Consider the following 56,731-nt stretch of genomic DNA (forward strand, 5'->3'; position numbering starts at 1 on the left):
TGGACGTTGACACGCCTGAGGAGCACACTGGTTCCCATGCGTGACGTTCTCGACGACCTGTTGCGCTGGTGGCAGGAAGGCCAACCGGTGGGGATGGCGACGGTCGTCGCCACGTGGAAGAGCGCGCCCCGCCCGCCCGGCGCGACAATGCTGGTCGGCGCCGACGGCACCGCGGTCGGCAGCGTCTCCGGCGGGTGCGTCGAGGGCGCGGTCTACGAGCTGGCCACGGAGGCCATCGCCGACGGGGTGCCGCGCCTCCAGCGGTACGGGGTGAGCGACGACGACGCCTTCTCCGTCGGCCTCACCTGCGGTGGCACGATCGAGCTCTTCGTGGAGCGGGTCGACCGGGAGACGTTCCCGTGGCTGGCGGGCGTGGCCGAGTCGATCGACAAGGGTGAGCCGGTCGCGGTGCTCACCTGCATCGAAGGGCCGCCCGAGCGGCTGGGTCGGCACCTCGTGATCAGGCCCGGCGAGCGCGAGGGCACGCTCGGCTCCGCGCGGCTGGACGACGCGGCCACCGACGACGGCCGCGGGCTGCTCGCCGCCGGTCGCGCCGGGGTGCTCCACTATGGACCCGACGGGCAGCGGCGGGGCAGCGGGCTGAGCGTGCTGGTACGCGCGTACGCGCCACGCCCCGCATGGTCGTCTTCGGCGCCATCGACTTCGCGGCGGCGGTGGCCCGGATCGGCACGTTCCTCGGCTACCGCGTGACGGTGTGCGACGCGCGGCCGGTGTTCGCGACGGCGAAGCGCTTCCCCGACGCGGACGAGGTGGTCGTCGACTGGCCGCACCGCTACCTGGCCGGCGAGGCCGAGGCCGGGCGGCTCGACGAGCGCACGGTGGTGTGCGTGCTGACCCACGACCCGAAGTTCGACGTGCCGGTGCTGCAGGCCGCGCTCGACATGCCGCTCGCCTACGTGGGCGCGATGGGCTCCCGACGCACCCACGACGACCGCTTGGCGAGGCTGCGCGAGGCCGGGGTCGGCGAGGACGCACTGGCCCGGCTGGCCTCGCCGATCGGGCTCGACCTGGGCGCCCGCACGCCCGAGGAGACCGCGGTGAGCATCGCCGCCGAGATCATCGCCGCCCGCTGGGGCGGCCGCGGTGCCCGACTCTCCGAGACCACCGGCCGCATCCACAGCTAGCGGCCGCGGGTCCCGAAACACTACCGCAACACTTGCGGAATCCGGCCGCATTCAGTGCCGTCGCTGTTATGCATTTGCGCTGCTAGCCCGGCCTGTTGGCGCCGCCTGGCAGGCGTTGCCGGCTACCGATAGGTTTCCGGAAAACATTGACGCGCTTTGGGCACGGTGTGATACTCGCTATCCACTGGCGTCGATAGGCGCCAGTCGCACAGGCCCTCCTCGATGGGAGAGTGGCGTGGCGACTTCGGCGGTCGCCACGCCACGCCTGACCCGCGTCTCACTCCGGCCGCGGCAACGCTCCAGGCCGGTCGGTGGCCGTCCGCTGGGCGTGATGCTTCCGGCGTCGAGGTGGCATCAGATCTGGGCTGCCGCGATGCCCGCCGTGGTCGGACCATGCCAGCCGCGCCCACATGCAGGCGACAGCGATGTGCTCGGCTCGTGCTCGCTGCGGGTGGTCGGCGCTGAACCGCAGCGACGCGGCCGAGCGGACGGCGCGCGTAACGGGCGTCGGTCACGGATCACACACCCGTCGAACGCCCCACTGGCGCGATGCTGGTCCAACTCGCCTAACCCGAAGGCGCCAGGATCGCCCCATCCCGCTGGACACGTGCCGCCCCGGCGTGATCATGGTGTTACTCGCATCGACCATGGCCTGTTTGCAATCTCGGGCGAGCTAGATGTGAGCTGCCGCTACGCCTGCGGTGCCGTCTCACCCTCCGTGGTCGCCCGGCTCAACCCAGGAGCCCGCTCCGACAGATCTTGGCAAGTTGGCGTCGAAATAACGCGCCAACTCACCAAGGTCTCGAAGCTCACACCGCCTGCACCCTGATCGGCAGTCACGGACCGCGACGAGGGCGGACTCGCGCACTCCCGCCTCGAAATGATCTGCGGAGCACAGGTCGACGCGGCGGTGGTGCCACTAGCCGGCCCGGGGCCTGAGTTGCGAAGCCGGCCGCCGTAAGCGAACGGGCTCACGCCCAGCGAGTTGAACGGAAGGCTGGCGGGGGAACGCGGGAACTGCGCCGCGCGGACCCGGCAGCGGAGGCCGGGGGGTTCGGCGAGCGCTAGCGAGCCGCCGGCCGTAGCGGTGCCCGCGGGAGCATGCGGTCCGCAGCTGACGCGGACGGGGGCAAATAAGCGACGCCGCGGAAAAGCGGACCGTGGGCAGAAAGCGGACCGGGAAGGCGGACCGGGCGCAAAAGCGGACAGGGACCGATAGACGACCCGGGGAAAGGCGCCGCTAGCGGGACAGGCGGAGGGCGAGGAAGAAGTCGACCCGGTCCTCGAAGCGGCCCAGGTCGCGGCCGGTCAGGGCCTCTACGCGGCCGATGCGGTAGCGCAGCGTGTTGACGTGGACGTGCAGGCGTTCCGCGCACCGGCTCCACGAGCCGCCGCACTCCAAGAACTCGGCCAGCGTGCGGACCAGGTCCGCGTCGTGGGCCTCGTCGTACGCGGACAGCGGGCCTAACAGGCGTTCGCGGAAGGCTTCGCGGGCGTCGGCCGGTACGCGGGCCAGGAGCAGTTGGTGTGAGGCCAGCTCGGTCGAGCAGACCAGCGTGGTGCGGCCCTGTGCGGAGCGGTGCGCGTGGCGTGCCTCCGCGACCGCGCCGGGCAGGGTGGCCACGCCGATCGCGGGCGCGCTCACCCCGATGGTCAGCTTGCCGGGGCCCAGGCCGGGCGCGAGCGCGTCGAGGGCGGCGCGGAGCGTGGAGGGCACGTCGCGGTCGGCGGTCACGATGCCCAGCACGGTCTGGTCGGGCAGCTGGGTGACGGCCGCGTGCGGGGTGACCGCGTGCAGCGCCTCCTCCAGCACCGCGACGGTCAGGTCGGGCGGTGTGCGCAGGCCGGTCAGGTCGGCCGCCACCGCCACGAACGTCGACTCCGGGTCCAGCCCGCACGACTGCACGCCGGCGCGCAGGTCGGCCGCGCCCGCGCCGCTCGCCAGCTGGCGGCCGAGGCTGTCGGCGAGGCGGCGTTCCACGCGTACCACCTCGTCGAGCTGGGCGCGCTCCAGTGCGACGAGGCTGACCAGCTCGTCGGCGCCGTCGGGCAGGCCGGACGGCGACCGCGGGTCGGAGGGGAACGCCACGAACCAGGACGCCAGCCGGTGCTCGGGGCGTCCGGGCACGCCGACCAGCACATACCGCCCGTCGCCCGCCGTCGTGGGCAGCCTCGTGGCCGCCAGGAAGGCGCGGGCCAGCTCGCCGCCGGGCGGTGCGGCCTCCGTGCCGGCGACGGGGCGGCCGGTCGGTGAGTACACCCAGCAGGCCAGGCCGAGGTCGGCGGCGACGGGTGGGAGCAGGTCGGCCAGGCGGGCACCCGCGGCCATCGCGGCCACGAGGCCTCTTTGCCGCCCGAGTACCGTGGCGAGCCCGCTGGCGCGCTGCGCCCACAGGGACGGGTCGACCGCGTCGACGATCTCCCGGAACGACACCTCGACCGGCACCTCGAAGAGCGGGACGCCGTGGCGGGCGCACGCCTCGACGAGGTCGGACGGCACTGTGCCGAAGACCGCGTCGCCCGCGCCGATCGCGGTGACCCGCGCGGCGGCGCACGCGGCCACGAACGCCTCGGAGTCCTCGGAACCGCGCCGCCACACCATGCCGGTCAGCACGATCTCGCCGCCGGCCAGGTAGCGGCGAGGGTCGGGGAGGTCCGTGACGTACACGCGGGTGACCGGGCGGTCACGCCCTTCTGCGCCCGTGAGCAGGGCAAGCTTCAGCCGAGGCTGGTCGAGCACCTCGCGCAGCAGCATCGCTCACGTCTCCTAGCCGGCACTTGTAGGAACCTACGAAAACCCTACGGCCCGCATGTTGCGGTTTCGGTGTCAACGCCGGTTCATGGCCGGTTGACGGACTGGTGTACTAGCCGAATGAGCGAGAGGCGCGAGGCTACGGGCCGTGCCCACGGCGGTGGACGAGCGCCGAGCGACGGTGCGGGGTAGGCATGGCGTCCGATCTCGCCGATTTCAATGCGCTGCCAGCCGCGGAGGCCGAGCGGGAGCTTCTCGCGTGCTGCGCCGCACCCGCCTGGGCGAAGGCGGTCGCGGGCGGGCGGCCGTACCCCGACCGGATGGCGCTGCGGGCGGCTGGCGACGCCGCCGCACGGGCACTGACCTGGCCGGACGTGGTGCTGGCCCTGTCCGCGCACCCGCGCATCGGGGAGCGACCGGCCGGCGAGGGGCGGGAGGCCGCCTGGTCGCGGCGGGAGCAGGCGGGGGCGGACGACCCGTCGGTGGCGGCGGCGCTGGTGGCGGCCAACCGGGAGTACGAGGAGAGGTTCGGGCACGTGTTCCTGATCTTCGCGAGCGGCAAGAGCGCGTCCGAGATGCTCGCGGCGGCGCGCGCCCGGCTGGCACATGACGAGGCGGCCGAGCGTCCCGTCGTGCAGGAGGAGCTGCGCAAGATCGCGCTCCTGCGCCTGGAGAGGCTCGTGCCGTGAGCCTGTCCACGCACGTACTCGACAACGCGACGGGGGAGCCCGCGCGGGGGTGCCGGTGCGGCTGGAACGGCGGGACGGTGACGGCTGGGCGACCGTCGCCGCCGGCCGCACCGACACTGACGGGCGCCTGCGCGACTGGGTGCCCGCCGAGGCGTGGGGCGCGGGTGCGTACCGGCTTGTCTTCGACACCGCAGCCCACCTCGGACCCGGCGCGTTCTTTCCGGAGGTGGCGGTGGTCTTCCAGGTGGCGGACGCGGCGCGCCACCACCACGTGCCGCTGCTGCTGAGCCCCTTTGGCTACACGACCTACCGGGGGAGTTGAGGGTTATGGGGATCGTGCTGGGACCCAACCGGTACGGCAAGGCGGAGACCCGCGTCGTCCGGGTGGTGCGCGACGGCGAGCGGCACGAGCTGCGCGACCTCAACGTGAGCGTGGCGCTCGCGGGTGACCTCGACGCCACCCACCTGACCGGCGACAACGCGGGCGTGCTGCCCACCGACACCCAGAAAAACACGGTGTACGCGTTTGCCAAGGAGCATGGCATCGACCAGCCCGAGGACTTCGCGCTGCGGCTGGCCCGCCACTTCGTGTCGAGCCAGCCGACCATCCACAGTGCCCGCGTCCACATCGAACAGTACGGGTGGCGCCGCCTCGGCCCGCACTCGTTCCAGCGCGACGGCGCCGAGACGCGCACCGCGACGGTCACCGTGGACGGTGCCGGCGAGTGGGTGGTGGCCGGCCTCGCCGACCTCGTGCTGCTCAACTCGACCGACTCGGAGTTCTGGGGTTACGTGAAGGACCCGTACACCACGCTGCCGGAGACCAAGGACCGCGTGCTCGCCACGGAGGTGTCCGCGCGCTGGCGCTTCGCCGGGCCGGCCGACTGGGCGGCCTCGTACGAGGGGGTGAAGGCGGCGCTGGTGGCGGCGTTCGTGGAGACGTACAGCTTCTCGCTGCAGCAGACGCTCTACGCGATGGGGCGGCGGGTGCTGGAGGAGCGGCCCGAGGTGGTGGAGGTGCGGCTGGCGCTGCCCAACAAGCACCACCTGCTGGTCGACCTGGCGCCGTTCGGGCTGGACAACCCCAACGAGGTATTCGTCGCGGCCGACCGCCCGTACGGGCTGATCGAGGGCACGGTCCTGCGATCCGACGCGCTTTCGTACGACGGGGCGTTCTGATGGACTTCCTGCGACCGTCCACATGGGAGGAAGCGCTGGCCGCCAAGGCGGCGCATCCGGAGGCCGTGCCGATCGCCGGCGGTACCGACGTGATGGTCGAGCTGAACTTCGACCGCCGCCGCCCGCCCGCGCTGATCGACCTGACCCGGGTGGCGGCGCTCGGCGAGTGGGGCACGGACGGCGACGAGCTGCGGGTCGGTGCCGGCGTGCCGTACCGGCGGATCATCGAGGAGCTCGGCGACGCGCTGCCGGGGCTGGCGATGGCGTCCCGCACGGTCGGCTCGCCGCAGATCCGCAACCGCGGGACGGTCGGCGGCAACCTCGGCTCCGCGTCCCCGGCCGGCGACGCCCACCCGCCCCTGCTCGCCGCCGGCGCCGAGATCGAGCTGGCGTCGGTGCGCGGCACCCGGCGGGTACCCGCGAAGGAGTTCTTCGTCGGGCCGAAGCGCAGCGTGCTCGCGCCCGACGAGCTGATCGCGGCGTTCCGGGTGCGTCCCACCGCGGGCGCCGAGCAGTTCGCGAAGATCGGCACCCGCAACGCGATGGTGATCGCGGTCTGCTCGTTCGCCCTGGTGCTCGACGGCGCGGCGCGGCGCGTCGGCACCGGCATCGGCTCGGCCGCGCCCACCCCGCTGCGGGCAACGGCGGCCGAGGAGTTCCTCGCGGCGGAGCTCGACTGGGAGTCGCGGGCGCCGGTGCCGGTCGCGGTGGCGGCCGAGTTCGCGCGGCTTGTCGCGGCGGCCGCCACGCCGATCGACGACGTGCGCGGCACGGCCGCGTACCGGCGGCACGCGCTGTCGGTGCTCGCCCGCCGCACGCTCACCTGGGCCTGGGGAGGAATGCGATGAGGGTCAACTGCACGATCAACGGCGAGAAGCGCCAGGCCGACGACGTGTGGCCGGGCGAGAGCCTGCTCTACGTGCTCCGCGAGCGGCTCGGGCTCCCCGGCTCGAAAAACGCCTGCGAGCAGGGGGAGTGCGGCTCGTGCACGGTGTACCTGGACGGCACCCCGGTCTGCTCCTGCCTCGTCGCCGCCGGGCAGGCGGAGGGGCGTGACGTGGTGACGGTGGAGGGGCTGGAGTTCGGGCGGGTGCAGGAGGCGTTCCTTTCGGCCGGTGCCGTGCAGTGCGGCTTCTGCACGCCGGGGCTGGTCGTCGCGGTGCACGACCTGCTGGCGCGCAACGACAAGCCCAGCGACCCGGACATACGTGAGGCGCTGGCGGGCAACCTGTGCAGATGCACGGGCTACGAGAAGATCCTCGACGCGGTACGGCTGGCGGCTCGATGATCGTCATCGAGGGGTGCGCGGTCGCGACCGCCGACGCGGACGGCACGGAGTTCACCACCGGGCACGTCGCGGTCGATGGTGACCGGATCGTCGCGGTCGGCGCGGGGCGCTACCCGGGCGAGGGGGAGCGGGTCGACGGCACCGGGTGCCTCGCCACGCCGGGCCTGGTCAACACCCACCACCACCTGTACCAGTGGGCCACCCGCGGCCTCGCCCAGCAGGAAAACCTCTTCGGGTGGCTCACCGAGCTGTACCCGATCTGGGCCCGCCTCGACGAGGAGGTGGTGGCGGCCACCTCCGCGGCCGGGCTGGGCTGGCTTGCGCTGTCCGGCTGCACGACGAGCACGGACCACCATTACGTGTACCCCTCCGGGGTGGGCGACCTCATGGCGGCGCAGGTGGCCGCGGCGGGTGAGATCGGGCTGCGCTTCCATCCGTGCCGCGGCTCGATGGACCTCGGCGCCTCCGCCGGCGGGCTGCCGCCGGACGAGATCGTCGAGGACACCGAGGCCGCGCTGGCCGCGACCGAGGAGGCGATCAACCGCTTCCACGACCCGTCGCCGGGCGCGATGGTGCGGATCGCGGTGGCGCCCTGCTCGCCGTTCTCGGTGACCGGCAAGCTGATGAGCGAGTCGGCCGCGCTAGCCCGCCGCCGCGGCGTGCGGCTGCACACCCACCTCGCCGAGACGGCCGAGGAGGAGGAGTACTGCCGGGAGAAGTTCGGCTGCACCCCGGTCGAGTACGCGGAACGGCTCGGCTGGCTCGGCGACGACGTGTGGCTGGCGCACGCGGTGCACCTCGACGCGGACGCGGTGGCCGCGTTCGGCGCGTCCGGCACCGGCGTCGCGCACTGCCCGAGCTCCAACGCGCGGCTGGGCGCCGGCGTGGCACCCGTGCCTGACCTGCTCGCCGCCGGCGCCCCGGTCGGGCTCGGCGTCGACGGCGCGGCCTCGCAGGAGGGTGGTCAGCTCGGCGCCGAGCTGCGCATGGCCCTCTACGCGGCGCGGCTGCGCGGCGGCCACGACGCCCTCACCGCACGCCAGGCCCTCGCGCTCGGCACGATCGGCGGGGCGCGGTGCCTGGGCCGGGCGGACGAGCTGGGCTCGCTGGAGCCCGGCAAGCTCGCCGACGTGGCGCTGTGGCGCATCGACGACCTCGGCCACGCCGGCATCGACGACCCGGTGGCCGCGCTGGTGTTCGGCCCACCGGCCACTGTGGAACTGCTGCTGGTCGGTGGCCGGCCGGTGGTGGAGCGGGGCGAGCTGCGCACCGCCGACACCCGGGAGCTGGCCCGCCGCGGCGTCCGCGCGCACGAAAGGCTCGTCAAATGACCACTGTGGACCTCCGGGTCACCTCCGGGATCGGCACCAGCGCTTCCCGCCCGGACGGGACGCTGAAGGTGAAGGGCGAGTTCGCGTTCTCGTCCGACCTGTGGCACGAGGACATGCTGTGGGGTGCGACGCTGCGCAGCCCGTACCCGCATGCGCGGGTCCGCGGCATCGACCTGACCGCGGCGCTCGCCATACCCGGGGTCTACGCGGTCCTCACGCACGAGGACGTGCCGGGCGCCAAGCGGTACGGCCTGGAGATCGCCGACCAGCCCGTGCTCGCCATGGACGAGGTGCGCTACCAGGGCGAGCCGATCGCGATCGTCGCCGCCAACCACCCCGAGACCGCGCGCCGGGCGGCCGGCCACATCGCCGTCGACTACCTGGAGCTGCCGCCCGTCACCGACCCGGAGCAGGGCGAGCTGCTGCGCCGCGTGCCCGTGCGCACCGGCGACCCGCACGCGACCGCCGACGTGGTGGTGACCGGCGACTACGAGGTGGGCATGCAGGACCAGGCCTTCCTCGGCCCGGAGTCCGGGCTCGCGGTCCCGGCCGAGGACGGCGGCGTCGACCTTTACATCGCGACGCAGTGGCTGCACGTCGACCAGAAGCAGGTGGCCGCCTGCCTCGGCCTGCCCGAGGAGAAGGTACGGCTCACGCTGGCCGGCGTGGGTGGCGCTTTCGGCGCCCGCGAAGACCTCTCGATGCAGGTGCACGCGAGCATGCTCGCGCTGCACACGGGCAAGCCGGTCAAGATGGTGTACGGGCGCGAGGAGTCGTTCTACGGCCACGTGCACCGGCATCCCGCCACGATGCGGTACGAGCACGGCGCCACCCGCGAGGGCGACCTGGTGTACGTGCGGGCACGCATCGTGCTCGACGGCGGCGCCTACGCCTCCAGCTCCACCGCCGTCGCGGCGAACGCGGCCACGCTCGGCATCGGGCCGTACGAGGTGCCCAATGTGGACATGGAAGCGGCGGTCTACTACACGAACAACCCGCCGTGCGGCGCCATGCGCGGCTTCGGTGCGGTGCAGGCCTGCTTCGCGTACGAGTCGCAGATGGACAAGCTCGCCGCCGCGCTCGGCATGAGCCCGGTCGAGGTACGCATCCGCAACGCGATGACCGCCGGCTCGCGCATGCCCACCGGCCAGATCGTCGAGGGCCCGGCGCCGGTCGCCTCGCTGCTGGCCCGGGTGCGCGCCCGCCCCGCGCCGCCGCCGTCCACCCTGGACCTGCGCGAGCTGCCCGGCGGCGTCTCCAACACCACGCACGGCGAGGGCGTGGTGCGCGGCGTCGGGTACGCGATCGGCATCAAGAACGTCGGCTTCTCCGAGGGCTTCGACGACTACTCCACGGCCCGCGTGCGCCTGGAGCTGATCGGCGGCGAGCCGGCCGTGCTGGTGCGCACCGCGGCCGCCGAGGTGGGGCAGGGCCTGGTGACGGTGCAGGCGCAGATCGCCCGTACCGAGCTGGGCGTCGAGCGGGTCACGGTCGCCGCGGCCGACACCAGCGTTGGCAGCGCCGGCTCGTCGTCCGCGTCCCGCCAGACGTACGTGACCGGTGGCGCGGTGCGGGCCGCCTGCCAGGCCGTCCGCGCCACGCTGCTGGCGCGCGTCGGCGGCACCGACCTCGTGGGCGACAGGATCGTCGACGCGGCCGGCACGACGGTGGCCACGCTGGCCGAGGCGATCGGCGACGAGCCGGTCGAGGAGACGGTGGAGTGGCGGCACCGGCCGACGTTTCCGATCGACCCGGAGACCGGGCAGGGCAACGCGCACGTGCAGTACGCGTTCGCCGCACACCGGGCCACCGTCGACGTCGACGTCGAGCTGGGCCTGGTCAAGGTCGTGGAGATCGCCACCGCCCAGGACGTGGGCAAGGCGATCAACCCGCTTGCCGTCGTGGGCCAGATCCAGGGGGGTACCGCGCAGGGGCTGGGGCTCGCGCTGATGGAGGAGATCCAGATCGTGGACGGCGTGCTCCGCAACCCGTCCTTCACCGACTACCTGATCCCCACGATCCTCGACATGCCCCGATGGCGATCGACGTGCTGGAGCTGGCCGACCCTCACTCTCCGTACGGGCTCCGTGGCGTCGGCGAACCACCGACGATCTCCTCCACGCCCGCGATCGTGGCGGCCGTCCGCGCCGCGACGGGCAAGGCGCTGCGCCGCGTACCCATCCGCCCCGAACACATCGCCGCCTGAACGGCATCTGTAGTCGCGCGGTTACCGTGGGCAGGCCCGGCGGGTTCGTTATGTACCGACGGTTTCGGACCGCAGCGCCCGGTTAGCGCCCCCTTATGCGTCCCTTAAGACACGCAGGACTTCCAAACTCGGTTCAACCAAGTTCGACCCCCGGTACGTACACGTGGGGCGGAGACGTCTGCGTGAAGCGAGGTGAGCACCCGATGCAGTGAGCGCGATCAGACCGGGTGAAGGGCAAGTCACTAGGTTGTGGAAGGTCGGTAAGTCTTGCTGAAGCGGAAGTATGAAGAGCGCTCCGTGGAACGCGACGATGACACAGGGACGGTGGAGACGACGAGCAGCACGACCGGCGCAAAGCGGAAGCTTCCTCGGCTCCCGCTGCTCGGTGGTCTCGTCTTCATCGCGGTGGCCATGTGGGCCGCCAGCAGCACCTTCGGCGGTGCGCTGGCCTCGGTCTACGTCTTCGCGTTCCTCAACTTCTTCGCCGGCGTGGTCTCGCTGGTGGCGCTCTCCCTGACGGTCATGTGCGGCCTGGTCGCCACGGACCGCTTCTTCTTGAAGATCGGTCATCGGGTCTTCTTCCAGGGCCTGCACCGGGCGACGGCGATCATCGCGGTGGTCTTCCTCGGGCTGCACATCTCGATGAAGGTGCTGGCCGGGTCGGCCACGGTGCTCGACCCGATCGTGCCGTTCGCCAACCCGCTCGACCCGATCTACATCGGGCTCGGCACGGTGGCCAGCTACCTGATGATCACGACGTTCTGGACCGGGCTGATCCGGGCGCGCTTCGCCGGCAGCGGCAAGCCGTGGATGTGGCGCACGCTGCACGCCACGTCCTACGTGGCCTGGCCGGCGGCCCTCGGCCACGGGCTCAACGCCGGCCGGCCGGCCGCGACCTGGGTGTGGCTGAGCTACGGCGCCTGCCTGATCGGCGTGCTGATCGCGCTGCTGGTCCGGGTGTACGTGAGCCTCGGCCGCCGCACCACCGGCAAGACCGGGCCGTCCGCGGTGGGTGTCAACGTCGAGACCGCGATCATCCCGCGGATCAGCGAGAGCGGGCTCCGCGAGGGCCTGATGACCTCGACCCGCGAGCAGCGCGCGATCCGCGACGACGACATGGAAAACACCGCCACCCGGATGATGACCACCGCCCGGCCGCCGCGCGAGCGGGAGGCCGCGGGGCAGGACACCCGCGTCGGGTACGCGATGCCCGTGGCGCCGCCCGAGCCCCGCCGCCCGCGCGAGGAGGAGCGGGTGCCGGACGAGCTCGTGTCGCCGGGGGAGCGGCGGGCCGCCCGGTCCGACCGCTCGGGCGCCCGGCGCTCGCGGCTGGAGCAGATGGACGAGCGGGCCGAGGAGCGGCGCGTCCTGGAGCGGCCTCCGGCCCGCCGGGAGCCGCGGGCCGACGTCGGCGATCGCATCGACGACCTGCGGCAGCAGGAGCGGCGCGCGTCGCGGTCGGGTTCGCGCGCCGAGGACAAGCGCAGCGCCACCCAGTGGCGCCGCAAGTCGAAGGGCGGCAAGAAGGAGGAGGTGGAGGCGACCGACCGCGAGTGGTACGAGAGCCTCCGCGGCGACGAGCCGGTCTCCGGGTACGGGCCGGTGTCTGGCGGCTACGCGCCGACGTCCCCGGCGCCCGCGCCGCAGCCCCAGCGCGAGCGGTACGGCCGGGGCGAGCAGGGCGGCGGCCGACGCCGGGAGGAGAGCCGCGGTGAGCGGTGGACCTCGCCGGCCGACGAGCGGTACGCGGACATCGACCCGGTGTCGGCGCCGGTCGGGCGGTACGAGCAGAGCCGCGAGCCGGTCTCCGCACCGGCACCGCGCTACGACCAGAGCCGCGAGCCGGTCTCCGGTCCCGCGCCGCGCTACGACCAGAGCCGCTACGACGAGCCGCGGTACGAGGACGACCGTCCTCGCCGGGCCGCCCTCCGGCTGGTCACCGACGACGACGCGCCCCGCGCGTCGCGGCGTTCCCGCTCGTCGCGCGGGCAGGAGGAGCCCCGGCAGAGCCGCCGCGGCGACGGCCGGCACAGCCTCGGTGAAGAGGACGGCCCGATCCAGTACGCGTCGGAGGCCGACTACGACCGGCCCGGCCCGTACCCGCCGGCGGTGGACCCGGTGCCCTCCGGCCGGTCGCGGCGTGGCCGCCGTGCCGCGGGCGGTGAGGACATGGACAACGGTGCCTACTGGACTCGGCCCCGAGATGGGTATGGGAGGTGAGCGGCGGGATGGTTCCGGCCGTCGGTCGCGCCGGCCCGGCCCGGTTGACCGCGGGCTTTGAGCAGTTCGGCCGCCTGGATCTCTGGGATCACCAGCAGGTCCACGGCGACCTGCGCCCGATGTCGAGCGCGGAGCTCATCTCCCTCGCCGAACAGATCAAGCTCACCGGGCGCGGCGGTGCGGCGTTCCCGTTCGCCCGCAAGGTCCGCGCGGTCATCGACTCGGCGATGCGGCAGGAGAAGCCGATCGTCGTGGTGGTCAACGCCACCGAGGGCGAGCCGGCCGCGTGGAAGGACAAGGTGCTGCTCGCCCGCGCGCCGCACCTGATCCTCGACGGCGCCTCGCTCGCCGCGTGGGCGCTGGAGGCCGAGGAGATCGTGATCGGCGTGGAAAAGGACCACGTCGGCCACGAGTCGCTGCGGCGGGCGCTCGCCGAGCGGCGGATGCCGGCACCGACCCGGATCGTCGGCGTGCCACACCGGTTCATCTCGGGTGAGGGTGGCGCGCTGGTCCGCGGCATCAACGGCGAGGCGCACATCCCGCCCGGCCGGAAGATCCGATCCAGCGACTCGGGCGTCGACGGGCTGCCCACGCTGCTGTCCAACGCCGAGACGTACGCTCAGCTGGCATTCGCGGCGGGCGTCGGGCCGCGGGAGTACGCGGCGGTCGGCACCGGCAAGGAGCCCGGCACGGTCCTGCTCACGATCACCGCCAACGGCAAGCCGAGCGTGGTGGAAGCGCCGACCGGCGTGCCGCTGAAGGAGGTCCTGCGCATGTGCGGGACCGGCCCCGGGCAGGGACTTCTCCTCGGTGGGTACCACGGAAAGTGGATCACCGCGGAGGCCGCCTCTCGGGCGGAGATCTCCCGCGAGAGCCTCACCGAGGTCGGTGGCACGCTCGGCGCGGGCATCATGGTCCCGCTGCCCGAAGACACCTGCCCGCTCGGCGAGGTGGAGCGGGTCATGCACTACATGGCGGCCGAGTCCGCCGGCCAGTGCGGCCCGTGCCGGCTGGGCCTGCCGGATCTCGCGCGCACCGTCTCGAAGCTCGTGCAGGGCGGTGGCGGCCAGGCGGCCGTGCGCGCCGCGGCGGGCGTGGTCAAGGGGCGCGGCGCGTGCAGCCACCCCGACGGCACCACCCGCTTCGCGCTGTCGGCGCTGGAGGTCTTCGCGGAAGACATCGCCATCCACGCGTACAGCGAGGGCTGTGGCCGCCCGGTCAAGGGTGTGCTCCCGCTGTCGAGCTCGCCGGAGACGGAGGGTACGACCGGCGGGGTCGGCAAGCTCGTCGTCGACTGGACCCGGTGCGACGGGCACGGGCTCTGCGCCCATCTGGTGCCCGAGCTGATCCGCCTGGACGGAAACGGGTACCCCGCGATCGCCGACACCCCGGTGCCGAACTGGCTGGAGGCCGACGCCCGCCGGGCCGTCGACATGTGCCCGGGCCTCGCGCTCCGGCTGACCGGCGTCGCGCAGGGCGGCAAGCGCGGCAAGACCAAGGAACCCAAGCGCCGCCCGCAGAAGCCCCTGCGTTAGCCGGCGCGCGGGGCCGCTGGCTCGGTTACGGTGCTTAAGTGACCGAGATTCTCAGTGACGAGGCCATGCAGTTCGTCACCGACCTGCACCGGCGGTTCGCCCCCCGCCGCGATGAGCTGATCGCCCGCCGCGCGCAGCGGCGTGCCGAGGTCGCCCGCACCGGCCGGTTCGACTTCCTCCCGGAGACCGCCGAGATCCGCCTCACCGAGTGGCAGGTCCCACCCGCGCCCGCCGACCTGACCGACCGGCGGGTCGAGATCACCGGACCGACCGAGCGCAAGATGGCCATCAACGCGCTCAACTCCGGAGCCAAGGTGTGGCTGGCCGACCTGGAGGACGCCAACACCCCCACTGGTCCAACGTGGTCGGTGGGCAGCAAAACCTCTACGACGCCGTGCGCCGGACCATCTCGCTCGACACCGGCGACAAGCACTACGAGCTGGGCGCCGGGCCGTACCCGACGATCGTCATGCGCCCGCGCGGCTGGCACCTCGACGAGCGGCACCTCCTGCCGATCGACGGGCGCCCCGCGGTGGGCGCGTTGTTCGACTTCGGGATGTACTTCTTCCACAACGCGCGCGAGCTGCTGGAGCGAGGCAGCGGGCCGTACCTCTATCTGCCCAAGATGGAGAGTCACCTCGAAGCTCGACTGTGGAACGACGTCTTCACCCACGCGCAGGAGGCCCTGGGCATCCCGCAGGGCTCGATCCGCGCGACGGTGCTCATCGAGACGATCCCGGCCGCCTTCGAGATGGACGAGATCCTGTGGGAGCTGCGCCCGCACGCCGCCGGCCTCAACGCCGGCCGTTGGGACTACCTCTTCAGCATCATCAAGTACTTCCGGGACGCCGGCCCGTCGTTCGTGCTGCCCGACCGGGCGTCCGTGACGATGACCGCGCCGTTCATGCGGGCGTACACCGAGCTGCTCGTCGCCACCTGCCACCGCCGCGGCGCGTTCGCGATGGGTGGCATGGCCGCCTTCATTCCCAGCCGGCGCGACCCGGCGGTCAACGAGGTGGCGCTCGCCAAGGTGCGTGAAGACAAGGAGCGCGAGGCGGGTGACGGTTTCGACGGCTCGTGGGTGGCCCACCCCGACCTTGTGCCGGTGTGCCGCGAGGTCTTCGACGCCGTGCTCGGCGACCGCCCCAACCAGCTCGACCGGCTGCGGCCCGACGTCGTGGTCACCGCCGACCGGCTGCTCGACATCGCGGCCACGCCCGGCTCGGTGACCGAGGCGGGGCTGCGCAACAACGTGTCGGTCGCGCTTCAGTACATCGAGGCGTGGTTGCAGGGCAACGGCGCGGTCGCGATCAACAACCTGATGGAGGACGCGGCCACCGCGGAAATCTCCCGGTCGCAGATCTGGCAGTGGGTACACCAGGGCGTGACGCTTCCGGACGGCACGCCCATCACCGCCGATCTGGTGCGCCGCATCGGTGACGAGGAGCTGGCCCGGCTCGGCAGCCCGGAGCGGTACAAGACGGCGCGGGAGCTTTTCGAGCGGGTCGCGCTGGCCGACGACTTCGCCGACTTCCTCACCGTGCCGGCCAACGAGCTGATAGACGACTAGCGGGCGGCGGATGCATCCCGACTCGTTCCTCGACTCCGTCTTCGCCGAGCTGGACGGCATGCTCGGCGAGCTCGACGCGGCCCTGGCCGCCCGCTACCCGGGTGACCAGGGTGGGCGGCAGCCGGTGCACACGGTGTACGTGCCGGCCGACCGCGTGCACGCCGGGCTTGTCGACGAGTGGGGCACGGCCGCGCTGGAGGCGCTGAAGGCGCACCCGCCGCTCCCGTTCGGCGAGGAGCTGCGCGAGCGGGTGCTGTCCAAGTTGGAGCGGGAGCCGATCGAAGACCTGCGGATCGACTTCGAAGACGGGTACGGGGTCCGTGACGACGCCGCCGAGGACGCCGACGCGGTGGCCGCCGCCGCGGCGCTGCGGGACGGGCCGGCGCCGCCGTTCGTGGGGCTGCGGGTCAAGAGCCTGGAGGCGGCCACGCGGCGGCGCGCGGTCCGCACGCTGGCCGTGTTCCTTTTCTGGTACGGCGGCCTGCCGCCCGGCTTCGTCGTGACGCTGCCGAAGGTCAGCGCGCCCGAGCAGGCGCGGGCGATGGCGGTCCTGTGTGGACGGCTGGAGGAGGTGTACGGGCTGCCGGACGGCGCGCTCCGCTTCGAGGCGCAGGTCGAGACGCCGCCCGCGGTGCTCGGCGCCGACGGGCGGGCAACGGTCGCGCAGCTCGTCGGCGCCGCGGCGGGGCGGCTGACCGGCCTGCACTACGGCACGTACGACTACAGTGCCGGCCTCGGAATCGCCGCCGCGCAGCAGAGCCTGGAGCACCCGGCGGCCGACCACGCCAAGGCGGTCATGCAGGTGGCCGCGGCCGGCACCGGCGTACGCCTCTCGGACGGCTCCACCAACGTCCTCCCGGTCGGCGAGACCGAGGCCGTGCAGGAGGCGTGGGCGCTGCACCACCGGCTCGTGCGCCGCTCGCTGGAGCGCGGCTTCTACCAGGGCTGGGACCTGCACCCGGCCCAGCTTCCCACCCGTTACGCCGCGACGTACGCGTTCTTCCGCGACGGCGCCCCCGCGGCCCGCGCCCGGCTCGCCGCGTACCGGGAGCGCCGCGCCGGCGGCATCCTCGACGAGCCGGCCACGGCCCGGGCGCTGGAGGCGTTTCTGGCCCGCGGTGTCCACTGTGGCGCCCTCGACGCCGAGGAGGCGCTGTGACGTTCGATCTCGTCCTGCGGTCGCGGCGGACCGTCCTGCCCGAGGGGGAGCGGCCCGCCTCGGTGTGCGTGCGGGACGGGCGGATCGCCGAGATCGCGCCGTACGAGGGGGTGGACGGCGTCGACCTGGAGGACGTGGCGCTCCTGCCCGGCCTCGTCGACACCCACGTGCACGTCAACGAGCCGGGCCGCACCGAGTGGGAGGGCTTCGCCACCGCCACTCGCGCCGCCGCGGCCGGTGGCGTGACGACCATCGTGGACATGCCGCTCAACTCGCTGCCACCCACCGTCGACGCCGGCGCGCTCGCCGTCAAGCGGGCCGCGGCCGAGGGGCAGTGCCATGTGGACACCGGCTTCTGGGGCGGCGCGATCCCCGGCAACGCGGGCGAGCTGGCCGCGCTGTACGACGCCGGGGTCTTCGGCTTCAAGGCGTTTCTCGTCGACTCCGGCGTGCCCGAGTTTCCGCCGCTCTCATCCGCGCAGCTGCGGGAGGCGCTGTCGGCGGTGGACGCGCTCTTCGTCATCCACGCCGAGGATCCGGCCGCCATCGAGCCGGCAGCGGGCTCGCCGCACTACGCCGACTTCGTCGCGTCCCGCCCGCCGAGCGCGGAGACCGGTGCGGTCGGCACCGTCGTGGCGGCGGCCCGCGAGACCGGCCGGCGCATGCACGTGCTGCACCTGTCGGCGGCCGCCGCGCTGCGGTCCATCGTGGACGCGCCGAACGTCACGGTGGAGACCTGCCCGCACTACCTCACGTTCACGGCCGAGGAGGTGCCGGACGGGGCGACGGAGTACAAATGCTGCCCGCCGATCCGCGACGCGGCCAACAGGGACGCGCTGTGGCAAGGGTTGGCCAGCGGCGCCATCGACTGCGTCGTGTCCGACCACTCGCCCTGCACACCGGACCTGAAGCGCGCCGACACCGGTGACTTCGCCGCCGCGTGGGGCGGTATCGCCTCGCTGCAGCTCGGCCTGCCCGTGGTGTGGACACAGGCGACCGGCCGGGGCTTCGGCCTCGCCGACGTGGTGCGGTGGATGGCCACCCGCCCGGCCGAGCTCGTCGGCCTGCGCCGCAAGGGGCGCATCGCCGTGGGCTACGACGCCGACCTTGTCGCCTTCGACCCGGACGCCGCCTTCGTCGTCGACGCGGGGCGGCTGCGGCACCGGCACCCGGTGACCCCGTACCACGGCCGTGCCCTGCTCGGAAAGGTGCACACGACCTGGCTGCGCGGCTCCATCGTGGACGGTGTGACCCCGCGCGGCCGGCTGCTGTCCCGAGGTGCGGCATGAGTTGGCGCCTGCTGCCCGACCTCGCGGCCCGGTCGCTGGGCGGCGGCGTGCCGTACGTCTCCGACGAGCTGTTCGCCGCCGGCGACAACCTCGTGACCGACGCTCCGCCGAGCTTCGCGGCGCAGACGTTCGGCCCCAAGGGCCAGGTCTACGACGGCTGGGAGACCCGACGGCGCCGCGAGCCCGGGCACGACCACGCGATCGTGCGGCTTGGCGCACCCGGCATCGTGCGGGGTGTCGTCGTGGACACGGCGTTCTTCACCGGCAACTACCCGCCGTACGCCTCGGTCGAGGGCGCGGCGCTCGACGGCTATCCCGGGCCGGCCGAGCTGGCGTCCGCGCGCTGGGCCCCGCTGGTGCCGAAGTCGCCGCTCGCCGGTGACGCCCGCAACGAGTTCGAGGTGAGCGACACCCACCGCAGCACCCATGTGCGCCTCACCATCCACCCGGACGGCGGCGTGGCCCGGCTGCGCGTACACGGTGAGGTCGTGCCCGACCCCGCCCTGCTCCCCGCGGTGCTCGACCTGGCCGCGATGGAGCACGGCGGTCAGGCGGTCGGGTGCAGCAACATGTTCTACGGCCCGCCACACCGCCTTATCGCGCCCGGCCTCGCGCGGGTGATGGGTGAGGGGTGGGAGACCGCCCGCCGCCGCGACGACGGCAACGACTGGGTGCTGGTCAAGCTGGCCGGGCCGGGCGTCGTGCGGATCGCCGAGCTGGACACGAGCCACTTCAAGGGCAACGCGCCGGGTGCGGCCAGCCTCCGCGGAGTGGACGCCCGGGCCGCGGACATAGACGATCCGGCGGCCTGGTTCGACATCCTGCCGCGCACCCGCCTGCAGCCCGACACCCGGCACCGCTTTGCGATCCCGCCCGCGCCGCCGGCCGCCACGCACGTGCGCCTGGATGTCTTTCCGGACGGCGGCATGGCCCGCCTCCGCCTCCACGGCGAGCTGACCGCTGACGCCCGGGCCACCCTGGCCGCCCGCTGGCAGGCGACCAGCCGTCTCTGACCCCGCCGGGGCTTGCCACGTTGATGTGGCGATCGAACTGCTTGACTACCTGGCTCAGGCTTGGCTACGTTCTTCCGGAATAGTTCCGGAAAGATGTCGGCAGCGGTCGCCCTGGCACTTCGCGTCGCCGGCGCGGCCGCGGGCATTTCCGGCCCACCACGACCTGCCGCGTGCGGGCGGGACGGGTCGTGGTGTGCGCGGGTCGTCGCGGTGGGCGGCGGCCCGCGCCACCGTCGCGGCGGTCGAGGGAGGACGTCGAGTGAGGATCGTGGACGCCCGGGTGATCGTCAGCAGCCCCGGCCGCAACTTCGTCACGTTGAAGCTGGTCACCGACGAGGGCGTGACGGGCGTCGGCGACGGCACGCTCAACGGCCGTGAGCTCGCCGTTGCGGGCTACCTCAGCGAGCACGTCGTGCCGCTGCTGATCGGGCGGGACCCGGCGCGCATCGAGGACACGTGGCAGTACCTCTACAAGGGCGCGTACTGGCGGCGCGGCCCGGTCACGATGAGCGCGATCGCCGCCGTCGACACCGCCCTCTGGGACATCAAGGGCAAGGTGGCCGGCCTTCCGGTCTACCAACTGCTGGGTGGGCGGTCACGCGAGGGTGTGACGGTGTACGGGCACGCCAGCGCGGACACAGTGGACGGTGTGCTGGAGCGGATCGCCGACTTCGTGAAGCAGGGGTACAAGGCGGTGCGCGTGCAGACCGGGATACCAGGACTGTCCGATGTGTACGGCGTGCACACCGGCCCGGGCGTCTACGAACCGGCCGACGCGGCCATCCCGACCGAGGCGATCTGGTCCACCGAGCGGTACCTCGACAGCGTGCCCTCGACGTTCGCGCGGGTGCGGGAGGAGTTCGGGCCGCACCTCAAGCTGCTGCACGACGTGCACCACCGGCTCACGCCGATCGAGGCCGCGCGGCTGGGCAAGAGCCTGGAGCCGTACGCGCTGACCTGGATGGAGGACCCGGTGCCGGCCGAGCTCCAAGAGGGGTTCCGGCTGATCCGGCGGCACACGACGACGCCGATCGCGGTGGGCGAGGTCTTCAACAGCATCTGGGACTGCCATCAGCTGGTGAGCGAACAGTTGGTGGACTACGTGCGGGCGACCGTGGTGCACGCCGGCGGCATCAGCCACCTGCGGCGGATCTTCGACCTGGCCGCGCTCTACCACGTGCGCAGCGGCTCGCACGGCGCCACCGACCTGTCGCCGGTGTGCCTCGCGGCCGCGCTGCACCTCGACATCAGCATCCCGAACTTCGGGCTACAGGAGTACATGCCGCACGCCGACCTGACCGACGAGGTCTTCCCACACACGTACCGGTTCGAGGACGGCTACCTGCACCCCTCGGAGGAGCCGGGGCTCGGTGTGGACATCGACGAGGACCTGGCCGCGCGCCACCCCTACAAGCCGGCGGCCCTGCCGGTGAACCGCCTCGAGGACGGCACGCTGCACAGCTGGTGACCGGCGCGGGCCCACCGGGCGTGGGCCCGCGCCCCTCGACCCGTCGAAGTCAAAAATACTTGACATGATGTCTGGCGCGCTTTACCTTCGGAGCATGTCCTTCGAGGAGAAGCGCTCCTGGATCTACGCGGCCATCGCCGTCGTCGTGCCGGTGGCGTACGCCGTCGTGATGCTAGGCCGGATCGACGGCACGGATGTCGCCGACGTGTCGTACATCCGGCCGCTGATCACCGCGATCGTCGCCGCGATGGTGCTCAACATCGCGGCAAACATGGTCGCCGGCATGTTCTCCCGCAAGGAGGAGGTGGACCGCAAGGACGAGCGGGACCGGCAGATCCACCGGATCGGCGAGTTCGTCGGTTTTCACGTGATGAGCCTCGCGGCGCTGGTGCCGCTGGTGCTGGCCATGACCGAGGTCGACTACTTCTGGATCGCCAACGCGCTCTACCTCGCGTTCTGCCTGGCCGCGCTCGGCTCGGCGGTGGCGAAGATCGTGGCCTACCGGCGGGGATTCTGACATGGTCAAGCCGACCCGGGTCACCAACTCGATCCGCACGCTGCGCTTCAACCACGGCGAGATGACCCAGGCGGAGCTCGCCGACCGCATCGGCGTCACCCGCCAGACGATCATCGCGATCGAGCAGGGGCGCTACTCGCCGTCGCTGGAGATGGCCTTCCGCATCGCGCGCGTCTTCAAGGTCCCGCTCGACGACGTGTTCCAGTACCCCGACGACGACCCCGCCTGACTCACGGCGTCCAGTCGGCCTGGCTCGCCATCGAGCGCAGCGCGACCCGGTGCGGCGTGAGGCGCATCGCGGCGTTGCGCAGGGCGATCGCGAGCGGGTTGCGCAGCTGCTGGCCGAAGCGCCCGGTGCGCAGCGCCGCCCGCGCCACTCCCTGAGCGCGGGGCCGGCGCCTCCGGTCGTACTCGCCGAGCGCCGCGGCCACGTCGCCCCCGGCGCGCATGCCGCGGCGAGCACCACCGCGTCCTCGATCGCCTGGTTGGCGCCCTGCCCGAGGTGGGGCGTCATCGCGTGCGCGGCGTCGCCGAGCAGCGCGACCGCGCCGAGGTGGTACGCCGGTGGCGGGGTGCCGAGGTGGTAGATGTCGGTGCGGATCACGGCCGCCGGGTCGGTGGGGTGATCAGCGGGCGGCGACGAACGCGCGGCCGACGGCCGTTGGCGTGGTGCCGGTGCGGAAGAGGCCGGACTGGTCCTTGTCGGTCGCGGGCAGGCCGAACCAGGCGTACCTGTGCAGGAACGAGAGGCCGCCCAGCATCTTGGCTGCTGCCGTCACAAACGCGGCCTGCTGGGCCTGGCCCGGAAAGCGCGCGCTGCCGCCGGAAAAGTCGATGAGCGCAAACTCGGTCAGCCAGATCGGCTTCTTGTACCGCTCGTAGACGGCCTGCAGGTACCGGCGGAGCTGGTCGACCGCGTTGGCCGTGGTGAAGTCCCCGCCGTACCAGTGCAGGGCCACGAAGTCGACCCGGTAGCCGCGCGACTTGGCGCCGGACATGAAGCGGTCAAGCCAGCCGCCCTGGTCGGCGCCGCCGAACGCGACCGCCGGGCTGCTCAGCTTGCTGCCGGTGGCCTGGAGCCGTGGCCACAGGTCGAGCGCCTGCTCCACGCTCATGTTGGCCTGGCCCTCCATGTCGGGCTCGTTGAAGGCGAGCAGGTAGGGACCGGCGGCCTTCGCGGCCGCGAGCGCGGAGTCGTTGACGTCCTTGGTGCCCCAGATCATCGGTACGAACTGGGCGCCCTTCGGGGTCGTCACGCCGTCGTGGCGCGGGTTCCACGTGTAGTACCAGCTGGCCTTGGAGCTGGCGAGGGCCTGGCTGACGCCGTTGAAGGTCCACACCGCGACGCCCTTCTTGGGCGACGTGGCGGCCGGTGGCGCGGCGGGCGCCTTGGTGGTGGCGCGAGCCTTGGGGGTCGGCGTGGGGCTCGCCGGCGGCTTGGTCGTCGGCAGCGGGGCGGGCGTCGCCGACGGGCTGTCCGCGACCGCGACCGGCAGCGGGTTGGCGGCCGGCTCGGTGTCGGGGGAGCGGCTGAGCTTGACGCCGACGAGGGTCGCGGTCACCAGCACCACGACCGTCGCCGCGGCGGTGATCGGCACGGCGAGGCTGCTGCCGCCGGCGACCGCCGCGGCCTTCGCGGCGCCGGCCACCTTCGCCGCGCCCGCCGCCTTCGCGGACGCAGCGGCTAACGCGGTGGGCGCGGCGGAACCGCCGAACTTGCCGGCGAGCGCGGCCGGCACCGGCAGCATCGAGATGCCGGCGAGCAGGCGGTCGATGGGCACGAGGTCACCGGAGGTACGCGCGCAGACGCCGCAGTCGCGCACGTGCCGGGCCAGCCGCTTGCGCCAGAGCGAGTCCGGCTTGCCGTTCCAGGAAGAGGCAACCGCGCGGAGGGCGGCGCACCCCGGCTGCGCGCGGAGAGCGCGCACGACGGTGCGGGCGGTCTGGATCTGCTCCTTCATGCGGTGGATTCGCACACCGGCGTGGTTGGGCGAAAGGCCGAGCGCGCCGGCGAGGTCGGAGCGCTCCAGCTCGCCCGCCTCCTCCAGCCACCAGAGCGCGATCAGCTCCTGGTCGTCGGCGTCCAGCCAGCGGGTCGCCTCGGCCACCTCGCGGCGCTGGTCGGTGAGGCCGAGGCGGGCGATCGTGAGGTCGGCGAAGTCGGGGCCGGGGTCGGGCACCTCCTGCATCGCCTCGACCGCCACGGGGCGGGCGGGCGTGGTGCGCCGGTGCAGCTCCCAGTCGCGCACCTGCCGGATCGTGATCGCCACCAGCCAGGGGCGGTAGGCGCTCGGGTCACGCAGGTCGGGCAGGTGGCGCACCACCCGTACCAGCGTCTCCTGCACCACGTCGTCGACGTCCGCGTGACCGCGCAGCGCGCGCCCGACGATGTTGTAGACCAGCGGGAGCGAGCCGGCCACCAGCGCGTCGAGCGCGTGCGCGCCGCCCTGCTGCGCCGCGCTGACCAGCGCGGCGTCCGGTGTGGCCCGACCGGTTCGGGACATCCGCCTGCCTCCCCTTTCCGCGGCACGCTCCGCGTGCCGGTGCCGACCCTTCCGTATGTGGAGACCGGCAGGCCAGCCACCGGATTACAGAAAGTCCCCAAGAAGACCGGGAACCTAGGCGGGACTCTTGTACGACGGCGCGTGGTGCGCGCCCCGCTGCACACCGTGCGTGAGCAGCGGCAGCGTGCGGTGCGCGACCACCGTCGAGAGGACCACCACACTTGTGGAACGGCGGATGCCGGTCGAGCGGTTGAGTTCGAGCAGGATTTGCTGGAGGTCGTCGTTGGAGCGGGCGGCGAGGCGGCAGAGCACGTCGCCGGTGCCGGTCGTCGCGTACGCCTCGAGCACGCCGGGGAGCGCCACGAGGTGCTCCGTGACCTCGTCGAGCCGGCCCTGGGCGATCTCCAGCGTCACGTAGGCCTGGACCGGGTAGCCGGCGGCGGCGAGGTCGATCTCCGGCCCGTAGCCCGTGACGGCGCCGGAGGTGCGCAGCCGCTCCATCCGCGCGGTGACGGTGGCGCGGGCGACCCCGGCGAGGCGGGACAGCTCCAGGACGCCGATGCGGGGGTGCTCGGTCAGCAGCCGCAGCAGCGCGACGTCGAGTGTGTCTAACTCCATCTCTAGCCAATCTGTATAGCTATTCGGCAGAAACACTGTGCCAATTGTTCATCCTGACTAGCTCACGGTACGCCAGTTGCACAGGTGCCCGGTACACGATCAGATAGTGCTCATGACCGTCGAACACGTTCTGACCGATGACGAGCGGCTCGCCGATCTCAGCCTCGAGCAGCTCAAGCAACTCGTCGGGCTGGTGGAGTACGACGAGCAGGCCGACCCGTTCCCGGTGACCGGCTGGGACGCGATCGTGTGGGTCGTCGGCAACGCCACCCAGTCGGCCCGCTTCTACCAGCTGGCCTTCGGGATGGAGCTCGTCGCGTACTCCGGCCCGGAGACGGGCAACCGCGACCACTGCGCGTACGTGCTGCGCAGCGGGGCCGTGCGGTTTGTGCTCAAGGGCGCGGTCGACCCGGAGAGCCCGCTTGTCGCACACCACGACCTGCACGGCGACGGGGTGAGCGACATCGCGCTGGAGGTGCCGGACGTGGACGCCTGCGTGGCGCACGCGCGCCGCCAGGGTGCGAGGATCCTCGAAGAGCCGCACGACGTGGCCGACGAGCACGGCACGGTGCGGATGGCCGCCATCGCGGCGTACGGCGACACCCGCCACACGCTCGTCGACCGCTCCCGCTACCACGGCCCGTACCTGCCCGGGTACGTCGCCCGCACGTCCACGCTCCCCCAGCGCCCGCGACTCTTCCAGGCGCTCGACCACGTGGTGGGCAACGTGGAGCTGGGCCACATGGACGAGTGGGTCGCCTTCTACAACCGCGTCATGGGCTTCACCAACATGGCCGAGTTCATCGGCGACGACATCGCCACCGACTACTCGGCGCTGATGTCCAAAGTGGTCGCGAACGGCAACCACCGGGTGAAGTTCCCACTCAACGAGCCGGCCGTCGGCAAGCGCAAGAGCCAGATCGACGAGTTCCTGGAGTTCTACCGCGGCCCCGGCGCGCAGCACCTCGCCCTCGCCACCAACGACATCCTGGCCACAGTGGACGCGCTGCGGGCGGCCGGCGTGGAGTTCCTGGACACGCCCGACTCGTACTACGAGGACCCCGAGCTGCGCGCGCGCATCGGCAACGTGCGGGTGCCGGTCGAGGAGCTGCAGAAGCGGAAGATCCTTGTCGACCGGGACGAGGACGGCTACCTGCTGCAGATCTTCACGAAGCCGATCGGGGACCGGCCGACGGTGTTCTTCGAGTTCATCGAGCGGCACGGGTCGCTCGGCTTCGGCAAGGGCAACTTCAAGGCGCTCTTCGAAGCCATCGAACGCGAGCAGCTGCGCCGCGGCAACCTCTAGTGTCTGTCCTGTGAGTCCCGTGACGTGGGTGCCCGGCGTCGAGGCCGGGCACCCCTATGGTGTGCACAACCTGCCGTACGGCGCGGTATCCACGGGCGCCGGCGACCCGCGGCTCGTGGTGCGGATCGGCGACGTGGCGCTCGACCTGGCGGGCGCGTGCGCGCGCCTGGCGCCCGACCTGGCGCCGCTGGTGTCGGGGCCGGTGCTCAACCCGCTGCTGGCCGCGCCCGCGTCCACGTGGCGGCGGCTGCGCGAGGCGGTCCGCACGTGGCTGACTGACGAGTCGGTCAGGCCGGTGGTCGAGCCGCTGCTGGCGCCGATCGGCCGCACCCACCTGCCGTTCGCGGTCGGCGACTACGTCGACTTCTACGCCTCCGCGCACCACGCCTCGGCGATCGGCCGCATCTTCCGCCCCGACTCGCCGGCGCTGCCGGAAAACTGGAAGCACCTGCCGATCGGCTACCACGGGCGCTCCGGAACGGTCGTGGTGTCCGGCACGCCGATCGCCCGCCCGCACGGGCAGCGCCGGGTCGCGGGTGGCACGGTCGAGTTCGGACCGAGCCTGCGGCTGGACATCGAGGCCGAGGTGGGCTTCGTGGTCGGCGGCGGCACCCGCCTCGGCGAGCCGGTGGCGCTCGCCGGCGCGGCCGAGCACATCTTCGGCGTGTGCCTGGTAAACGACTGGTCCGCGCGTGACCTGCAGGCATGGGAGTACGTGCCGCTCGGCCCGTTCCTCGGCAAGTCGTTCGCGACCTCGGTGTCCCCGTGGGTGGTACCCCTGGAAGCCTTTGACAACGCGCGGACCGCGCCCCCGCCGCGCGACGTCCCACTGATGTCCTATCTGGACGATGCGGCACTGCCGCCGTGGGGCCTGGACATCGCGCTTGAGATAGAGCTGAATGGCACCGTCATCACCCGCCCGCCGTTCCCGTCGATGTACTGGACCGCCGCGCAGATGCTGGCCCACATGACCGTCAACGGCGCCACGGTCCGCCCCGGCGACCTCTTCGCCTCCGGCACCGTCAGCGGGCCGGAGCCGGACCAGGCGGGCTCGCTGATGGAGCTGAGCCAGGCTGGCCGGTCGCCGTTCGCGCTGCCGGGTGGGGTCACCCGGTCGTTTCTGGAAGACGGCGACGAGGTGGTCATCCGGGGACGGGTGCCCGCCGCCGGCGACCGTCCGGAGCTAGGCCTCGGCGAGGTCACCGGGGTAGTGGTCGCCAAGCCCGCGCTCCAGTAGGTCGAACGCGCCGTTGGCGGCGTCCACCGCCTCCGCGTGCAGCCGCGCGGCCGAGTGGCCCTCGATGAGCCGGCGCCAGTTTTCCCGGGCGAGGATCCGCTGGACCGCGACGATCTGGCCGGCCGCGAGGCGCGCGGTGCGGTCGCCGCCGAGCGCCTCGGCCAGCGCGTCCTCCTCCGCGGCGGTGTAGCTGGCCACGCGGGCTGCCAGGCTCGGCGTGGAGAAGACCATCCGGTGGTACGCCAGCACCTGCTCGTGGTCGTTGAGCCCGGTGACCGGGTCGCGGCGGTCGAGGCCGTCGAGGAAGTGCCGGCGCAGCGCGGCGAGCGGGCTCTCTCCGGGCCGCCGACCCCGCACGACCCGGGCCGCCTCGCCCTGATGATCGGCGATGCGGTGCAGGACCAGGTCTTCCTTCGTCGCGAAGTACTTGAACAGGGTCGGCTTGGAGACCTCCGCCGCGTCCGCCACGTCCGCCACCGAGACGGCGTCGTACCCCCGCTGCAGGAACAGCGAGATCGCGGCCGCCGAGATCGCGTCGTGGGTGCGCTGCTTCTTGCGCTCGCGGAGCCCGGTCACGTGGCCGATACTACACTCGGGCAAATTCTTTACCGAGTTAAGCTATGGGCATGACGATGGAAGCGGAGCGGGAGCACCTGGCCGCCTCGCGGGCGGCGCTGGCCCGCATGCTCGACCTGGCGCGGCACCGCGTCGCCACGGGTGCGCAGGTGGCCGGCGACCGGTACACGGCGGAGACGCTCGGCCGCATGCTCAAGAGCTACGCCAAGGAGCTGGCCGAGGAGCCGGACGGGCCGCTCTACTTCGGGCGCCTCCGGTTTGCCGACGCCCCTTCCGCCGGTGACCACAGTGGACAGGCGTACTACATCGGCCGCCGGCACATCGCCGACGAGGCGGGCGAGCCGATGGTCATCGACTGGCGGGCGCCGGTGTCCCGCACCTTCTACCGGGCAAGCGCCCGCGACCCGCAGGGCGTCCAGGTGCGCCGGCGGTACGGGTGGCGCGACGGCGAGCTGACCGGCTTCGAGGACGAGCACCTGTGGCGCGGGCAGGACATCGCCAGCCGCATCGTGACCGAAGAGATCGAGCGGCCGCGCGTGGGGCCGATGCGGGACATCGTGGCCACCATCCAGCCCGACCAGGACGACCTGGTCCGCGCCGACCTCGACGAGTCGGTGTGCGTGCAGGGCGCGCCCGGCACCGGCAAGACCGCGGTGGGGCTGCACCGCGCCGCGTACCTGCTTTACACCCACCGCCGCCGCCTCAAGCGCGACGGCGTGCTGGTCATCGGCCCGAACCCGGCCTTCCTGCGGTACATCTCCGCCGTCCTGCCCGCCCTCGGCGAGGTCGACATCGCGCAGCGCACGCTCGACCAGGTGATCGCCCGCCGCCCGGTCACCGGCACCGACAGCGAGGCGGCGGCGGCCGTGAAACACGACCCGCGCATGGCGGCGGTGCTCAGCCGCGCCCTCTACGCCCGCCTCGGGGAGCCGGCCGGCCCGCTGGTGGTGCCCGAAGACTCGGCCCGGTGGCGCATCTCCGAGCGTGCGCTCGGCCGCCTGGTCGGCGAGGTCTGGGAGGAGTCGCTGCCCTACGGCATCGCCCGCGAACGCCTCCGCGCCCGCGTGGTCGGCCTGCTCCAGCGGCAGGCCGAAGCCCGCGGCTACGCGCCGGGCGCCGCGTGGATCCAGCGGATGGGCCGCTCCCGCCCGGTCCGCGACTTCCTGGACCGCGTGTGGCCCTCCGTACGCCCCGAGGACGTCGTGGCCACCCTCCTCCGCGACCCGTCCACCGCCGCCGACGGCATCCTGACCCCCACCGAGCAGGAGGCGATCCTCCGCCGCGGCGGCCGGCGGTCCGCGGCCGACCTTCTGCTGATCGACGAGGTGGCCGGCCTCATCAACCACCCCGAGTCGTACGGCCACATCATCGTCGACGAGGCCCAGGACCTGTCACCGATGCAGTGCCGCGCCCTGGCCCGCCGCAGCACGCACGGCTCGCTGACCGTGCTCGGCGACCTGGCGCAGGGCACCGCACCGTGGGCCGCGACGAGCTGGGCCGAGCAGCTCACCCACCTCGGCAAGCCGAAGGCTCAGCTGGTGACCCTGACGGCCGGCTTCCGCGTGCCCGGCGCGGTGCTCGCGCTGGCCAACCGCCTGCTCGCGACGCTGGACGTGGACGTACCCCCGACCCAGGCCATGCGGACCGACGGCACGGTGCGCGTCCGCCAGGCCGACGACCTCCGCGCGGCGACGCGGCAGGCGGTGCGCGAGGCGCTGGGCCACGAGGGCTCGATCGGCGTCATCACGGACGAGCCCTTCACCCCGCCCGACGACCGGGTCACCGCGCTGCCGGCCCGCCTCGCCAAGGGCCTGGAGTTCGACCACGTGGTGCTGGTCGAGCCCGCCGGCTTGCACCCGCGCCTGCTCTACGTCGCACTGACCAGGGCCGTCTCCCGCCTGGACATCGTCCACCGCCGCCCGCTGCCGCCCGCGATCCAACCAACCCCTCTCCAGAATTGAGCTACCGCGACGCCCGCGGTGGTCCAGACCGTTGCTCCCGCGGCCTCACCCTCCGCGGTCGCCCAGCTCACCCCAACCCCCGGGTAGCCGACCTCACGCTGTCGTCGCGGTCTGTGTCGATCAATGGGGGCGGTGCGAGCTTCGAAATCTTGGTGAGTTAGCGCGCTCGACTTTCGGAGTAAGGATCGCTTGCCGTGCGACAGCCTCCGGTGTCCTCCCAGCTCACGGTGCCCGCGCCGCAGTGGCCAGCTTTTACGGGGTAAGGCATTGACCAGGCAAGATGCAAGATCCACTGGTCCGATCTTCTCCGCCCGTGCTTCTGGAGATCTTCGAGGCGGGAGCGCGCGAGTCCGCCCGCAGTTCGGCACCGTCGTCGCGGTCTGTGACTGCCGATCTGGTGCAGGCGGTGTGAGCTTCGCAATCTTGGTGAGTTTGCGCGTTATTTCGACGCTAACTTGCCAAGATCTGCCGGAGCGGGCTCCTTGGTTGAGCTGGGTGATCGCGGAGGGTGAGCGGCGACCGCGGGCACAGCGGCAGCTCACCTCTGGGCGGCCGGCTCGGGCGGATCCGTAGAGCTTTCGGAGTGAGGGTTGTCGCGGTTGCCGGCTTCCCGATCGCCGCGCTCTTCTGACCGGCGGCCACGCGCCAGCTTTCCTGATCGGCGTCGAAGACGGCAACCACCCCGCTCTGTCGCGTCCGGAATCGCCCACCTCAACCCCAAGTTCTCTAGGCCCGCGGCTCCGTACCGCGGCAGGCGGACGGTCACCGCGCTGGCCAAACCGGGGCCGTGCCCGCGGGCCAGCGCTCTTGGCGGCCCTCAGCCGGCTCTTGCCAGCCCCAGCCGGCTCCTAGCGGGCGGTCCCGGGCGCGGCGAAGGTGCGGGCCGACCAGCCGGGCTCCAGGCGGGCGCGTCCGGGGCGTGGCGAGGTGCGGGCCGACCGTGCGGTGCTCCGGGGCATGGGCGGGCGCCCGCAGACCGTGCGAACGACCGCGGCGCGGGTGGCCTGGGCTTGGCGCGCGGACCCGGCAGCGGAGGCCGGGGGGTTCGGCGAGCGCTCGCGAGCCGCCGGCCGGAGCGGGGCCCGCGGGAGCGTGCGGTCCGCAGGTGACGCGGACGGGGGAATGCCGCTGGTGAGGTGTCGGGCTCGGAGGGTGAGTAGCGGTCACGCGCGCATGCGGTCGATGCTGCGCATCTTGTTCATGGCGTCGAGGGCGGCGACCTTGTACGACTCGGCGAGCGTGGGGTAGTTGAAGACCGTGTCGACCAGGTAGTCGATCGTGCCCTTGCAGCCCATGACCGCCTGGCCGATGTGGATGATCTCGGTGGCGCCGGTGCCGAAGACGTGCACGCCCAGCAGCGTGCGGTCGTCGGGGGAGACCAGGAGCTTGAGCATGCCGTACGAGTCGCCGATGATCTGGCCGCGGGCCAGCTCGCGATAGCGGGAGACGCCGGTCTCGAAGGGGATCCGCTTCTCGGTCAGCTCGTCTTCCGTGCGGCCGACGAAGCTGATCTCGGGGATCGTGTAGATGCCGATCGGCTGGAGCTCGTGCATCGCGCGCACCGGCTCGTCGCAGGCGTGGTGTGCGGCCAGGCGGCCCTGCTCCATGGAGGTGGAGGCGAGCGCGGGAAAGCCGATCACGTCGCCGACCGCGTAGATGTGCGGCACCTCGGTGCGGAAGTGCTCGTCGACCTTGATGCGGCCGCGGTTGTCGGCGCTCAGGCCGGCCGCCTCCAGGCTGAGCTGGTCGGCCATGCCCTGGCGGCCCGCGGAGTACATGACGACGTCAGCCGCGATCCGCTTGCCGCTCTCCAGGACCGCGAGCGCGCCGGTGGCGCGGCGCTCGACCGAGGCGACCGTCTCGCTGAACCGGAACGTCACCGCCAGGTCGCGCAGGTGGTACTTGAGTGCCTCGATGATCTCCAGGTCGCAGAACTCGAGCATGCGGTCGCGCCGCTCGACCACTGTCACCTTGCAGCCCAGCGCGGCGAACATCGACGCGTACTCGATGCCGATCACGCCAGCGCCCACCACGACCAGCGACTGCGGGACGTGCTCCAGGTTGAGGATGCCGTCGGAGTCGATGATTGTGCGGTCGTCGAACTCGACCGTGGACGGGCGGGCCGGGCGCGTGCCGGCGGCCACCACGATCTTTTCGGCGGTCACCTTCGACTCGCGGCCGGTGTCGTCGACGACACGCAGCGTGTGCGGGTCGGTGAAGCCGCCGGTGCCGGTGAGAAGGCGGATGCGGTTGCGGGCGAGCTGGCTGCGGATGACGTCGGTCTCCCGCCCGATGACGTGCTGCGTGCGGGCGGTGAGGTCGTCGACCGTGATGTCGTCCTTGAGCCGGTAACTCTGCCCGTACATCTCCCGCTGGTTGAGGCCGGTCAGGTAGAGCACGGCCTCACGCAGCGTCTTCGACGGGATGGTGCCGGTGTTGATGCACACCCCGCCCATCATGTGACGTCGCTCGATGATGGCGACCCGGCGGCCGAGCTTGGCGGCGGCGATCGCGGCCTTCTGCCCGCCGGGGCCGGAGCCCAGCACGAGCACGTCGAAGTCATACACGTGGACCATTCTCGCAGCACCTGGTTACCGGGGCCTTACGAAGAAACGGTCACGACCGTCGTACGGTTGGGCGATGAGGTTCGGACCTGCCACCTTCGGGGGCCGCCCGCGCGCTGACCAGGTGGGCGCGTCCCCGCAGTACCGGGACGGGCGTTTCCACAACAACGTGGCCGCCTCCGTGCTCCCGCGCGGCGCGATGCGGGCGGCCATGCGAGAGATGATCTTCGGTAAGCAGGTACGGCGGCCCACGTCGCCGGTCCCGCTCGTGACGCCGGGCGCGGCGCCCGCCGAGGGCCTGCACCTCACGTGGTACGGGCACGCGAGCACGCTCGTCGAAATGGACGGCCGGCGGGTGCTCTTCGATCCGGTGTGGAGCAAGCGGTGTTCGCCGTTCCCGTTCGCCGGGCCGCGCCGGCTGCACCCGCCGCCGGTACCGCTCGAGGAGCTGCCGCCCGTCGACGCGATCGTGATCTCGCACGACCACTACGACCACCTCGACCTGCCCACGGTGCGGCAGCTCGTCCGCACCCAGGAGGCGCCTTTCCTGGTGCCGCTCGGCGTGGGCGCCCACCTCGACCGCTGGCGGGTGCCGCGGCAACGGATCATCGAGCTTGACTGGGACGACGGCGTCGATCTCGGCCCGGCGCGCCCGGCGGGCGGAGCCGGCCTGCGGCTCACCGCCACCGCCGCGCGCCACTTCTCCGGCCGGCTCTTCGCCCGCGACCGCACGCTGTGGGGTTCGTGGGTGGTCGAGTCGGGCGACCGGAAGGTCTTCTACACCGGCGACTCCGGCTACTTCGACGGTTACGCGGCGATCGGGGAGAAGTACGGGCCGTTCGACGCCAGCCTCATCCAGATCGGCGCGTACAGCCCGGCCTGGCCGGACATCCACATGACGCCGGAAGACGCGGTCAAGGCGCACGTCGACGTGCGGGCGGGGCTGCTGCTGCCGGTGCACTGGGCGACGTTCGTGCTCTCGTACCACTCGTGGAGCGAGCCGGTCGACCGGCTGTGGCGGGAGGCGAAGGCGTTCGACGTGCCGGTGGCGATCCCGCGCCCGGGTGAGCGGGTCGACGTGACCGCGCCGGTGTCGGTGGACGCCTGGTGGCAGCCGCTCAGTGGTTGATCATCCGGGCGACGGCATATTTGATCAAACTGCAATGGTCCCGTAACGGATCACGCCGACGATCTCCCGCATGCCGAAGAGATCGTTTTCGCGCCTCGGCGCCGTACTCCTCCCCGTCGTGTCCGCCGCGGTCACCGCGGCCCTCGTCGTCTCCGCGCTCGGCCAGCCATCGGCGGCTCCCGTGCCCGAGGACGGCTCCTCGCCCGTCACGGTCGACGGCGTTCAGACCCTGACCAACATCGAGAGCGTCGCGTACACCCAGGCCGTCGCCTCGGCGAAGGCCAAGAAGCCAAAGGTGACCGTCATCGGCACCGGAGGCACGATCTCCGGGGTGGCAACCTCGCGCAGCAGCTTCCAGGACTACCGTTCGGGCCAGATCGCGATCGGCGACATGGTCGGCTACCTCCAGCCGGAGATCGGCGCGGTGGCCGACGTCAGCACGGTGCAGTTCGGCAACAAGGGGTCCGGCGGGTACACGATCCCCGAGTTCCACGCGCTCACGCTGGCCGTGGAGGCGGCGCTCAAGTCCTCCGACGGCGTGGTGGTGACGACCGGCACCGACACGATGGAGGAGTTCGCCTACTGGCTGGACCTCTCCGTGCGCAGCCAGAAGCCGGTCGTGCTCACCGGCGCGATGCGCCCCTGGGCGGCGGTCTCGCCGGACGGCCCGAAGGTGATCGGCGCCGACGGCCCGGCCAACCTCTACAACGCGATCGTGCTCGCCGCCAGCCAGGCCACGTACTGCTACGGCACCGTGCTGATGCTCGGTGACGAGTTCCACGCCGCGCGGGACGTGACAAAGACCAGCTCGTACCGGATGGACACGTTCCAGACCCGCGAGTTCGGCGTGCTGGGCTGGATCGACGGCGCGAACATCAAGGTCGGCCGCGCGCCCGCCCGCATCCAGGAGTGCGACGACAAGAGCAAGTGGTACACGCCGTTCAACCTCACCAAGCTCGGCCCCGAGGCGCTGCCCCGCGTCGAGGTGGTGACCGGGTACCAGCAGGCCGGGGGCGAGGCGATCACGGCGTTCGCGGACGCGGGCGTGAAGGGCATCGTCACCGCCGGTACCGGCGCGGGTGGCCTGTCGTCCGCGCAGAGTGCGGCCCGCACGGCGGCGGCGGCCAAGGGTGTGGTCTTCGTGAGCACCACGCGCACCGGCTCCGGCTCGGTGTACGGCGGCAGCACCACCCAGCCCATCATCGCCGGCGACGACCTGCTGCCACAGAAGGCGCGGCTGCTGCTCATGCTCAGCCTGGCCTTCGCCGGCGGCGACGTGGAGAAAGTGCGCAAGTGGGTAACCACCCTCGGTAACCCCGAGTTTGATCTGTCCTGATCGGTACGGTGGTGTGATGGCTTCCTCCGCTTCGCTGCGCCGGCGCTTCGCCGACGAGCTGTGGCGTGAGGGGGCCATCACGCGTCCCGAGGTGGCGGAGGCGTTCGCGACGGTGCCGCGGGAGGTGTTCGTCGCGGAGGGCTTCCACGGCCGCGACGGCACCTGGGTCGCGCCGGGCGACGAAGGCTTCCTCGACGCGGTGTACGCCAACGACGTGCTGGTCACGAAGATCCAGGACGGTCGCGCGACAAGCTCGTCCAGCCAGCCGTCGCTGATGGCCGCGATGATCGAGGCACTCGACCTGTGGCCGGGCGCGCGGGTGCTGGAGGTCGGCGCCGGCACCGGCTACAACGCCGCGCTGATGACCGCCGCCGGCGCGCGCGTGACCACAGTGGACGTACAGCCGGACGTGGTTGCCAGGGCCGCGACAGCCCTCGCCGCCACCTCATCCACAGTGGACCTCCAGCTCGGCGACGGGTACGAGGGCTGGTTGGCCGGCGACCCGTACGACCGGGTGATCGTCACCGTCGGCGTGGCCGGCGCCTCGCCCCGCTGGCTCGACCAGCTCGTGCCCGGCGGCTTCGTGCTGGCGCCGATCCGCCACGCCGGCCACCATCCTGTGCTCCGCATCGCGCGCGACGGCGCCGGCGCGGTGCACGCGAGGGGCGTCTGCCCCGCCGGCTTCATGTCCGCGGCGGGCCCGCTCTCCGCGCTCTATCGCGGCGCCCACCCGCTGGGCACCGGCCCGCTGCTCCCGCCGTCGGTGCGCCACCCGGCGCGCTTCGACCCGCCGCTGGACGTGTTCCGGTACCACGACATGTGGTTCGCGTTCGGCGCGTGGGACGCCCGGACGACGTACGCACAGCCCCCGGACCACGCCGCGGACGGCGGCTGCGCCCTGCTCGACGAGACCGCTGACGGTGGCGGAGCCACGATCTGGCCGGATGGCGCGGTCGGCGGCAGCGGCCCGCACGCCGAGATGTACGCGGAGCACGCCTCCGCCCTGATCGACCGCTGGCTGGCCAGCGGCAGCCCCGCGGTGCCCGCGTGGCAGGCCGCGATGACACTCGACGGCGACCCCGAATGCCCGATCTGGGTCGCCCGGGACTGGCGGCTCGCTCCGTAGCGGGCCCGCGCGGCCTCACCAGGTGGCGGAGCGGCGGTGGCGGCGCGGGCGGCCGTCGGGGTCGTAGACGAGGCGGTATGCCGGTACCGCCCACAGCTTTGTCAGGCGGGAGAGGCGCTCCGGCTCGTGCGTCACAAGGCGGCCCGGCGGGCGAGGGCCCTTCTCGCCGCTCTCGTGCCAGTCGGCCAGCGCCTGTGCGTGCGCCTTCACGGCCGCCACCGCGTCCATCGGGTCGATCAGGTCGGCGTCCTCGCTGCCGTCGTCGGCGCGGTCCAGGTGTTCGCGCATCAGGCGCAGGCGCAGGTCGCGGGCGAACACGCGGGCGCCGTCGCCGAGGCCGGCCGGGTCGGTGGGGGAGCGGTCGTCGCGGGTCTCGTCGAGTACCGCGCACGACAGCTCGCTGTCGTGGGTCCACGAGCGGCGGTTGAAGTTGTCGCTGCCCACGCTCGCCCACACGTCGTCGACGACGCAGACCTTGGCGTGCACGTACACCGGGTTGCCCTCGTGGTTTTCCACGTCGAAGACATGGACCCGGTCGCCGGCGGCGCGTTTGCACACATCCAAGGCCTTGGCGCGGCCGACCTGGTTGGGCGGCCAGGCCAGCTTGCCGTCCACGTCCGGGTAGCGGGGCACGACGGCGATCAGGTGGAGGTTGGGGTTCTGGGTCAGGGCGTCCGCGAAGAGGTCGGCCACCTCGCGGGACCACAGGTACTGGTCCTCCAGGTAGATCAGGCGGCGGGCGCGCTTGATGGCCTTCGTGTAGCCGCGGGCGATCGTGCGCTCCCCGTTCGGCGCGAAATCGTACGCCGGCCGCACCGACGGGTACGTGCGCAGCACCTGCACCGCGTGCGGTCCGGTGGGCGGCGGGTCGGGCGGCCGCGGCGGGAGGCGGTCGGCCTTGAGGTCGGCACCGCCGAGCTTGTCGCGCGCCCAGGCGGTCGGGCTGTGGAAGTCAAGGGGCGTCGGGTCGCTCCACCGCTCCCGGAACGACGTGTCGAGCGCGCCGACCACCGGCCCCTTCAGCTGGAGTTGGACGTCGTGCCAGGGCGGGTTCGGGCCGTACCGCTCGGACATCCGCACCGCCTGCGGGTCGCCGCGGTGGTCGGCGTCGTCGCGGCGGCTGTGGCACAGGTCGATGCCGCCGGCGAACGCCACGTCACGTTCGGGGTGCCCGGGGTGCCGGAGCACGACGAGCTTCTGGTGGTGCGAGCCGCCGCGGCGTACCCGCTGGTCGAGCAGCACCTCACCACCCGCCGCCTCGATGGCCTCGCCGAGGTGGCGGTTTTCCTCCTCGCTGTACTGGAGCGCGTCGAGGTGCGAGCGCCACATCAGGCCCTTGACCACGACGCCGCGCTTGGCGGCCTGGCACAGCAGCTCGGAGACGGTCGGTCCGTCGGGGCGCATCCGCTCGTCCGGGTCGCCCCGCCAGTCCGTGAAGAAGAGGTAGTCCCCCTCCGACATGGCCTCCACGGCGCTGGCGAGGCGCTCGAAGTAGGTCGAGCCATGAATCAACGGCTCGGTGGTGTTTCCTTCTGTCCAAGCGGGTATGTCGGACACGTCGTTATCGCGTTCCGGCGCGGTGAGGAACCAGTTCGTCAGCGGCACGAAACCGTGATTACCCAGGTATGGGTGCCGCCATAACGTCAATGTGACCGAAGCGAGCCCCCCAGGAGGCCACAGTGACCACCGACTCCATCACCACCGAGCAGGCTCAGGCCCCCGTCGAGGCCGGCCGCGGCCTGCTGCTCACCGTCCTGCTGATGGTCGTGCTCGGCGTCGCCGGCATGTACCTCGTGTCCCTCTGAGCACTCCTACGACACCGGCGGCGTCTCGCCACCCGAGTGCGGGACCCGCTTGGCGGGGATGACGCCCAGCCGACCCGCCTGGTAGTCCTCGAACGCCTTCACCAGCTCCTCGCGGGTGTTCATCACGAACGGGCCGTAGTGGGCCACCGGCTCGCGGATCGGCTCGCCGCCCATGATGTACAGGTCCAGCGCCGGCGTGTGCGAGTCCTGCCGCTCGTCGGCGGTCACCCGCAGCGCCTCGCCCGGCCCGTGCACGGCCATCTGTCCAGTGTGGAACGGGCGGCCTTCGGCGCCGACCGTGCCGCGGCCGCCCAGCACATACACCAAGGCGTTGTAGTCGCTGCGCCACGGCAGCTCGAGCGCGGCGCCGGGCTGGAGCGTGACGTGCGCGATCGCGATCGGCGTGTGGGTGGTGCCCGGGCCCTGGTGACCGTCGATCTCGCCGGCGATGACCCGGATGAGCGCGCCGCCGTCGGGCGTCGTGAGCAGGCTCGCCTCGCGGCCGCGGATGTCCTGGTAGCGCGGCGGGCTCATCTTCTTCGCGCGGGGCAGGTTGACCCACAGCTGGAGGCCGTGGAAGAGGCCGCCGCTCATGACCAGGTGCTCCGGCGGCGCCTCGATGTGCAGGATGCCGCTGCCGGCGGTCATCCATTGCGTGTCACCGTTGGTGATCGTGCCGCCGCCACCGTTGGAGTCCTGGTGGTCGAAGATGCCGTCGATGATGTACGTGACGGTCTCGAAGCCGCGGTGCGGGTGCCACGGCGTGCCCTTCGGCTCGCCCGGCGCGTAGTCGACCTCGCCCATCTGGTCGAGGTGGATGAAGGGGTCGAGCTCGGTCAGCGGCACGCCCGCGAAAGCGCGGCGGACCGGGAAGCCCTCGCCCTCGAAGCCGCTGGGCGCGGTGATGAGGCGGCGGACCCCGCGGAACTCCGTGGTGGCGGGGTCGAGCTTGGGCAAGCGGGGCAGGACGAGTACGTCGTCGACGGTGATGGCGGGCATTGTCGAACTCCTTACTGAGCGACCCGCTCGGCGCGCAGGCGCTCGCCGAGCCGGGTGAAAACGCGGGTGAGGACGGCGATCTCGGCTTCGTCGAGGTCGTCCACGAAATGTGCGCGCACCGAGCTGAGGTGGTGCGGCGCGGCCGCGCGCAGCGCGCGCAGGCCCTCGGCCGTCAACACGGCCTCGCTGCCCCGGCGGTCTTCCGGACAGCTCTCGCGGGCCACCAGCCCGCGCTTTTCCATCGCACCGATCTGGTACGTCAAGCGGCTGGGAGAGAACACCAACCGGTTGGCCAGCTCGCCCATCCGCAGGCGCTGACCCGGTGCCTCGGAGAGCAGCACCAGCAGGTGGTAGTCGTTGAAGGTCAGCCCGCTGTCGGCGCGCAGGTCCTCTTCCAGCTGGGTCATCAGCCGCTGGCTGGACTCGATATACGCCCGCCAGCCAGCCATCTCCGTGGGGGTGAGCGGCTCGGCCATGCCCCCAAGGTAGCTCTATTTCAAAACTGAAACAACTGTCGGGCGGCGTGCGCGGATGCTCGCCGGCCGCGACCCGCGCTACCAGGCGCGGTCGACCTCGGTGGAGCCGGTGAGCCGGAGCTTGCGCTGGGCACGCTGGTAGAACGTCGTGTGCCCCAGCCGCACCACGCTCGCCGCGCCCGGCACCGCGGACACCTCGACCGTGTCACCGGCGGAGAGGCGGCCCACCACCGAGCCGTCCGACTCGACCTCCAGATCGCCGCTGGCCGGAAGCACGCGCAATGCCACCTTTTCGCTCTCCGAGAGCACCAATGCCCGGTTGTACGCCGAGTGCGGCGCGACCGGCGTCACCACGAGGCCCTGCGCCCGCGGCGAGACGATCGGCCCGCCTGCCGAGAAGCTGTAAGCCGTCGAGCCGGTCGGCGTGGCCACGATCAGCGCGTCGGCCACGTAGTGGATGAAGGGGTGCCCCTCGACGAAGAGCTCGATCGCGGCCATCGGCCCGCCCGGGCGGCGCACCAGCGCCACCTCGTTGAACGCGAGCACCTCGTGGTCGTGAAACCGCGACCGCACCGCCGAGCGGGCCTCCACCGTGAACCGCTTGTCGTCTATCGCGGACAGCGCCTCGGGGAGCTGTGGCACGTCGATCTCGGCGAGGAAGCCGAGGCGCCCCAGGTTGACACCGAGCACGGGCGCGCGGCCGCCGCAGGCGAGGCGCATCGAGCGGAGCATCGTGCCGTCGCCGCCGAGGCTCACCACCAGGTCGGACTCCTCGGCCAGCTTTTCGGCCGGCACCGCCGAGGCGCCCTCGGTGCGCGCCACCTCCTCCGGCAGCCCGAGAAGCGTGGCCTGGCGCCCGCGCACCCAGGCGCTGATGGTCGACATGGCCGCGCGGCTGTCACGCTGTGGGTGCAGCACCAACCCGACTGTGTGGATCATCGGGGTGTCCGGAAAGTCACGGACAAACGGTATCAGCGAGGGACGCTGCGTCGTGGGCGCAAAGTAGTGCCTCATCCGCCGTGAATACGTTGGATGGGCGGTTAGGGTTCGAGAGCGTGGAGATTCTGGAACTGGCCGACTGGCGCGAGCGCGTGGCCCGGATGTACCTGTCCGGGCTCGACCTGGGCGAATTCAGGTCGGCTCGCGACAGGTTGTTCGCCGAACACGCACAGTCACCGATACCGCCCGAGGAGCGGGCGTCGTTCGCCGGCCTCCGCTACTTTCCGCAAAACCCCGAAGCGGTGGTCGAGGTCCCCCTGGAACCGGCCGACGGCGCGCTGACGATCGACACCGGCGGCCCCGACGGCGTCGTGCGGTACCGCCGGGTGGCCCGCGCGATCACGCCGTGGGGCCCGCTGACGCTCTTCTGGATCGACGCGTACGGCGGTGGCCTCTTTCTGCCGTTCCGCGACGGCACGTACGGCTCGATGACCTACGGCGCCGGGCGCTACCTGACGGACACGGTGAAGGGCACGTTCGGGCGGGGGGTGGTCGCGCTGGACGGCGGCCGCGCGCGGCTCGACTTCAACTACGCGTACAACCCGAGTTGCGCGTATGACGATCGGTGGGCGTGTCCGCTGGCGCCGGAGGAGAACCGGTTGGTTGCTCCGATCGAGGCGGGCGAGCTCACGTACCACTGACGGTCGTGTCGCGATCCGAGCGGCGCCAGGGTGGGATCATCCGTGGGTGGCAGATGTAACCCTCGATGTGGACCCCGGAACCGGTCAGACCGCCGTCAAGCTGCAGGCCGAGGCGTGGGAGCTGAACATCCGGGGCCAGCTTTCCGACTTCGTCGGCCTGGGGCGGATTCGAGATGCTGACTGGGACGAGCGCCGCTCGCTGGCGATTGGCACGTGCGCCGGCGCTCCGGTGTTCTGGGCATCGAGCGGCGGCGAGGTCGCTATCCTCGTCGGCCAGGACGACGAGACGTGGGATGTCGCGGTCACCGTTCCGTTGTCCTCAGTGGACGAGATCGCAAGCCAGGCCAGCCGCATGACCCAACACCACCAAGCGCCCCGCGCGTGAAGCCGCCTAGCGTCAGGTCAATCCCGGATACATCGCGGTCAGGGCCGGCGAGCTGGTTCAACCCTTTACCGCGCCCGCGGTTAGCCCCTCGGTCAGGAAGCGCTGCCCGAAGGCGTACATGACCACGACAGGGATGCTGACGAGCAGCGACGCGGCGGCGAGCTGACCCTGCGGCACCACATCCCCGATGATCATTGACTGCATCCCCACGGGCAGGGTCTTGTACTCGTCCTTCGTGATGAACACGAAGGCGAAGAGGAACTCGTTCCAGGCGTTGGTGAGCGTGAACAGCGCGACCGCCAGCAGCCCCGGCTTGGCGAGGGGCAGCACCACCCGGCCGAACGCCTGGATGCGGCTGCAGCCGTCGACCAGCGCGGCCTCCTCCAGCTCGACGGGGATCGACGAGAAGTACCCCGTCAGCAGCCAGGTGGCGAAGGGAAGCGTGAAGGTCGGGTACGTCAACACCAGCGACCATAGCGAGTCGGTGAGCCGCGCCCCGATGAGCAGCTGGTACAGCGGGATGAACAGCAGCGCGCCCGGCATCACGTAGGTGAGCAGCACCGTGACGGTGAAGCCCTGCGCGCCGCGAAAGCGCAGCCGGGCCAGCGCGTATCCGGCGAGGGCGGCGAAGACGAGTGCCACCGCGGTGGACGCCGCGGAGACGAGGATCGTGTTGAGGTACCAGCGGCCGAAAGGCTTTGTGGTGAACAGGTCGCCGAACTGCTGCAGGGTCCACGGGGTCGGCCACAGGTCGCGGGTGTGCATGACGATCTGGCCCTCGGTCTTGAAGGCCGTCACAACGATCCAGTACAGCGGAATCAGCACGAACAGGAGCAGCCCGGCCAGACCGAGAGCGGATCCCAGGCCCGACGCCACCGACGACGCCCGGCGGCGTCCCCAGCCCTGTAGCGCCGTGACCACCCAGCCGACCGCGGCCACGATCAGCAGCAGCACCCCGAGGACCACCGCCGCCTTCCAGAAGATGTGTGGCGACGCCCAGGCCAGCAGGCCGGTGACCACCGCGGCGATGACCCACGGCAGCGCCTTGCGCACGGGGCCGGCCTGTCCTATCCCGGCCCGCCGGCGCGGCGTGGAGTCGCCGTCCCGGCGCAGCAGTCGGACCAGGACGAACACCAGCGCACCGACGACGGGCAGCATCACGAGCGTGACCGCCGCTCCCGCGCCGTACTGCAGTTGCAGGATCGCCTTGGTGTAGGCGACGAGCACGTAAGGCGCGGTGGCGTCGCCGGGGCCGCCCTGTGTCAGCAACCAGATGAGGTCGAAGTTGTTGAACGTCCAGATCGACGACAGCGTCACCGTCACGGTCATCACGTGGCGCAGGCCGGGCAGCGTCACGTGGATGAACCGTTGAAACGGTGAGGCGCCGTCGACGGTCGCCGCCTCGTACTGTTCGGCCGGGATGGCCTTCAACCCGGCGAGGAACGCGACGGTGAAGAACGGCACGCCCTTCCACACGTTGACGAGGATCACCGACGGCATGGCCAGCGACGGGTCGGAGAGCCAGCCCGCGGGCCAGCTGTCGACCAGGTTCAGGGTGACCAGCAGCGGCCCGATTCCCGACTGGGTGAGCAGCATGTTGACGCTGCCGAAGATCGGGTCGAGCAGCGAGCGCCAGCTGAACGCCGTGACCACCGTCGGCACGACCCAGGGCAGAAGAAGCAGCCCGGCCAGCACCGACCGCCCGCGACGCCGATGATGCAGCAGCAAGGCCGCGGACAGCCCCAGCACCACCTTGAACACTTCGGCGTACGCGGTGAAGACGAACGAGTTCAGCACGCCCGTGCGGAACTGCTCGTCGCTGGCGAGGGCGAGGTAGTTGTCCAGTCCGACGAAGACGCTGTCCTGCCCGTGCCGTTCCGTCGTGCTGGTGACCACCGACCGGGCGATCGGCAGGAGCACGAGCCCGCCGACCAGAACGGCCGTCGGAGCGAGGAACAGCGCCGCCAGACGCCAGTCCCGCCCCAGCCGCCGCTGCGTCTTCGTCAGCGAGCCGGACCCCGGCGGCGAAGGTTTCCTCGTCACCGGGGCCGGCGCTGGACGGACCGACGTCACCGTGTCTCCTGGCTCGCTCGCTCGCGCGGCGCCAAAGGCGACGTCGTCCTCCGCCCAGACGCCGCCGCGCCAGCTCGGTCACTCACTGGGGCAGCCCCTGCTGGGTGAAGGTCTGCACCATCTTCGCGTGCGCGTCCTGCACGGCCTTCGCGGGCGCTGTTCCCTGGATGACCTGCTGCATCATGTCGGTGAGGACGTAGGCCCCGACGGCGGCCTGCTGGCCGGCGCTGGCCTTCTGCGGGAAGTTCAGGCCGTTCTTCGTGGTCAGGGGCAGCGACTGCTGGGTGATCTTGCGCATGATGGGGAACGCCGGGTCGCCGCTGGTGAAGAACGGGTCGGCGTCCCAGACCTTTTCCCAGGCGGGCAGTGCCAGGCCGGGGGCCTCCTTCGCCACGCCCAGCAGCGCGGGCGCGGTGATGAGGTACTGCGCCAGGAGCTTGGCGAGCGCGGCGTTCTTGGCGCCCTTGAAGACGACGAAGCCCTGGGACTGGCCGAGCAGCAGGGGCTTGTCGGTGGCCGGCCCGATGCAGTCGGAGAAGACGTGGGTCTTGTCGTAGACCGGGTTCTTCTTGGTTTTGGAGTCGGCGTAGACGCTGAACTGGTTGCGGGTGTAGCCGAGGATGCCGGCGAGCCAGTTCTCGTTGTTGCTGGAGTCGGTCCAGGCGGCCACCCCGGGCGGGAGCATCGGCTTGAACTTGGGGTTGGTGTAGATGTCGCCCAGGAAGGTCACCGCCTGCACCGTTTCGGGGAGTTGAACGTGACCTTCGTACCGTCGTTGGAGGCGATCGACCCGCCATAGGCGTTGATCAGTGCCTCGATGATGCCGTTGCCGTCGCCGGACCGGTTCATGGTCATGCCCCAGCCGAACCGGCGCTTGCTCGGGTCGGAGATCTCGAGGCACAGGTCCCGCAGTTCTTCCCAGGTGTAGATGTCCTTGGGGGTGATGCCCTTCTCCTGCATCCAGTCCTTGCGCAGGAAGGAACCGATCCCGATGAAGTGGTAGGGAATGGCGAACCACTTGCCGTCGAAGACGCAGAAGTTTTTGGACTCCGCGGTGGGCTCACCGTATATGGCTGTCAGCGCCTGGACGACGTCCGTCACGTCCTCCAGGTCTCCCAGCGCGTGGAACTGCGCGACGAACCGCGAGTCGGTCATGAACGCCAGGTCGCGCGCCACGCCGCCCTTCACCTCGGCGTCGAGCTTGGCCACCACGTCGCCGGCGTCGGCCTGTACCAAACTGTTTTCGATTTTCGTCCCGGTGGACTCGGCGAACTTCGCGATCGAGCTGTCAAGCGCCTTGTTCGCCGCCTCCGAGTACAGCTTCTGCGAAAGCATCCCCATCGAGGTGCCCTTCAACGACGCCGCAGCGTCGAGCAGCTCCTTCGGAACCTCGGCCTGTGCCCGGGGCGGCGGCGACGAGCTGTCCCCGCACGCGGCCAGGCTCGCCGCGCCGAGTACGCCCACCCCCATTCCCAGAAAGCCGCGCCGAGACCACAACTGGCTATCTTCCACAGCGATTCGCCTCCTTCGTCCCGCCTCACCGCGTTCTTGGTGCCTCTTCAGCCGTGTCCCGATGGCCCGTGCCCGCGGGCGGCGACTCCGACGACCCGGCACATTGTTCGAAATCTCGAACAAGGTTCGAGATTTCGTACCGAGTGGACGCGACGGTAGAGGACACCAGCGGGAGGTGTCAATGCGTCGATGGAGCCGGTGCGGAAGTGCCGCCTCGGGGTTCAGGACTAGGCCCGGTACCCCATGCGGGCGGACACCGTGGCGGCGCCCTCGCGCACCAGTCGGGTCCACTCCGCGTACGCCTGTGAGGTCCAGCGGATGATCGGCGCGGAGACGCTCATCGCCGCGACGGTCGCGCCGGTATGGTCACGGATCGCCGCGGCGACGCAGCGTACAGCGATGTCGGACTCGCCGTCGTCGACGGCGATGTCCTCGGCCCGAACGCGGTCGAGGTGCGCCCGCAGGCGGTCCGGGTCGGTGATGCTCGCCGGCGTCATGCCGGGGAGGGCGCCGTTTGCCAGGACGGCGTCCAGGCCCGCCGGATCGAGGCTGGACAGCAGTATCTTGCCGACCGCCGTGCAGTGGGCCGGCAGCCGCCGCCCGACCCCCGAGACCATCCGGACGGGGTGCGTGCTGTCGACCTTGACCAGGTAGATGACGTCGGCACCATCGAGCACGGCGACGAGGACCGCCTCGTCGCACGCGGCGGCCACCTCCCGCGCGACGCCCTGCGCCTCGCGGACCAGGTCGAGCCGACCCGCGAACGCGGAGCCGAGCTGGAAGAGGGGCATGCCAAGCCGGTACCGCACCGGTTGGCCAGGCACGGGAATCAGGTAGGCGCGAGCCACGAGCGTGACGAGCAGCTCATGGACGGTGGTACGGGGCAGGTCGAGCCGCTCGGCCACCTCGCGGGCCGACAGTTGGGGGCGGTCCAGAAACAGTTCGAGGATGTCGAGTGCGCGGATGACGGCCGGTACCACGCGGGGCATGTCGATAGTCCTTTCGGAATGCCGGCCCCGCGTCAACGACCTCCACGCGTAGCGGCACCTAAGTAGCCTAACGGCGTCGGCGCGCAGGGTAGGTCGCGGACCCAGGGCCGGCAGGAGGGGGTCCGGCCGGCAGCCGCTCCACGCCGACTCCGGGCAAGGTCGGCCTGTTGCTCAGGGCGGTCGGGGCGCTCACGCCGAGACGAACCGACGGACATGGGCAACGGCGGCCTTCGGCGAAGGTAGTGCACTCGATCTTGCCGCGAACGGTGCGCCTGTCAATTGGTCGACTGAATTTCCTCAGTGGAACTGCCATGATGTAAATGACTTATCGCAGATCGAATACCAGGGAAAGGGTGTCATGATGCCTGACCCGACCTGGCTTCCCGCAGGGCCGCTGGGAGACCTCATCGCGGATGACACGGCAGACGGTCTCATTCGACTTGCTCGATCGACCGACCCTGCCGAGACGGACCAGTTAATGCGGATCGGTATGACCCGCGGCCTTCGTCACGCCCGGTTTGCAATCGACGCGATCGCTGTCGAGCGAGAGCTTTCGCGCGCCAAGGAGGCACGACGACTCGAGTTGACGCTAATCGCTGTCACAGGCTTGACGTTGCTCGCATCCATCGCACAAGCGATCGCGGCGTTCGTGCGCTGATCACTGCCTCCAGAGCTGTAGCGGGCCTCGCGTCGGCGAGCGTCGGGCGCGTCAGCACGATGGCCGAGAGGCTTGCCGGCGTCCCTGCCTCCTGATGGATCGACGAGGAGTCCTTGCGGCCAGGTGGTGAAAGAGTTGAAACCCACATAGTCGACAGTGAGCCCGATTGTCAGAACGTTACTATCGCCAAACACCACATTGGAAAGCGCCACGTTGACGACGACGCAAGGGTCGTCTACGCGGCTAGCAGCGCCGCGCCCTTATCGCGATACCTCGTCGGAACTTCTGGGCCGCCGAAGTCAAGCCCTGGCGGCCCCCAGACGTCCATCACCCAGCTAGCTGGCGCCGCTAGCCTGCCAATTGAGCCGGGTGAGCAGCTGCCGAGCGGCCTCGGCGTGTTCTGCGTCGACCGTTACCGCGTACTGCGCGGCCTGCAGCGAACTAGTCGACGTGAAGTCCCGGCGGCCGCCGGTCATCGCGTGTGCGATGGCGCCGAAGACGGCGCCCCACAGCGCGCCGATCAGCACGCCGGCGAGGATCACGCCGACCCAGTTGGACTCGCTGAAGATGCCGAACAGCAGGCCGATGAAGAGGCCGAACCACGCGCCGGTCGCGGCCCCGGCCAGGCCCGCGCGGACCACCGTCATGCGGCCCAGCACGTTTTCCACGAGCCGCAGGTCGGTGCCGACGATCGCCGTGCGTTCGACTGGAAACTCGTTGTCCGAAAGGTAGTCGACCGCGCGCTGCGCGGCCCGGTAGTCGGGGTAGCTGGCCACGGTGACGGTGGGCCGCGCGGGTGTCTCCGCCGCCCCGCCGACCGGCGGCCCCGTCCAGGACTGGGTCATGAGAGCCTCCTCCGGCTGTGCTCGTCGCGCTCGCTCCGCTCGCTGGCCCGGACGGCCGCCCCGCTCAAAACGCAACGGAGCGGTTCGCCCCGCTCCACTCAAGCGCAACGGAACGGAGCCTCCAACACGGTTCGCCCGCTCCGCCGAGCGCAGCAAAACGCAGCGGAACCCGCCCGAGGCGCTTTCGCCCTCAGCGTGCCACCACGTGCGGTTCCCCGTCTGAGGATCGGACAAACGCGCCCGGGTTACCCTGAGCCGTGCCTTCGCAGCTCATGGCTATCGCCCACCGCGCCGGCAACGACACTGCGGGACTGCGGGCCGCCCTCGACGCCGGGGTTGACCTTGTCGAGGCGGACATCCACCTCTTCAAGGGCGCGCTCGAGGTGCGCCACCTCAAGACGCTCGGCCGGGGCTGGCTGTGGGACAAGTGGGTGCTCGTGCGGCGGCGCGAGACGGTACTCCCGGAGTTGCACGAAGTCCTCGCCGCCGCGGACGGTGACCATCGCCTCATGCTCGACCTGAAGGGTCCGGCCGCCGCGCTGGCGCCGAAGGTGGCCGCGCTGCTGCGCGAGGTCGCGCCCGGTGCGCCGATCACCGTGTGCACGAAGCACTGGGGGATGCTCGACGCGTTCGAGGACCCGGTGCGGCGGGTGCTCTCCTCCAGCAACAGGGTCACGCTGCGGCGGCTGCGGGCGCGGGTGCGGCGCGAGCCCGCGTACGGTGTCTCGATCCGCCGCGAGCTGCTCACCCCCGCGGTGGTCGCCGAGCTGCGCGAGTCGGTCGAGGTGGTCATGGTGTGGCCGGTCGACACGCCGGAGGCGCTCGCGCACGCCCGCCACCTCGGCGTATCCGCCGTCATCAGCAAGAACCTGGACCTTCTGCGCGGGCTGATGGCAGGGTGAGCGAATGGCAGCCGATGAGGAGCGGGACGGCGTCGCACTGACCAATCTGGACCAGGAGCTGTTCGAGGGGGCCGGCGCGACGAAACGGGAGCTCGTCGACTACCTCGACGCGCTGCACGAGCGGATCATCCCGGTGCTGCGTGACCGGCCGCTCTCGGTGATCCGGATCCTGCGCGGGCAGGACGCGTTCATGCAGAAGAACCTCCCCAAGTACACGCCCGACTGGGTGCAGACCGTCACGCGCTGGGCGGACGCCTCCAAGCGCGAGGTGCGGTACGCGCTCTGCAACGACCGCCGCACGCTGCTGTGGTTCGGCAACCAGCGGGCGATCGAGTACCACCCGGCCCTCACGCGCGGCGAGCGGTGGGACGCGGTCACCGACCTCATCCTCGACCTCGACCCGCCGGAGGGCGACGCGTTCGACCAGGTGGTGGCCGCCGCGCACCTGGTGCGGCAGGCGCTGGCCGACACAGGGCTCACCGGTGCCGTGAAGACGAGCGGCTCCAAGGGCGTGCACATCTTCGTGCCGGTCGACGAGTCGGTAAACATCATGGACGTCGCCGCCGCCACCCGCGCCCTGGCCGCGCGGGCCGAGCGGATCGACCCTGCGATCGCGACGACCGCGTTCATCAAGGAGGACCGCGCGGGCAAGGTCTTCCTCGACTCCACGCGGTCCGGCGGCGCGACGGTCGTCGCGGCCTACAGCCCACGCCTGCGCCCCGGCCTGCCGGTCTCCTTCCCGGTCGCGTGGGACGACCTCGACCGCGTCAAGCCCTCGGACTTCACGATCCACACCGCCGCCGGCCTGCTCGGCGACGCCGACCCGTGGGCGGAGCGGCTGCCCGCGCCGCAGCGCCTCCCCGACGATCTCGTCGAAGAGGGGCACACCATCCCCATCGCCCGCGTGCAGGCCATGCACGAGGGCAAGCGCCGGGCCCGCGCCCGTCGCGAGGGGGTTTGAGGGGAACCGCCCAGGGAACGACCCCTTCCATGCGAGCAGTCACCTGGCAGGGGCGGCGCGACGTGAGCGTCGACACCGTGCCCGACCCCAAGCTCCAGGAACCCACCGACGCAATCATTCGCGTCACCTCGACCGGCATCTGCGGCTCCGACCTGCACCTCTACGAGGTGATGGGCCCGTTCATGGGCAAGGGGGACATCCTGGGGCACGAGCCGATGGGGGTCGTGGAGGAGGTCGGCCCGGAGGTGCGCACGATCGCGCCCGGTGACCGCGTGGTGATCCCGTTCCAGATCGCCTGCGGGTACTGCTTCATGTGCACGCGAGGCCTGCAGACCCAGTGCGAGACCACCCAGGTGCGGGAGAGCGGGATGGGCGCCGCGCTGTTCGGCTACACGAAGCTGTACGGCGAGGTGCCCGGCGGCCAAGCGGAGTTCCTGCGCGTGCCGCAGGCGCAGTACGGCCCGATCAAGGTGCCGCAGGGCCCGCCGGACGACCGCTTCGTCTACCTCTCCGACGTGCTGCCCACCGCGTGGCAAGCGGTCGAGTACGCCAACATCCCCGACGGCGGCAGCGTCGTCGTGCTGGGCCTCGGCCCGATCGGCGACATGTCCGCGCGGGTGGCCGCCCACCGCGGCGCCGGCCGCGTGATCGGCGTCGACCTGGTGCCGGAACGGCTGGCCCGCGCCCGCGCCCTCGGCGTCGAGGTGATCGACCTGCGCGAGACCGACGACCTGGCCGGCGAGATCCGGGACCGCACCGAGGGCCGCGGCCCCGACTCGGTCATCGACGCGGTGGGCATGGAGGCGCACGGCTCCACCGCCGCGAAGCTGGCCCAGCAGATGGCCGCCCTCCTGCCCGACGCGGTTGCCGCCAAGATGATGCAGAAGGCCGGCGTAGACCGCCTCACCGCCCTGTACTCCGCGATCGACATCGTCCGCCGCGGCGGGACCATCTCACTCATCGGCGTGTACGGCGGCGCCGCCGACCCCATGCCGATGCTCACGCTCTTCGACAAGCAGATCCAGCTCCGCATGGGCCAGGCCAACGTCAAACGGTGGGTCGACGACATCGTGCCGCTGCTCGCCGGCGACGACGACCCGCTCGGCGTGGACACCTTCGCCACCCACAGGCTGCCGCTGGCCGAGGCGCCGCGCGCGTACGACCTCTTCCAGAAGAAGCAGGACGGCGCCGTGAAGGTCCTCCTCCGCCCGTAGGTCCCTTGCGCTTGTGGGCCATTGGTTGGGTCCTGATATGCCCCGGTCCGCGCCAGCTGCGGACCGCATGCTCCCGCGGGCACCGCTCCGGTCGGCGGCTCGCAAGCGCTCGCCGAGATCCCCGACCTCCGCTGCCGGGCCCGCGGTGCCAGCCCAGAGCCCGCTGAGGCCTGAATCGGCGGCTGCGTCGAGTCGCGGCCTCGACCGCCCCCACGCGCGTCCGCTGCACGGCGGTGGCCCCGAAGCGGCCGGACCTGTGGCGCCGCACCATCCCGGCTAGCTCCGGCCGCACCGGCCGGCACCGCCTCAGCCGCCGGTGACCGAGCCCTCAACAAATGAACTACCACCCCGCATCGAGCTGGGCGCATTGCCGCGCCCAGCTCGATAGCCTCCCGCAGCCTCTACACGGACTTCTGGTAGGCGCGGAACGTGCGAGTCGAGAGCCACACCATCGCGGCCGCCAGCGCCAGCAACGCCCCGCCGCGGGTGAGGACCGCGGGCCAGTCGGGGTCGGCGGAGAGCGCGTCGCGGCCGGCGCGCACCGCCCAGTCGACCGGGTTGGCCTTGGCGATGGCCTGCATCCAGCCGGGCATCAGGTCTGCGGCCATGAAGGCCGAGGACAGGAACGTCAGCGGCAGCAGCAGGAACGTGTTGATGCCGATGATGGACTCGCGCTGGCGTACCAGCATGCCGATCGTGTTGGAGAAGGCGCTGAAGACCGTGCCCAGCAGGACCGACGCGACGACCAGCAGCGCCACGCCGGCCACGCCGCCCGGGTAGTGGGCACCGGCCAGCCAGCCGAGCAGGACGATGACAACCGACTGGATGGTGGTGCTCACGGCCTGCTCGACGACGTTGGCGTTCATGATGGCGGCGCGGCTGACCGGTGTGGTGAGAAAGCGGTTGAGCGTGCCCCGCTCGATCTCCTCCATCGTGCCCATGCCGGCCCACATGTTCGACGAGACGGCGCTCATCACGACCACGCCGGGCACCAGGTAGTCCAAATAGGACGACGTGCCGAAGCCGGGCAGCTCGACCACCTTGCGGAACAGGCTGCCGAAGAGGAACAGCCAGATGACCGGCTGTACCAGCGTGATGACGAGGAAGGCCGGCTGGCGCACGAACGCCTGCAGCCGCCGGTGCGTCATCCACATCGTGTCCGCGGCGAGGGCGCTCATGCCACACCCCCGTCGACCTCGGCGAAGCGGCGGCCGGCGTAGCGCAGGTACACGTCGTCGAGCGACGGGCGGGCCACCGTCACGGCCGCCACCCGCACGCCCACGCCGCCCAGCGCGGCGAGTGTGGCGGGCACCGACGAGGCGCCGTCGTCGGCGCGGGCGCTCAGGCGCCGTCCGTCCACTGTGACCTCCCGGACGCCGGGGACGCCGCCGACCGCGGCGCGGGCGCGGTCTTCGCTGCCGGCCTCGCTCAGCTCCACGTGTACGGCGTCGCCGCGCAGCTCGCCCTTCAGGTCGTCGGGCGCGCCCTCCACCACGACGCGACCACCGTCCACTATGGCCAGCCGGTCGGCGAGACGGTCGGCCTCCTCCAGGTAATGCGTGGTCAGGACGATCGTGAGCCCTTCGTCACCCGCCAGCCGCGCGATCTCCTCCCACATCGCCGCGCGCGCTTCCGGATCCAGGCCGGTGGTGGGCTCGTCCAGGAAGAGCACGCGCGGGCGGTGCACCAACCCGAGCGCGACGTCGAGGCGGCGCTGCATGCCGCCGGAGTACGTGCGGACCGGACGCCGCGCCGCGTCGACGAGGTCGAACCGCTCCAGCAGCTCGGCCACCCGCCCCGTGAGCGCCGTGCCGCGCATCCCGTAGAGGCGGCCTTGCAGCAGCAGGTTGTCACGACCGCTCGCGGCGGGGTCGGCGCCGGAGCGCTGGGACACGGTGCCGATCTCACGCCGTACCCGATCGGGGTGGCGGAGGACGTCGTGCCCGGCCACCCGCGCGGTGCCGGCGGTGGGGCGGGCCAGGGTGGTCAGGATCTTGACCGTGGTGGTCTTGCCGGCCCCGTTGGGGCCGAGCAGGCCGAAGACCTCGCCCGGCCGCACGGCCAGCGACAGGCCGTCGAGGGCGCGGACACCCTTCGGGTACGTCTTCACGAGCTTGTCTGCCTCGACGGCGAGCGCCGCCGGGGCGGTGGTGGATGTCTCCACTCTCTCCTCCGGTGTGATGGCTGAACCATCCCGTGGAGAAGCGCTCCCGACTATCCTTGCCAGTGCCATCTCGGGCGTCGGGCGCGCGCTTCGCCGCGGGCCGGTTCGAGGTCAAGGCCCCGGCGTGGTGTTGCAGCACCCGCCGGGGCCGCTCTCATTCAGGAGTCCGGGTCGCCGTCCTCCTCGTCCTTGGGGTGGCTGCCCAGCTTGGCCAGCTCGGTGATGCTCTCCGGGACCTGCCCTGTGGCGTGCCACTCGCGCCACGCGTCGACGCCGGTGAGCGTGCCCTCGCGGATCTCCTGGAGCAGCCCGCGGATCCACTCGATCTCGGCCCCGACCATCGCCATGTGGTATTCCATCTCGATCAGGAACACCCGGGGCAGGCCCTGCGCCAGGCCGCCGAGCGCCACCCGGCCCTCGGCGAGCTCGGCGTCGAGGATGCGCAGCCGCTGCTCCAGCAGCTCGACCACCTCGTCGGGCGGGAGCACGCCGATCTCGGCGAGCGCCGCCTCGAAGCGCGGAAACTCCCGCTCAGGCACGCCGACCAGCTCGCGGAGCCAGTCGCGCACCTCGGCGAGGCCGGCCGGGGTGATCGCGTAGACCGTGCGCTCGGGCCGGCGTCCCTCGCGGGTGGTGCCGGTGGCCTCGACGAAGCCGTGCTTTTCAAGGTTTTGCATCACGGTGTAGAGCGAGCCCCACTTGATCTTGATGCTGTGGTCCTTGCCGCGGGCGCGGAGGACCGAGGCCAGCTCGTACGGATGCATGGGGCGCTCGACCAGCGAATTGAGCACGGTGAGGGCCAGCAGGTTGCTCACCTTGCGCCTCGTCGCCACGCGATCGCACCCCCTCCCGTGCCGCACTCGTCCCCGTATACTCGCCGACGAGTATACGGGGACGATCAGCTGGCACACAAGAGGGGCGCCCCCGGGTCGCGGGGACGCCCCTCCCTGTGGGGACGCGGGAGCGTCAGGCTTTGCTGAAAGCGTCTTCGAACCGCTGGCGCAGATCGCGCATCTGGTCCTCGTCGAGGAGCTCCTTGAGCGCCTCCTCCTGGTACGGCGCCGGGATCAGCGAGCGGACCCGGTCCTGGAAGCCCATGCCGGGCTCGACGACCTCGATCTTCATGGGCTCGGTGAGCTGTACCGCCATCGGGCCGGAGAGCTTCTGCGCGAAGTCCCAGGCCCGGCCCTTCTCGACGATCGCGCACAGGTGGTACGCGTACACGGTGCGCACCTCGGCGACCGTCTTCGCCTCGGCCGGCTCGAAGCCGAGCGTCCTGACGGCGCACAGCGTCGGGCCCTTGACCGCGTTGGTGTCGCCGATGCTGTGGTGGCCGTGCTGGTGGTGGTCGTTCGGTGTGGACTGCTCCAGCACCACGGCGATCCGGTCGGCGAGCTGGTTCTGGACCGTCGGCGGGCGGGACGCGCCGCCCGTACCGACCCGCAGCAGCACCGCCACCGCGGCGGCGATGAGCACCACCGCCCCGACCACGATCCACCTGGCGCGGCCGCGGCGGCGCGGGGGCGGGGCGAGCGGATCCGGCGCGGCGGTGAGGTCGGTGGTCATGTCGACACCGTCCAATCTGGAGGAACCTAGCGGGCGGCCCCGCACCACACCGCGCGGGGCCACCCCATCAGGAGAGGTACATATTCATCAGTGATCGTTAGCTGCAGGCGGTGCCGTTCAGCGTGATCGCGGTCGGGGTGCCCAGCGTGCCGGTGCCCTGGAAGCCGGCGCTCACCGTGCCCCCACTGGCGAGGTTGCCGTTCCAGCTGGCGTTGCTGACCGTGATCTGGGTGCCGGACTGGCTCCAGGTGCCGTTCCAGCCGTTGGTGAGCCGCACGCCCGAGCCGACCGTGAAGCGCAGGGTCCAGCTCGTCACCGCCGAGCCACGGTTGGTGATCCGCACGTCGGTGGTGAAGCCGCCGGTCCACTGGTTCGGGACGTAGACCACGCTGCACGCGCCGGGCGGTGCCGTGGTGGGCGGCGGCCCCGTGGTCGGCCCGGACGTCGGCGGCGTGGTGGGCGGGGTGGTCGGGGAGTCGTGGGCGGGGTTGTGGGCGGCCGGGTGGTCGGCGGCGTGGTGACCGGGCCGGCGGCGATCGCGAGGTCGTACGCCCGCTGTGGCACGAACTGGCCGGCGGCCGCGATGCAGCCGTCCGCCTCGCCCGGCAGCTTGATCCAGAGGAACGCGTCGACCGCGGCGTCACCGGTGTTGTTGGTGCTCGCGGTGCCGATCGCCCGTCCCGGCGGGTCACACCACTCCGAGCCGGCAGGGCCGTTGCCGTTGCGGCTCGTGTCGATGACCATTTTGAGGCTGCTGCGCCCCGTGGCCGCGATGACGTTCTTGCCGTACGCGACCAGCTCCGAGGTGGAGCGGTAGTTGGAGACGTTCAGCGAGATGCCGTCCGCGCTGTTGGCGATGTCCGCGGCGACGAGGCGGCGGGCGTTTTCGCTGGCCGAGAGCCACGCGGAGTGTGCCGCGTCGAAGTAGACCTTGGCCTGCGACGAGCCGGCCTTGAGGCGCTTGCCCGCGTACGCCATCGAGGCGGACGTCTCCGCCTGCTGCGCGGCGCTCTGGCAGTCAGTCATCAAGGCGAGCACGTCGGGCTCGAGGATGATGTACGCCGGGCGGTTGTTGAGCCCGGCCGCGACCTCGTCGACCCACGCGCGGTAGGCCTGGTGGCTCGGCGCGCCGCCGGAGCTTGCGCCGCCGCAGTCGCGGTTGGGAATGTTGTAGACCACCATGATCGGGATCTTGCCGGCCGCGGCGGCGGCGCCGACGAAGGCGTCCACCTGCCCACGTACGGCAGAGGTGTTGGTGGTGGTGAACCACCGGGCCTGCGGCACCGTCGCGATCCGGTCGCGGATCACGGCGGTCTTCGAGTCGTTCGGATTTGCCGCGACCCAGCGGGCCGCGTTTGTGTCCGGATCCACGTAGAAGACGGAATCGGCGGCCGACGCGGCTTGGGGCTGCAGCAGCCCGACACCGACCGCCGTTGCTGTTGCCAATGCCGCGGCTGCGGCCGCGCCGATGGCGGAGAGCGCGGTTCTCCTGCGCATGCGGGACTCCTTCCCGGCATAGAGCTTCCTCGTTGGAAGCGCTCCCATAGACATCGATTACCGTACGGGTATGTTGCGCGGATGTGAAGACCCCGCGTCGAACTCGGTTCACCGCATTTCGAAAAATCGACAAAGATCGATGCAGGACGTCGTGCTAGCGGCGCAGGAGGGCCTTGCCCGGCAGGCCGGCGGCGCGAAGGCGGCGGTCCACGCCGTGCGTGGGGCGGTGCACGACCACCGAGACGGACCGGTCGCCCGCCACGTCACAGCCGGCGACCAAGGCACCCACGCCGAGCGGGTCGACCCGGCCGGCCTCGCGCAGATCGACGACGAGACGGCGCGAGCGGACCCGGAGCAGCGCGTGCAGGAGCGCGCGCCGCAGCTGCGCCGTGGCGGCCTCACTGACATTGCCGCGCACCTGCACGACCATGCTGCCGTTGCTCGCCACCCGGGTGCGGACCAAGGCTCCGACCACGCCGTGCCCTCCGTTATCGCCTAGCCACACGGTAATGCGACGGGATTTCACACGCACATCGGCGAACGGTCACCGTCCGGCAACGATCACCCCAATCCGAAAGTGTCGTACCCCCGCAGGACCATCGGACGGTCGAGGAAAAAACGAAGGTCAAGGGAGAGCACAATGATCGGCCGTCTGTCCTCAGTGGTCCTGGACTGCCCGGATCCGCACGCGTTGGCGGAGTTCTACTCGGAGCTGCTCGGCCTGCCGATCACCCGGGTCGACGGCGACTGGGTCGACATCAGCGACGGCACGACCACGCTGAGCTTCCAGCAGGCGCCCGACCACATCCCGCCACGCTGGCCGGACCCGGCGTTTCCCCAGCAGTTCCACCTCGACATCACGGTGGACGACATCGACGACGCCGAGCCGCGGGCGCTGGCCTTGGGCGCGCGCGTGCTGCCGATGGACGAGGAGAAGGTCAGCTTCCGCGTCTACGCCGACCCCGCCGGCCACCCGTTCTGCCTCTGCTGGTGATTTTTATCGATTGGAGAATTTGAGCTACCGCGATGTCCGCGGTGGTCCGGACCGTTGCTCCCGCGGCCTCACCCTCCGCGGTCGCACGGCCCCAAACCCCTGCTCCAGGGGCCGCGGTTAGCGCTATCCGGCGGTCGTCGTTGAAAGCACGGCGGCCCACGGTCCGCGGTCTGCCAGCTAACCCGTTGCGTGCCGGCTCCGCAGAGTGTGCCGAGGGTTTGGTGCCGTGACTCCGCGTCGCCGCCTGCCTCGGCCGTCCAGGCAGTGGCGCCCCGCGTCTGCCGCACCCGACTGGCGCATCAGCGGTCACCACGACGAGCCCGAGCGCCTGTG

General features: G+C 71.7%; 53 protein-coding genes and 1 pseudogene. 32 read left to right on the forward strand and 22 right to left on the reverse strand.

The features are described from left to right. Positions 1 to 36 precede the first annotated feature (36 nt). Positions 37 to 711: an XdhC family protein gene (locus tag Phou_RS54175; protein ID WP_246274846.1), complete on the forward strand. Its 675-nt coding sequence runs from the start codon at positions 37 to 39 to the stop codon at positions 709 to 711. Continuing rightward, positions 639 to 1,145: an XdhC family protein gene (locus Phou_RS54180; RefSeq protein ID WP_246274847.1), complete on the forward strand. Its 507-nt coding sequence runs from the start codon at positions 639 to 641 to the stop codon at positions 1,143 to 1,145. Before Phou_RS54175 ends, Phou_RS54180 begins: the two co-directional genes overlap by 73 nt. Before the next feature lie 1,240 nt (positions 1,146 to 2,385). On the opposite strand, the gene Phou_RS48795 is transcribed toward Phou_RS54180, so the two are convergent. Further along, positions 2,386 to 3,900, reverse strand: a complete 1,515-nt coding sequence (locus tag Phou_RS48795; protein WP_173071596.1) for a PucR family transcriptional regulator — start codon at positions 3,898 to 3,900, stop codon at positions 2,386 to 2,388. Positions 3,901 to 4,091: 191 nt separating this feature from the next. Between Phou_RS48795 and uraD the strand changes: the two genes are divergently transcribed. From uraD to Phou_RS48875, 16 genes and pseudogenes are all read left to right on the forward strand, one after another. Beyond that, the gene (gene uraD / locus Phou_RS48800) at positions 4,092 to 4,586 is read left to right on the forward strand and encodes a 2-oxo-4-hydroxy-4-carboxy-5-ureidoimidazoline decarboxylase (protein ID WP_173071598.1); all 495 of its coding nucleotides are present in this window, start codon (positions 4,092 to 4,094) and stop codon (positions 4,584 to 4,586) included. A gap of 49 nt (positions 4,587 to 4,635) precedes the next feature. Then, positions 4,636 to 4,908, forward strand: coding sequence for a hydroxyisourate hydrolase (uraH, locus tag Phou_RS48805; RefSeq protein ID WP_246274848.1), 273 nt, complete (start codon positions 4,636 to 4,638; stop codon positions 4,906 to 4,908). Between the two features lie 5 nt (positions 4,909 to 4,913). Then, positions 4,914 to 5,765, forward strand: coding sequence for a factor-independent urate hydroxylase (pucL, locus tag Phou_RS48810; RefSeq protein WP_173071600.1), 852 nt, complete (start codon positions 4,914 to 4,916; stop codon positions 5,763 to 5,765). Continuing rightward, entirely contained in the window at positions 5,765 to 6,613 is an 849-nt protein-coding gene (locus Phou_RS48815; RefSeq protein WP_173071602.1) for an FAD binding domain-containing protein, read from the forward strand. The genes pucL and Phou_RS48815 overlap by 1 nt, the downstream gene beginning before the upstream one ends. Then, positions 6,610 to 7,053 carry a (2Fe-2S)-binding protein gene (locus tag Phou_RS48820; RefSeq protein WP_173071604.1) on the forward strand — a complete coding sequence of 148 codons (444 nt, stop codon included), beginning with the start codon at positions 6,610 to 6,612 and terminating at the stop codon, positions 7,051 to 7,053. Before Phou_RS48815 ends, Phou_RS48820 begins: the two co-directional genes overlap by 4 nt. Next, a complete protein-coding gene (locus tag Phou_RS48825; RefSeq protein ID WP_173071606.1) occupies positions 7,050 to 8,384 on the forward strand; it encodes an 8-oxoguanine deaminase in 1,335 nt (444 codons plus the stop codon). The genes Phou_RS48820 and Phou_RS48825 overlap by 4 nt, the downstream gene beginning before the upstream one ends. Then, complete coding sequence (locus Phou_RS48830; protein WP_218579661.1) at positions 8,381 to 10,603, forward strand: molybdopterin cofactor-binding domain-containing protein; 2,223 nt, start codon at positions 8,381 to 8,383, stop codon at positions 10,601 to 10,603. The genes Phou_RS48825 and Phou_RS48830 overlap by 4 nt, the downstream gene beginning before the upstream one ends. A 284-nt stretch (positions 10,604 to 10,887) precedes the next feature. Then, positions 10,888 to 12,810, forward strand: a complete 1,923-nt coding sequence (locus Phou_RS48835; RefSeq protein WP_173071608.1) for a hypothetical protein — start codon at positions 10,888 to 10,890, stop codon at positions 12,808 to 12,810. Positions 12,811 to 12,818: 8 nt separating this feature from the next. Continuing rightward, positions 12,819 to 14,345, forward strand: coding sequence for a ferredoxin (locus tag Phou_RS48840; protein ID WP_173071610.1), 1,527 nt, complete (start codon positions 12,819 to 12,821; stop codon positions 14,343 to 14,345). Positions 14,346 to 14,383: 38 nt separating this feature from the next. Continuing rightward, a pseudogene (gene aceB, locus Phou_RS48845) lies at positions 14,384 to 15,915 on the forward strand (malate synthase A). A 10-nt stretch (positions 15,916 to 15,925) separates the two neighbouring features. Next, positions 15,926 to 17,074, forward strand: a complete 1,149-nt coding sequence (locus Phou_RS48850; protein WP_173071612.1) for a DUF6986 family protein — start codon at positions 15,926 to 15,928, stop codon at positions 17,072 to 17,074. Beyond that, positions 17,071 to 18,363, forward strand: coding sequence for an allantoinase AllB (gene allB, locus Phou_RS48855; RefSeq protein ID WP_173071614.1), 1,293 nt, complete (start codon positions 17,071 to 17,073; stop codon positions 18,361 to 18,363). The genes Phou_RS48850 and allB overlap by 4 nt, the downstream gene beginning before the upstream one ends. Next, positions 18,360 to 19,376 (forward strand): allantoicase, encoded by a 1,017-nt coding sequence (gene alc / locus Phou_RS48860; protein ID WP_173071616.1) that lies wholly within the window; start codon positions 18,360 to 18,362, stop codon positions 19,374 to 19,376. The genes allB and alc overlap by 4 nt, the downstream gene beginning before the upstream one ends. 259 nt (positions 19,377 to 19,635) lie before the next feature. After that, positions 19,636 to 20,844, forward strand: coding sequence for a D-mannonate dehydratase ManD (gene manD / locus Phou_RS48865; protein WP_173071618.1), 1,209 nt, complete (start codon positions 19,636 to 19,638; stop codon positions 20,842 to 20,844). 94 nt (positions 20,845 to 20,938) lie between these two features. Continuing rightward, entirely contained in the window at positions 20,939 to 21,361 is a 423-nt protein-coding gene (locus tag Phou_RS48870) for a hypothetical protein (protein WP_173071620.1), read from the forward strand. A gap of 1 nt (position 21,362) precedes the next feature. Beyond that, complete coding sequence (locus tag Phou_RS48875) at positions 21,363 to 21,590, forward strand: helix-turn-helix transcriptional regulator (protein ID WP_173071622.1); 228 nt, start codon at positions 21,363 to 21,365, stop codon at positions 21,588 to 21,590. Position 21,591: 1 nt separating this feature from the next. On the opposite strand, the gene Phou_RS55970 is transcribed toward Phou_RS48875, so the two are convergent. The 3 genes from Phou_RS55970 to Phou_RS48890 all read right to left on the reverse strand — a co-directional run bounded on the left by Phou_RS55970 (position 21,592) and on the right by Phou_RS48890 (position 24,483). Next, positions 21,592 to 21,810, reverse strand: coding sequence for a hypothetical protein (locus Phou_RS55970; RefSeq protein WP_246274849.1), 219 nt, complete (start codon positions 21,808 to 21,810; stop codon positions 21,592 to 21,594). Between the two features lie 177 nt (positions 21,811 to 21,987). Further along, the gene (locus Phou_RS48885; RefSeq protein ID WP_173071625.1) at positions 21,988 to 23,865 is read right to left on the reverse strand and encodes a sigma-70 family RNA polymerase sigma factor; all 1,878 of its coding nucleotides are present in this window, start codon (positions 23,863 to 23,865) and stop codon (positions 21,988 to 21,990) included. Between the two features lie 114 nt (positions 23,866 to 23,979). Continuing rightward, on the reverse strand, positions 23,980 to 24,483 hold the full coding sequence (locus tag Phou_RS48890; RefSeq protein ID WP_173071627.1) for an Lrp/AsnC family transcriptional regulator: 504 nt from the start codon (positions 24,481 to 24,483) through the stop codon (positions 23,980 to 23,982). A gap of 112 nt (positions 24,484 to 24,595) precedes the next feature. Here Phou_RS48890 and hppD point away from each other — a divergent pair, with 112 nt between their 5' ends. Both hppD and fahA read left to right on the forward strand, forming a co-directional pair. Next, positions 24,596 to 25,789: a 4-hydroxyphenylpyruvate dioxygenase gene (gene hppD, locus Phou_RS48895; RefSeq protein ID WP_173071629.1), complete on the forward strand. Its 1,194-nt coding sequence runs from the start codon at positions 24,596 to 24,598 to the stop codon at positions 25,787 to 25,789. A gap of 19 nt (positions 25,790 to 25,808) precedes the next feature. Beyond that, positions 25,809 to 27,026 (forward strand): fumarylacetoacetase, encoded by a 1,218-nt coding sequence (gene fahA, locus Phou_RS48900; protein ID WP_173072157.1) that lies wholly within the window; start codon positions 25,809 to 25,811, stop codon positions 27,024 to 27,026. On the opposite strand, the gene Phou_RS48905 is transcribed toward fahA, so the two are convergent. Further along, on the reverse strand, positions 26,973 to 27,602 hold the full coding sequence (locus Phou_RS48905; protein WP_218579662.1) for a TetR/AcrR family transcriptional regulator: 630 nt from the start codon (positions 27,600 to 27,602) through the stop codon (positions 26,973 to 26,975). The two genes, fahA and Phou_RS48905, sit on opposite strands and share 54 nt — an antisense overlap. A gap of 50 nt (positions 27,603 to 27,652) precedes the next feature. Here Phou_RS48905 and Phou_RS48910 point away from each other — a divergent pair, with 50 nt between their 5' ends. Beyond that, complete coding sequence (locus Phou_RS48910) at positions 27,653 to 29,563, forward strand: HelD family protein (protein WP_173071631.1); 1,911 nt, start codon at positions 27,653 to 27,655, stop codon at positions 29,561 to 29,563. A 1,163-nt stretch (positions 29,564 to 30,726) separates the two neighbouring features. Here the strand turns inward: Phou_RS48910 and sthA are convergent. Further along, on the reverse strand, positions 30,727 to 32,139 hold the full coding sequence (gene sthA, locus Phou_RS48915; RefSeq protein WP_246274850.1) for a Si-specific NAD(P)(+) transhydrogenase: 1,413 nt from the start codon (positions 32,137 to 32,139) through the stop codon (positions 30,727 to 30,729). A 64-nt stretch (positions 32,140 to 32,203) separates the two neighbouring features. On the opposite strand from sthA, the gene Phou_RS48920 reads away from it, so the two are divergent. From Phou_RS48920 to Phou_RS48930, 3 genes are all read left to right on the forward strand, one after another. Beyond that, positions 32,204 to 33,256, forward strand: a complete 1,053-nt coding sequence (locus tag Phou_RS48920) for an MBL fold metallo-hydrolase (RefSeq protein WP_173071633.1) — start codon at positions 32,204 to 32,206, stop codon at positions 33,254 to 33,256. A gap of 70 nt (positions 33,257 to 33,326) precedes the next feature. After that, positions 33,327 to 34,592: an asparaginase gene (locus Phou_RS48925; protein WP_173071635.1), complete on the forward strand. Its 1,266-nt coding sequence runs from the start codon at positions 33,327 to 33,329 to the stop codon at positions 34,590 to 34,592. A 16-nt stretch (positions 34,593 to 34,608) separates the two neighbouring features. Next, complete coding sequence (locus Phou_RS48930; protein WP_173071637.1) at positions 34,609 to 35,718, forward strand: protein-L-isoaspartate O-methyltransferase family protein; 1,110 nt, start codon at positions 34,609 to 34,611, stop codon at positions 35,716 to 35,718. Positions 35,719 to 35,733: 15 nt separating this feature from the next. Here the strand turns inward: Phou_RS48930 and Phou_RS48935 are convergent, their stop codons facing one another. Then, a complete protein-coding gene (locus Phou_RS48935) occupies positions 35,734 to 37,323 on the reverse strand; it encodes a phospholipase D family protein (protein ID WP_173071639.1) in 1,590 nt (529 codons plus the stop codon). Positions 37,324 to 37,397: 74 nt separating this feature from the next. Between Phou_RS48935 and Phou_RS54855 the strand changes: the two genes are divergently transcribed. Continuing rightward, positions 37,398 to 37,523: a hypothetical protein gene (locus Phou_RS54855; protein ID WP_281365210.1), complete on the forward strand. Its 126-nt coding sequence runs from the start codon at positions 37,398 to 37,400 to the stop codon at positions 37,521 to 37,523. Between the two features lie 6 nt (positions 37,524 to 37,529). Here the strand turns inward: Phou_RS54855 and Phou_RS48940 are convergent, their stop codons facing one another. The 3 genes from Phou_RS48940 to Phou_RS48950 all read right to left on the reverse strand — a co-directional run bounded on the left by Phou_RS48940 (position 37,530) and on the right by Phou_RS48950 (position 39,916). Continuing rightward, the gene (locus Phou_RS48940) at positions 37,530 to 38,522 is read right to left on the reverse strand and encodes a pirin family protein (protein ID WP_173071641.1); all 993 of its coding nucleotides are present in this window, start codon (positions 38,520 to 38,522) and stop codon (positions 37,530 to 37,532) included. 11 nt (positions 38,523 to 38,533) lie between these two features. Beyond that, complete coding sequence (locus tag Phou_RS48945; RefSeq protein WP_173071643.1) at positions 38,534 to 38,998, reverse strand: MarR family winged helix-turn-helix transcriptional regulator; 465 nt, start codon at positions 38,996 to 38,998, stop codon at positions 38,534 to 38,536. A 78-nt stretch (positions 38,999 to 39,076) separates the two neighbouring features. Continuing rightward, the gene (locus Phou_RS48950) at positions 39,077 to 39,916 is read right to left on the reverse strand and encodes an NAD(+)/NADH kinase (protein ID WP_218579664.1); all 840 of its coding nucleotides are present in this window, start codon (positions 39,914 to 39,916) and stop codon (positions 39,077 to 39,079) included. A gap of 137 nt (positions 39,917 to 40,053) precedes the next feature. On the opposite strand from Phou_RS48950, the gene Phou_RS48955 reads away from it, so the two are divergent. Together Phou_RS48955 and Phou_RS48960 are read left to right on the forward strand one after the other, a co-directional pair. After that, on the forward strand, positions 40,054 to 40,638 hold the full coding sequence (locus Phou_RS48955; protein WP_173071647.1) for a DUF1684 domain-containing protein: 585 nt from the start codon (positions 40,054 to 40,056) through the stop codon (positions 40,636 to 40,638). A gap of 46 nt (positions 40,639 to 40,684) precedes the next feature. Continuing rightward, a complete protein-coding gene (locus Phou_RS48960; protein ID WP_173071649.1) occupies positions 40,685 to 41,023 on the forward strand; it encodes a hypothetical protein in 339 nt (112 codons plus the stop codon). 57 nt (positions 41,024 to 41,080) lie between these two features. Here the strand turns inward: Phou_RS48960 and Phou_RS48965 are convergent, their stop codons facing one another. The 4 genes from Phou_RS48965 to Phou_RS48975 all read right to left on the reverse strand — a co-directional run bounded on the left by Phou_RS48965 (position 41,081) and on the right by Phou_RS48975 (position 45,597). Beyond that, complete coding sequence (locus tag Phou_RS48965) at positions 41,081 to 43,066, reverse strand: ABC transporter permease (RefSeq protein ID WP_246274851.1); 1,986 nt, start codon at positions 43,064 to 43,066, stop codon at positions 41,081 to 41,083. A gap of 112 nt (positions 43,067 to 43,178) precedes the next feature. Further along, positions 43,179 to 43,826, reverse strand: coding sequence for a type 2 periplasmic-binding domain-containing protein (locus Phou_RS54195; RefSeq protein ID WP_246274852.1), 648 nt, complete (start codon positions 43,824 to 43,826; stop codon positions 43,179 to 43,181). Beyond that, on the reverse strand, positions 43,823 to 44,731 hold the full coding sequence (locus tag Phou_RS54200; protein WP_246274853.1) for an ABC transporter substrate-binding protein: 909 nt from the start codon (positions 44,729 to 44,731) through the stop codon (positions 43,823 to 43,825). Before Phou_RS54200 ends, Phou_RS54195 begins: the two co-directional genes overlap by 4 nt. A 104-nt stretch (positions 44,732 to 44,835) precedes the next feature. After that, positions 44,836 to 45,597: an IclR family transcriptional regulator gene (locus tag Phou_RS48975; protein ID WP_173071653.1), complete on the reverse strand. Its 762-nt coding sequence runs from the start codon at positions 45,595 to 45,597 to the stop codon at positions 44,836 to 44,838. Between the two features lie 361 nt (positions 45,598 to 45,958). On the opposite strand from Phou_RS48975, the gene Phou_RS48980 reads away from it, so the two are divergent. Then, a complete protein-coding gene (locus Phou_RS48980; protein ID WP_173071656.1) occupies positions 45,959 to 46,255 on the forward strand; it encodes a hypothetical protein in 297 nt (98 codons plus the stop codon). 335 nt (positions 46,256 to 46,590) lie between these two features. Here Phou_RS48980 and Phou_RS48985 read toward each other — a convergent pair whose 3' ends face one another. Continuing rightward, positions 46,591 to 47,100, reverse strand: coding sequence for a YflT domain-containing protein (locus Phou_RS48985; protein ID WP_173071658.1), 510 nt, complete (start codon positions 47,098 to 47,100; stop codon positions 46,591 to 46,593). A gap of 272 nt (positions 47,101 to 47,372) precedes the next feature. Here Phou_RS48985 and Phou_RS48990 point away from each other — a divergent pair, with 272 nt between their 5' ends. The 3 genes from Phou_RS48990 to Phou_RS49000 are packed head-to-tail and all read left to right on the forward strand — an operon-like array spanning position 47,373 to position 50,177. Next, positions 47,373 to 48,002 (forward strand): glycerophosphodiester phosphodiesterase, encoded by a 630-nt coding sequence (locus Phou_RS48990; RefSeq protein WP_173071661.1) that lies wholly within the window; start codon positions 47,373 to 47,375, stop codon positions 48,000 to 48,002. Between the two features lie 4 nt (positions 48,003 to 48,006). Then, on the forward strand, positions 48,007 to 48,963 hold the full coding sequence (gene ligD, locus Phou_RS48995) for a non-homologous end-joining DNA ligase (RefSeq protein WP_173071663.1): 957 nt from the start codon (positions 48,007 to 48,009) through the stop codon (positions 48,961 to 48,963). Between the two features lie 29 nt (positions 48,964 to 48,992). Next, positions 48,993 to 50,177, forward strand: a complete 1,185-nt coding sequence (locus Phou_RS49000) for a zinc-dependent alcohol dehydrogenase (protein ID WP_173071665.1) — start codon at positions 48,993 to 48,995, stop codon at positions 50,175 to 50,177. Between the two features lie 401 nt (positions 50,178 to 50,578). Here the strand turns inward: Phou_RS49000 and Phou_RS49005 are convergent, their stop codons facing one another. From Phou_RS49005 to Phou_RS49030, 7 genes are all read right to left on the reverse strand, one after another. Next, positions 50,579 to 51,355, reverse strand: coding sequence for an ABC transporter permease (locus Phou_RS49005; RefSeq protein WP_173071667.1), 777 nt, complete (start codon positions 51,353 to 51,355; stop codon positions 50,579 to 50,581). Further along, positions 51,352 to 52,341: an ATP-binding cassette domain-containing protein gene (locus Phou_RS49010; protein ID WP_246274854.1), complete on the reverse strand. Its 990-nt coding sequence runs from the start codon at positions 52,339 to 52,341 to the stop codon at positions 51,352 to 51,354. Before Phou_RS49010 ends, Phou_RS49005 begins: the two co-directional genes overlap by 4 nt. Before the next feature lie 158 nt (positions 52,342 to 52,499). Next, the gene (locus tag Phou_RS49015) at positions 52,500 to 53,174 is read right to left on the reverse strand and encodes a PadR family transcriptional regulator (RefSeq protein ID WP_173071671.1); all 675 of its coding nucleotides are present in this window, start codon (positions 53,172 to 53,174) and stop codon (positions 52,500 to 52,502) included. A 133-nt stretch (positions 53,175 to 53,307) separates the two neighbouring features. After that, positions 53,308 to 53,907 carry a hypothetical protein gene (locus Phou_RS49020; protein ID WP_173071673.1) on the reverse strand — a complete coding sequence of 200 codons (600 nt, stop codon included), beginning with the start codon at positions 53,905 to 53,907 and terminating at the stop codon, positions 53,308 to 53,310. Positions 53,908 to 54,004: 97 nt separating this feature from the next. Next, the gene (locus Phou_RS54205; RefSeq protein WP_308785235.1) at positions 54,005 to 54,295 is read right to left on the reverse strand and encodes a cellulose binding domain-containing protein; all 291 of its coding nucleotides are present in this window, start codon (positions 54,293 to 54,295) and stop codon (positions 54,005 to 54,007) included. Continuing rightward, entirely contained in the window at positions 54,220 to 55,404 is a 1,185-nt protein-coding gene (locus Phou_RS49025; RefSeq protein WP_246274856.1) for a glycoside hydrolase family 6 protein, read from the reverse strand. The genes Phou_RS54205 and Phou_RS49025 overlap by 76 nt, the downstream gene beginning before the upstream one ends. Positions 55,405 to 55,558: 154 nt before the next feature. After that, entirely contained in the window at positions 55,559 to 55,879 is a 321-nt protein-coding gene (locus Phou_RS49030) for an STAS domain-containing protein (RefSeq protein WP_173071675.1), read from the reverse strand. A gap of 165 nt (positions 55,880 to 56,044) precedes the next feature. Here Phou_RS49030 and Phou_RS49035 point away from each other — a divergent pair, with 165 nt between their 5' ends. Continuing rightward, a complete protein-coding gene (locus tag Phou_RS49035) occupies positions 56,045 to 56,398 on the forward strand; it encodes a VOC family protein (protein WP_173071677.1) in 354 nt (117 codons plus the stop codon). Positions 56,399 to 56,731 lie beyond the last annotated feature (333 nt).

Origin of the sequence: Phytohabitans houttuyneae (genome assembly GCF_011764425.1) — a bacterium.
GTDB classification, from domain to species: Bacteria; Actinomycetota; Actinomycetes; order Mycobacteriales; family Micromonosporaceae; genus Phytohabitans; species Phytohabitans houttuyneae.

Coding starts and splice junctions, on each gene's coding strand:
- Phou_RS54175 (WP_246274846.1), top strand. CDS start 37: ATGCGTGACGTTCTCGACGACCTGTTGCGCTGGTGGCAGGAAGGCCAA.
- Phou_RS54180 (WP_246274847.1), top strand. CDS start 639: ATGGTCGTCTTCGGCGCCATCGACTTCGCGGCGGCGGTGGCCCGGATC.
- Phou_RS48795 (WP_173071596.1), bottom strand. CDS start 3,900: ATGCTGCTGCGCGAGGTGCTCGACCAGCCTCGGCTGAAGCTTGCCCTG.
- uraD (WP_173071598.1), top strand. CDS start 4,092: ATGGCGTCCGATCTCGCCGATTTCAATGCGCTGCCAGCCGCGGAGGCC.
- pucL (WP_173071600.1), top strand. CDS start 4,914: ATGGGGATCGTGCTGGGACCCAACCGGTACGGCAAGGCGGAGACCCGC.
- Phou_RS48815 (WP_173071602.1), top strand. CDS start 5,765: ATGGACTTCCTGCGACCGTCCACATGGGAGGAAGCGCTGGCCGCCAAG.
- Phou_RS48820 (WP_173071604.1), top strand. CDS start 6,610: ATGAGGGTCAACTGCACGATCAACGGCGAGAAGCGCCAGGCCGACGAC.
- Phou_RS48825 (WP_173071606.1), top strand. CDS start 7,050: ATGATCGTCATCGAGGGGTGCGCGGTCGCGACCGCCGACGCGGACGGC.
- Phou_RS48830 (WP_218579661.1), top strand. CDS start 8,381: ATGACCACTGTGGACCTCCGGGTCACCTCCGGGATCGGCACCAGCGCT.
- Phou_RS48840 (WP_173071610.1), top strand. CDS start 12,819: ATGGTTCCGGCCGTCGGTCGCGCCGGCCCGGCCCGGTTGACCGCGGGC.
- Phou_RS48850 (WP_173071612.1), top strand. CDS start 15,926: ATGCATCCCGACTCGTTCCTCGACTCCGTCTTCGCCGAGCTGGACGGC.
- alc (WP_173071616.1), top strand. CDS start 18,360: ATGAGTTGGCGCCTGCTGCCCGACCTCGCGGCCCGGTCGCTGGGCGGC.
- Phou_RS48870 (WP_173071620.1), top strand. CDS start 20,939: ATGTCCTTCGAGGAGAAGCGCTCCTGGATCTACGCGGCCATCGCCGTC.
- Phou_RS48875 (WP_173071622.1), top strand. CDS start 21,363: ATGGTCAAGCCGACCCGGGTCACCAACTCGATCCGCACGCTGCGCTTC.
- Phou_RS55970 (WP_246274849.1), bottom strand. CDS start 21,810: ATGCGCGCCGGGGGCGACGTGGCCGCGGCGCTCGGCGAGTACGACCGG.
- Phou_RS48885 (WP_173071625.1), bottom strand. CDS start 23,865: ATGTCCCGAACCGGTCGGGCCACACCGGACGCCGCGCTGGTCAGCGCG.
- Phou_RS48890 (WP_173071627.1), bottom strand. CDS start 24,483: ATGGAGTTAGACACACTCGACGTCGCGCTGCTGCGGCTGCTGACCGAG.
- hppD (WP_173071629.1), top strand. CDS start 24,596: ATGACCGTCGAACACGTTCTGACCGATGACGAGCGGCTCGCCGATCTC.
- Phou_RS48910 (WP_173071631.1), top strand. CDS start 27,653: ATGACGATGGAAGCGGAGCGGGAGCACCTGGCCGCCTCGCGGGCGGCG.
- sthA (WP_246274850.1), bottom strand. CDS start 32,139: ATGGTCCACGTGTATGACTTCGACGTGCTCGTGCTGGGCTCCGGCCCC.
- Phou_RS48920 (WP_173071633.1), top strand. CDS start 32,204: ATGAGGTTCGGACCTGCCACCTTCGGGGGCCGCCCGCGCGCTGACCAG.
- Phou_RS48925 (WP_173071635.1), top strand. CDS start 33,327: ATGCCGAAGAGATCGTTTTCGCGCCTCGGCGCCGTACTCCTCCCCGTC.
- Phou_RS48930 (WP_173071637.1), top strand. CDS start 34,609: ATGGCTTCCTCCGCTTCGCTGCGCCGGCGCTTCGCCGACGAGCTGTGG.
- Phou_RS48940 (WP_173071641.1), bottom strand. CDS start 38,522: ATGCCCGCCATCACCGTCGACGACGTACTCGTCCTGCCCCGCTTGCCC.
- Phou_RS48945 (WP_173071643.1), bottom strand. CDS start 38,998: ATGGCCGAGCCGCTCACCCCCACGGAGATGGCTGGCTGGCGGGCGTAT.
- Phou_RS48975 (WP_173071653.1), bottom strand. CDS start 45,597: ATGCCCCGCGTGGTACCGGCCGTCATCCGCGCACTCGACATCCTCGAA.
- Phou_RS48980 (WP_173071656.1), top strand. CDS start 45,959: ATGCCTGACCCGACCTGGCTTCCCGCAGGGCCGCTGGGAGACCTCATC.
- Phou_RS48985 (WP_173071658.1), bottom strand. CDS start 47,100: ATGACCCAGTCCTGGACGGGGCCGCCGGTCGGCGGGGCGGCGGAGACA.
- Phou_RS48990 (WP_173071661.1), top strand. CDS start 47,373: ATGGCTATCGCCCACCGCGCCGGCAACGACACTGCGGGACTGCGGGCC.
- ligD (WP_173071663.1), top strand. CDS start 48,007: ATGGCAGCCGATGAGGAGCGGGACGGCGTCGCACTGACCAATCTGGAC.
- Phou_RS49000 (WP_173071665.1), top strand. CDS start 48,993: ATGCGAGCAGTCACCTGGCAGGGGCGGCGCGACGTGAGCGTCGACACC.
- Phou_RS49005 (WP_173071667.1), bottom strand. CDS start 51,355: ATGAGCGCCCTCGCCGCGGACACGATGTGGATGACGCACCGGCGGCTG.
- Phou_RS49020 (WP_173071673.1), bottom strand. CDS start 53,907: ATGACCACCGACCTCACCGCCGCGCCGGATCCGCTCGCCCCGCCCCCG.
- Phou_RS49025 (WP_246274856.1), bottom strand. CDS start 55,404: ATGCGCAGGAGAACCGCGCTCTCCGCCATCGGCGCGGCCGCAGCCGCG.
- Phou_RS49035 (WP_173071677.1), top strand. CDS start 56,045: ATGATCGGCCGTCTGTCCTCAGTGGTCCTGGACTGCCCGGATCCGCAC.